This window comes from Paraglaciecola sp., assembly GCF_039943935.1.
In the GTDB taxonomy this organism is placed as follows: domain Bacteria; phylum Pseudomonadota; class Gammaproteobacteria; order Enterobacterales; family Alteromonadaceae; genus Paraglaciecola.
In genome coordinates this window covers 230686-276140 of sequence record NZ_JBDUZQ010000024.1, presented here as the reverse complement: position 1 = coordinate 276140, position 45455 = coordinate 230686, and the positions used below count along the sequence as shown (strand labels likewise).

Below are 45455 nucleotides of genomic sequence, written 5' to 3'. Positions count from 1 at the left end.
TACTTAATGAACAGAAATAAACCTAGAGTAGTGAAATACACGTCTATGCCTCGTTGAAAAATGGAGCGGAACGGCGGTCCTAAAAAGACCAGTTATCCCCCATAGGAAAGTAGACATAGAATGTTTCAGATATTTTACGGCACTTCCTAAATCCATGTAAGTCGCAAACTGCTGGAAGACAGCCCCGCAGACACCTATTTAAAGAAAGGGCCATCCATTGGGTATTCCTTTTAAGCATTCTGACTTTTGATAAATAAAAGTAGTCAAACATAAGAATCTACGTAATAGCTTAAATAGATATAACTATGCATGTTGCATTGAGTTTAACTAGATCATTCGTAAATGAACCTGTTTGCTTAAATATGCTTTAGGTTTAATGGCCGTCTAGCTCTAATTTTATAATATGTATAGCTATACCTAGGTATCGTTGGCTTGTGTGACCGAGGTATTTAAGCAATACGGTTGAATGCCTGATATTATAAGGGGTGTAGAAGATATGTCTCACTAGATTATTATTGTTTTTATAAGTTTGATGTGGCTTATCATTCCTTTAAACTTACTAAAATCGATGGAGTTGAATTAATAGTTTGTGCTTTAGGTCTGGATCAATTAATATCGAAAATAGTGATCATAATTGATAGAAGGATTGGCAATGAAAAAATTATTAATAACTTTGGTGGCAGCAGCGTCTATAGCTTCTGTTAATGCACAAGAAGTAGCTGGCGGTGCATCTGCTACTAGTGCAACTATTGGTGGCGTAGCTGCTGGTACTGTTGCTGCAGCTGCAGCTGCAGTTGCGGTTGCTGGTGCTTTGGTAGCAAATTCTAATGGTACTGCCGATATAGTAGACCCAATAGATCCAGTTGACCCAGTTGACCCAGATGCTACTTGTAGCGGTTCTGATGAATTAGCTGATGGTGTATGTATTGGTACGACTGTTACTGTTACACAAACTGGTACTGGTACTATGACTAGTACGGTAACTGTTCCTGTGACATTTACCTATGCGCCAACGTTTCAATAGGTTATTGTTTTAGCAAAAGCCGCCTTTTGGCGGCTTTTTTTGTGTCTATTTTTTAGGGTGGCTTTGTGGCTTTTTATAGAACAACATTTTTATTTCTGAGTTTAATTGTATTTGTGGGCTGTTCTTCGACACACAGAGCTTATTTAGAAACCATTAAACTCGCTTTTCAAACAACTGCCGATCCAGTTCTAACATTGTCAGAAATACAAAACTCACCCATTGATTTGCTCTATGTTAGTTTGAAGGATAAACCAAGAGCTGTGTTGGCACTTGCATATATCGAGAACTCCGAATACAAATGGGTTAGTGGCGATAATGCCCTGTTAGTGGAAAAAGGCGGTCGGATAATAAAGACAGTTGGCACCATGGATAACTTTTTATTTGTTAGCAATATTGAAAATGATCCCTTAGCTACCCCTGAATATATTAATACGATTTCATATTGGAACCGCTATGTTGATTATGATGATAGCCGAAGTGCATTTGTCGAGTCGAAGTTTGAATTGATAGTTAACGCTGAGCTAGTCATTGATGGCAATCATGCTAAAGCTAATATGATAAAGGAAGTGGTTACTTTTCAGAAAGTAAATGAAGAAATAGACACTTGGACTAATCGTTTCTGGTTTGACATCAAGACCGACCAACTATTAAAAAGTGAACAACAGCTTACACCAAGCTCTGATAGATATGAGATTACTTATATAAGTCGTATTGCACGTTTACCTTTGGCTAATGTGTTGAGCGTAGGAGGTTGAGTGTGAAGATATTCCTACTAATTTTTGTTCTAAGCTGGACCTGTGTTAGTACTGCAACGGTTAAAATTAAGATTAATGATACTGTGTTTCATTACGATGGTAACCCAAGGTTATCTGAAGTTTTAGAGCCAATAGCATTAGAGCGTTCATGGTACTGGCAATCTTCTGCTTTATTTCGTATGGGTGATAGCACTATCGATAATGAAAGGTCTCTCATAATTGAGGAGCTTGTTGCATTGGCTGCCTCTACAGATGATGGAAAAGTTATCAGTCGATTAGCAGGAAATCTTGAGCGTTGGAATTTAGGGAAAAGAATTGTCATTCCAATAGATTATGATTTAGCAAGGGTGCAGCCTAAATTTAACCCTAGGTTTGAAAACGGAGAATATCTATTACTATTGAAGGAGAGAGTTGAAACTGTATCTATAATTGGGTTGGTTGATGAACCTACTGTTATTAAATATAAAGGTAGTGTTGCTGTAGTGGAGTATTTATCCAACATAAAAGTAACTGATCTTGCAGATAGCAGTTTTGTTTATATTGTTCAAGGTAATGGTGCGGTAAAAAAATCTGGCGTAGCCTATTGGAATAACAGTTATGATCATGTCATGGCAGGTGGTCAAATATTTATTCCTTTTTATCAGTCTCAATTTTCTAAAAAAATGGACATTTTAAATATGAAAATTGCAAAGTTAGCTACGAATAGGATTATTGAATAAATGAAAACCTGCTCCAAGTTAAACAAGCTTACCTTTTTTATTGCTCTCATATCTATTCAGATTCAAGGATATACACAAGAAAGTAAGGCTGTAGCTCCTTCTCAGATGGTTCAAGGTGGTGTTGGCTTATGGCAAACTCCAACCGCTAGAATGATGCCTGAAGGCTCTCAAACTATCAGTTATACCGATAATAACGAGTACCGATTTTGGTCAAGTAGTTTACAGTTGTTTCCTTGGATGGAGGCAACGGTAAGGTATACAGATGTAAGGACACAGCTTTATAGTAATGTAGCTAGTTTTAGTGGTAATCAAACCTTAAAAGACAAAGGTATTGACGTAAAATTTAGACTCCTAGAAGAAGATTACTATTTACCGCAAGTAGCTATGGGTTTTCGTGATTTTGGAGGGACAGGTTTTTTTGAGAGTGAATTTATAAACTTCAGTAAGAGGCTAGGGCCAGTAGATGTTCATCTAGGTATCGGATGGGGTTATTTAGGGGCAGGTGGTAATGTTATTAATCCCCTTTGCGAGGTTGCTGATAGTTACTGCGAAAGGCCTAGCGGTTTTTCTGGAAGTGGTGGAAAAATAGAGTTTGGTCATTTCTTTAAAGGGCCTGCATCTATTTTCGGCGGTATTGAATACCAAACACCTATAGATAAGCTAAGAGTAAAGCTTGAATATGAAGGGAATAACTATCTAAATGACCGAGCAGGTGAGCTTGAGCAGAGCTCTCCATGGAATTTAGGTTTAGTTTATGAATGGAATGACTTTGATTTTAGTCTTAATTATCAAAGGGGAAATACAGTTGGCTTTGGAGTAACTTACAAATTAAACCTGCACACGGCAAAACAAGTTAAGTTTGACAAGCCGCCTCGCTCAATTGATGGTGTAACCCCTGCTATAGATATGAAAAGTCTAAACAGACAACGTTTATATACTGACTTATATACTGATGGGAGTTTTCTCATCAACTATACTCACCAGACGTCTGATGAAATGACAATCTACGGTAATCAGTTCGCATATAGAGACAACGACGAAGCTATTGAAAGAGTTGGGCGGATATTAGCTTCAGAGCTTCCAGAGTCTATTAAAACTTATAGAATAGTAACTAACGCTGCATTGTTACCTATGGTTGAGACAGAAATTGACGCCGACGCATTTAAAAGTGCCGCTCTATATGAAGCATTGGAATCAGATTTAACAGTATCTTATCAGCGCCAAGAACCTTCCACAGAAACTTTGACGAATTACAAACCTAATAATACTTCTGGTTTGTTTCATTCTGTTAATAGTTTCTGGATCCAAACGTTTGGAGGTCCAGAATCTTTTTACCTTTATCAAGGTGGCGCAATTTTAAGTGGTGGGTATGGATTTAATGAAAATTTCTCAATATCTGGAGGAGTTAAAGCTACCCTAATTGAAAATTTCGATAAGTTTAACTTTACAACAGATCGCCAGAATTCAACCCTGCCGAGAGTTAGAACTCAAGTTAGAGAATATGTTACTCGCAGTAAAGTGACACTGGAAACCGCGTTTCTACATTGGACTGATAGAATCGCCCCTAATTTGTTTGCTCAAGCGTACGGTGGTTATTTAGAAACTATGTTTGGTGGAGTAGGCACTGAATTATTCTATAGCCCAGTTGATAGTAATTTATCATTTGGTATTGATTTGAACTATGTGCAGCAAAGATCTTATGAAAATAACTTCGACTTTTTTGATTACAAAACCTTTACTGGTCACGCAAGTATGTACTGGCGTCCGGACTTTTTGCCTGATACCCAAATTGTTATCAGTGCTGGACAATTTTTAGCCAAAGATAAAGGTGTAAATATTGATTTTGCTAAGCGCTTTGATAGCGGAATTATTGTTGGAGCCTATGCGGCAATTACTAATGTCTCTGCAGAAGAATATGGCGAGGGAAGCTTCACAAAAGGGTTCTATATATCAATTCCTTTTGACCTATTTGTATTAAAGCCAGCTAAAGGTAGGGGGAAGATCCCTTGGGTGCCAATAGGACGTGATGGCGGCCAGATGCTTCAAAAGCCAGTTAACCTGATAGATCTCAATCAAGTTCGCTCACCTTTTTACGATTAGGTAGAAAGCCTTAAGTTAATCTAAGTTGGCTGGGTGTTTGCCCAGTCCAGCGTTTTACGGCTCTCCTGAAGTTAGGTATATCATTAAATTGCATTAAGCTTGCAGATTCTTCGTTAGACAAGTGCTGCATTTGCAATAGGTATGTAGCATATTGTTTACCAAGCTCGTCTTGAATCTGTTGAAAGCTTTGGGTTAATAGCTGCACTGGATAGCAATTTAGGACAAGTGTTAATTATTAAACTGGACTGGCAAACACTCGAATTGTCAGAAATAACAAGACTTCCCAAAACCTCAGCCCAAATTGAAAGCCTATGTTGGTATTTAATGCCCCAAGGGCACCTCTCATTATTTACTGCCGACACGCTAGGAGAAATTGCTCAGCGAACAGTCGTGGATGGCTCTCAACAGCAGCTTACCGACCTATTGGTACAAACGTTTATAGGAGCGCCGCAAACTAAGTCATGTGTGGTTGACGATACGTCAGGTTACTTATACTTAGCGGAAGAGAATATTGGCGTATGGCGCTATTTAGCTAGCCACGAGTCCGAATTATCCCGGGAGTTAGTGATAGCAACTGATCCAAATGGCCTTGTTATGGGTGAAATCACCCATCTAGATATCCTACCGTCAGGAGAATTGTTGGTTACTGCGCCAGAACAAAAAGGCGTATGGATGGTTGATACCCAAAATAGCAATCAAGCACAGTTTGTCATTCTTGAGGGAAGCCATAAACCGGAAAGTGTTAGTGCGGTTATGCAACAACAGTCTATAAGGCTTGGAGTGTTTGATGATGAAACAGGTCAATACACCGCAAGTACGTTGAATACAGATAGCTGGCCTTTGCAGAGAACGACTTCTAGTATGCAAGCTGTGACAGCATATGCTGAAACTACTCCTGTAAATGCTTATGGGGATGCTGCTGATGATCCTGCAATTTGGATAAATTTTGCAGACAGTGCCAATAGTCGCGTATTAGGGACCAATAAAAAACAAGGCTTGTTGCAATACGATTTACAAGGCCAATTGTTAAAAGAGCTTAATGTTGGTCGTGTTAACAATGTGGATGTTAGATATGGCATGGAATTCAACGGAAAACGAGTGGATATTGCTACAGCTAGTAACCGCAGTACAAAAAGTATTAGCGTATTTACTATTGAACCTAAAACAGGAGTGCTTTCCTACCTTTCAGATATCAAAACCGATATTGATGACGTATATGGCCTATGTATGTATCAGAATGCTGAGCAATACTACGTGTTTATAAATGGTACTGATGGGCACTATCAGCAATATCTCTTGAAGCCCAATGGGGATGACATTTCTGGGCTGCTTGTAAGAGAGTTCTCAGCTCCAAGCCAGCCGGAAGGTTGTGTGGTCGATGACCAGAATCAACAGTTATATTATGGCGAAGAAGCCGTTGGCGTGTGGCAGGTTTCTGCTGAGCCTATTGACGCACCAAGTAAGTTAATTATTAAAACTAACGATACCTTCGTGGCTGATGTAGAGGGCCTAGGCATTTATCGTTATAAAGGCCAAAGATTTCTGTTTGCATCTAGTCAAGGGAATGATAGTTATGGCGTGTTTGCCTTAGATGATAAAAACAAACACCTAGGCAGTTTTAAAATTGATATGGATATTACCACTAGGGTAGATGGCGCATCAGAAACCGATGGTTTGGCTATTACTTCTAACGCTCTGGGCTCGCAGTTGCCCCAAGGTTTATTAGTGGTGCAAGATGGTCGTAATCGTTTACCTACGGCTCCACAAAACTTTAAGCTGGTGGATGGTCTGCAACTTCAGGGTCTACTACAAAGTTGGCTTGAAAAGCTCTAGTTTAAAGGCTAATGTTTTCGCTTTAAAATGTCGAAGGGGTAGGTTTGTGCAATATTGGTTATTTAAAACAGAGCCTGATGCTTTCAGTATTGATGATTTAAAAAACAAACCTACCCAAATTGAGCACTGGGATGGCATTAGAAATTACCAAGCCCGTAATTTTTTACGTGACCAAGTAAAGTCTGGCGACCTCGTTTTTATCTATCATTCCAGTTGTAAAAATGTCGGCATAGTTGGGTTAGCTGAGGTTGTGAAAGAAGGCTACCCTGATCACACTCAATTTGACCCTGAAAGTAAGTATTATGATCCTAAATCTCTGCCAGAAAACCCTAGATGGGTAATGGTAGACATTAAATTTAAGCAAAAATTTTATGAGCTTTTATCTTTAAAACAAATTAAAGCTATGGGTGATATTACTGAAATTGGGTTAGTAAAAAAAGGTCATCGTTTATCAATAATGCCAGTACAAAAACAGGAGTTTGAGCTGCTGTTGTTGCGTTGTGAGGGGTAGGTGGCTTACAAGCCTAATTGCTTAAGTCTCTTGGGGAGATGCTATTTTAGCCTTATCTGAAGTTAAGTTTTGACATGCGGTTACAAAGCCTGTCACTGTATTTTGGCACCAAGGTATCCGTGTTTCTGATTGTTGCTTAGCGATGAACTGACGTATATCTTCTATTGTTAAATCGTTTCCCTTAAGTGCTTTTGCAATTGCAATTTCTACTGTTTCACCATCTTGACTGCACTGCAAAATAACGTATTTAAAATTCTCTAATATAAAGTGAACTATCTCAAAATCTGCTTGCTTAATTAAACCATGGCTTTGCAAAGAGTTTAATTTTGTCTGTAAACTCTGCTGTAGATGAGATGACATTGTATTTATTATACTCAATGTGTGTTTGTTTTGTAATTGCAGTGTTTTATGGGCATGCTGAGTCTGCTTTACTTCTTGTTGAATACTTTGATTACGGGTAACAATGAATACCAACAGTAAAATTAGAAAACCAATTACACCAAAAGCGACCATGTTACCACTCCATAAACTAAAGACTAATTTGTTGATTTATTGTTGTTCGATAAATTGCTGAATGTTCTTTTCTAAAACTGATAAAGGAATAGAACCGTGCTCTAACACTGCATCGTGAAAATCTCTGAGGTTGAATTTTTCACCAAGCTCTATTTCTGCTTGTTCACGCAGTTCCTTTATTGTTAATTCCCCAATCTTATAGGATAAAGCTTGTGCAGGCCAAGAGATATAACGGTCGATTTCTGTTCTAACATTGTGTTCTGAGAGTGCTGTATTTTCTAACATGTAATCAATAGCTTGTTGTCTCGTCCAACCTTTAAGGTGCATTCCAGTATCAACCACCAATCGACAAGCCCTCCACATTTCGTAGCTTAATCTACCAAATTCATCATAAGGGTCTTCATACATGCCTACCTCTTTCCCCAAAAACTCTGAATAGAGGCCCCAGCCTTCACCAAAAGCTGATATGTAAGTGTATCGTCTTACTTCTGGTAAGTTGTTCATCTCTTGCGCTAGTGATATTTGTAAGTGATGGCCTGGTACTGCCTCATGCAAGGTTAACGCTGTCAAAGCGTATAAAGGGCGTTTATCCAATGCGTAGGTATTCACCCAATAATAACCTGGCTGATTGTCTCGAGAAGGAGAGATATAACGACCTGTCGTGTATTTAGGTGCAATGTTATCTGGTACGGGTTGCACGCCGTATGGTGTACGGGGTAACGTACTAAATAACTGAGGAAGCTTAGCGTCTATTTTTTTTGCAATGTATGAAGCTTCTTTAAGTAATTCCTCTGCTGTGTTCGCATAAAATTTAGGTTCGGTTCTTAAGTATTCTATAAATTGATTAATATCCCCATCAAACTTTAGTTCATTGACTATTCGTTGCATCTCATTGCGAATACGTTGTACTTCACTTAAGCCAAGCTGGTGGATCTCTTCTACTGGCATAGTGGTTGTGGTGTAGTAGTTACTGCGGTTTTGGTAATACTCTCGGCCTTTGGGCCAAGTAGCTGCGGCAATATCGCTTTTACTTTTTGGCAAGTATTCAGATGTTAAAAAATCATAAAAAGCCTGATAGGCACTATAAACATGTTTTGTAATAGTGGCTCTTGCTCTTGTTAATATCGCTTCTTTATCTGTATTTGAAAGAGAATTTTTAATCTCTAAAAAAGGCGCATAAAAAACGCTCGCTTCGGGTTCTTCATGAATAAATGCCTGCACCGAATGTTCAAACCCCATTAAAACAGCTTTTGGTTGAACAAACCCTGTATCAATGCCTTTTTTCATCCAGTTTATTTGTTGCTTAAAATACTCGGGAAACTGTTCTAATCTGGTTAGATAATTATCGTAATCGATTTTATTGTCGAAGCGGCTTGTTCGAGGTAGAAATGCTAAGGCGCTATGGAAGCTAGACTCAGAGGTGAGTGGCATATAGTGAGCATTGAATTGATACTGATCGATATAATTTTGTAACCGGTACTTTTGCATTAACAAGGTTATTTGTTCGGTTTGATTTAGCGGTGCTTGATCAATTTTTAACAAGTCGGCCATAAACAAGCGATACTGTTTATTTTGAGCCGCTAAAGCTGCAGGGGATATATCAGATAACTTGTCGTCATAAGCATGCACACCTTGGCGAGTCGCACTGATAGGTGAGACAGATAGCTCATATTGCCAAATCTTATCAATGAGAGGAGTAAGCTTGTCTGCATAAGCGCTAAAACTGCATACGATACAGACTAGTAAAATAATAAACCCAGAAAAGCTTTTCATTAAGCTACCTTTTTTGTTTTTACCCAGCATAAAGGTATTTACTAAATACTTAAATCCTGCAACAAGTCACTTTTACGATTTAGGTGTATAGATAGGGCTCGGAAAAGATGCAACTTTATCAGACAGTTGGGTGATTTTTGATGTGCCTTGTTTTTTGACTTCGTCAATACGTAAAATACTATGCATAGGAATATACGTCTGTGTCACTTCTGCAAATTCATCCTTTAGCTTTTCATGGCTAGGGTCAACGACTAAACTAGTATGAGTATCCCAAACAAAGTCGCCAACTTCCACAAAACCAAACATGCTACCTTGGCTTACTTCTCGTACATAAAGCTCGTACTTTTCGCCGTTACTAATAAACTGAATTCTAAATAAATGTGTATTGTTCGCCATGATCATTATTACTATTTTAGTGCTGAATCAGCTGGACTGTGCCACTCTAAGTGGAGGCCTTTCACAAAATTACAAGTTCAGGTAAGGGAAAATCTATTGCTTAACGGCTAAAGGTCCTAATAATGCTTGGGTGGCTAATTGTAATTCGTCAGTGTCACCTGCTAACACGGCGTTTACTGCAAAGCCTTGAACATAACTCGTTAGCTGCAATGCAGTGGACTCAATATTGATATGGGGTTGTACTTGCCCTAAGTTTTGGGCTTTTTCTAAACAACCAATAAAGGCTATTTGCAAACTATCCAGATAATGGCGACCAACTCCACGTACTGTCTCGTCGTCAAAACCTAATTCAGTAATACAATTTATCAGTAAACAGCCTTTTCCCTTAACGTGCGAGACGTATTCAGTGAAAAAACTATTGATAGAGTCTAGTCCTTGTTTCGACTCAAGGTTCTTCATTAATTCCTGTAAATATTTACTTTGATAATGATTTAATACTTTATATAGAAAAGCTTGTTTACTGCCAAATTCTACATAAAACCCCCTACGGTTGAATCCTGTCCTGAAGATGATTTCATCCATAATCGCACCGTGATAACCATGTTCGAGAAATATATCTATGGCCAAAGTGAGAACTAAATCTATATTATATTGGGGTTTACGTGGCATGAGGTGCTTTCTTTATAGAACAAGTGTTCTTATGAGATTAGTTAAGTTTCATCACGTGTCAAGTTTGTAAAGGCATTCCCACAGTATTTTAGTACCTAGCTTAAGGTTGGTAGATACAGGTTGATGGTAATTAGTAATTGAAATTGTTTCTCAAGACTAATTATCATAAGCCAGAAGATGGCCTACATCAGATATTTAATTGGCAAGCCGCGACTATTTTCGCTGGAGTAAATTTTTATATTGATGTGACCTTAGCAAATCACCTGCGAGATTCAAACTGGAATGATTAGAATTTTTTGGGAGATAATTTCTCTAAATAATACTTAATCCTGAGCATTAAAAAAGCGGCCATAAATGTGACCGCTTTTTTTGTGTAATTATACTTATTCAGATAATTAACCAAAAAATTGCGTGTTGATAAACTGCCATTGCTCAGTAAAGCCTTCAGTTGGGCGCTTTGTAAATTCACTACGAATAAATTGGTTAATTCTGCCATCTGCGAAACATATCAACATATTAGCAATAATGCTTTCTTCTGCGGGTAAGGTTTTTCCTTCTCGAAGTTTGCGCTCCCGCAGTACTTGCTTTAGTTGGGTTTCTAGGCGTTCATACAACTGAGCAATGCGCTCCCGTAATCTATCTTGCTCGCCCATTAAAGCATCACCGTTTAAAATTCTTGTTATCCCTGGGTTTTTTTCAGCAAACCCCAAAATAAGATGCAATATTAATTGGCAACGAGTGGCAGTGTCCTTTTCCTCATTAATTATCTTATTAATACGGGAAAATAGCGTTTCTTCAATAAACTCTATCAGGCCTTCAAACATTCTCGCTTTACTAGGAAAATGCCTATATAAAGCAGCTTCTGATACGCCTACATGTGCAGCCAATTTTGCCGTCGTAATACGTTGGCCTGGGTTGGTCTGAAGCATACTGGCAAGAGCTTGGAGTATTTGTGCTCGGCGGTTTGGGCGTTTTGTAGCTGGCATTTGGGTTCCTAAAAGACTGTGGCATGGTCTATTTTTGTTCAGTGTATCTTTGTTCAACTAACAGCATAAGCTTTTTAGCTAATAATTGTTTATCGGCAACTTCTAATTTTAATTCACCTTTTGGCCAAAAAACTGTCAGCGCGTTTTGTTCACTGTTAAACCCGATTTGGCTATCTGATACATCATTTGCAGCAATCATATTCAATTTCTTACGTTGTAATTTCCCCAATGCATATTCCCTTAGGTTTTGGGTTTCTGCTGCAAAGCCCACAGTAAAAGGTGGTGAACTTAAGTGTGCTACCTCCTTCAATATATCAGGGTTTTTAACGAAAGTAAGCGTTAACTCATCATCCGATTTCTTGATTTTTTGGTCAACTTTTTGTTGAACTTTATAGTCAGCAACCGCGGCACACCCAACAAATATATTGCAGTCTTTTATGGTACTCATAACGGCATCTAGCATTTGCTCAGCGCTTGTGACTTTAATTACATTGATACTCTGTGGTGCAGGTAAGTTAACTGGACCACTAACTAAGGTTACTTCAGCACCTAATTCTTTTGCCGCATTTGCTAAGGCATAGCCCATCTTTCCTGAGCTGTGATTGCTGATATAACGAACAGGATCAATTTCTTCTCGTGTAGGGCCTGCGGTAATTGTTATTTTTTGCCCTTTTAACAGCAAAGGACTTTTTTGTGGTAGCAATAAGTCAGCTAATTCTTGAGGCTCTAACATTCGGCCGGGTCCTACATCACCACAAGCTTGTTCTCCTTGAGCGGGCCCTAAAAAGCTAACACCCCGTTCAGCTAGTGTTGTTAAGTTCGCTTGAGTCGCTTTTGCATGCCACATTTGTTGGTTCATTGCTGGTGCAATATATATTGGAGCGTCTGTTGCAAGACATAGAGTTGATAGTAAGTCATCTGCAAGACCGTGAGTAAGCTTAGCTATAAAATTTGCTGTGGCAGGTGCGATTAATAGCTTATCGGCCCATTTTGCTAGCTCTATATGACCCATGGCGGCTTCTGCATCTTTGTCTAATAAGTCATTTGAAACAGCATTTCCAGATACCGCCTGTAATGCTAATGGGCTAACAAATTCTTTAGCAGAATCAGTGAGTACAACGCGAACAGTGGCTCCTTTAGCTACCAGTTTGCGCACTAAATCTGGTGTTTTGTATGCAGCGATACCGCCTGTCACACCTAATAATATGTTTGTGTTTTCAAAATGCATTGTGTGTTTGAATTGCTCTTCTTTAACTAATATTGACATTATTGGCTGGAATAGTCTTCATTTGCTAGGCTTATTTTAAGGATTTAACCTATCAATTAAATAGCTTTCTATTTATTTGCAAATTTATGAGCATGGATGCATGAAAATTACAGATTGGCCCGAACAAGAAAGACCTAGAGAAAAACTTTTAGCAGCAGGCGCAGGCTCTTTAAATGATTCTGAGCTGCTCGCTATTTTTTTACGAACAGGGATAAGCGGTTATAGTGCTGTAGATTTGGCCCGTAATTTATTAAATGAGTTTGGTAGTTTAAGAAAATTATTTAGCGCGTCTGAACAAGAGTTTTGTGAAGCTAAGGGGTTAGGGCAGGCTAAGTATGTTCAGTTGCAAGCATGCCTAGAAATGAGCCAACGTTATATGGCTGAAAAACTTGAAAAATTAGATGTATGCAATTCGGTTGAGCACACTCAAAAATATTTGATTAGTAAACTCAGAGACCAACCCCATGAAGTATTTGCTGTGTTAATGCTAGATAGCCAATATCGATTGATTAAATTTAGGCCTATGTTTTACGGCACTATAGATAGCGCTTCAGTTTATCCTAGAGTGTTAGTGCAGCAGGCTTTAAAAGATAATGCGGCCGCTGTGATTTTGGCCCATAACCATCCATCTGGAGTTGCCGAACCCAGCCAAGCCGATAAACATATTACTGGAGCTATTGTTAATGCTTTTAAACTGATGGATATTAAGGTGTTAGACCACTTCGTTATAGGTGACGGTGAAGCTGTGTCTTTTGCTCAAAGAGGCTTAATTTGATTAATTGTCAGCCTGAAAGGGCGAATTAGCGCTTTTTCTGCACATTATTCTTGAACTCCCGTTAGCTTTACTGTATAAAATGCGCCCTCTTGTTAATAGCGTTAATCGTCATATATATAAATGACTGGTTAAACCTAAATTTTTTAGATTGTTTGGAGACAAAGGCCATGGCCAAAGTATGTCAAGTTACTGGCAAGCGTCCAGCGGTAGGAAACAACCGTTCTCACGCTAAAAATTCGACTCGTCGTCGTTTTTTGCCAAACCTTCATTCTCACCGTTTTTGGGTTGAAAGTGAAAACCGTTTCGTGAAACTACGTTTATCTGCTAAAGGTATGCGTATTATTGATAAAAAAGGTATTGATACCGTGTTGGCCGATATGCGCGCTGACGGTGTTAAAGTTTAAGGAATCAGATTATGCGTGATAAAATTAAGTTAGTGTCTTCTGCTGGTACTGGTTACTACTACACTACTGATAAAAACAAACGTAACATGCCTGGCAAAATGGAGATCAAAAAGTTTGATCCTAAAGTTCGTCAGCACGTTTTGTTCAAGGAAGCTAAAATCAAATAAATCCTTTGGTTTTGTCTCCAGAAAAACCCGGCTTTTGCCGGGTTTTTTGCGTTTGTTACATAGGGAAGTAGTCGCTGCTTGTTCCCTTATGGCATAATCTTAGTCTGTTTTCTTTTCACGTTTTTATTTTATGGTTAAGTTGTCTCAGCGCGCTTGGAATAATGTCATTATCGTCAGTATGTTAGCCTTAATCATGCTTTTCAATTTAAGTAGTAACTTTTTAAATGATGAAGGCGATGCTCTCGCAGTATCTACGCTAGTGCCACAAGGTGTATTGATCAGCACTATTGAGTTTTCCAATGCAAAAGTTGAACGAGTTGGCCAAGGTTGGCGAGTTGAGTCAGAACTAACGGTTACATCAGACTTACAAGAATTAATAGACCTTTGGCAGTCAGTTGAGGTGAGTTCTTTCGAGGAAAACACTCAGTGGAGTGACACTCCTGCTAAGGTCACAGTGTGGTTTATTGGGCAGGCAGAACCTACTGAATATTATTTCTTAAAGTTGGCGGACAAAACCTTAGTAAGAATAGGCCATCACACTTACCAATTAGTTGATGTTAATTATCAAACCTTAATCCCTGTAGAGTAAAACATGCCTGAATTACCAGAAGTTGAAGTCAGCCGTTTGGGGATTAGTCCTCACCTTGAAAATCAAACCATTGAAACCATAGTAGTGCGTCAGCGTCAATTACGTTGGCCTATTCCTAATGAAGTACATAAGGCAGAAGGTCTTGTGATAACTTCGATTCATAGGCGGGCAAAATATTTACTATTGAATACTAGCGCCGGCAGTATTGTTTTACATCTCGGTATGTCAGGTAAGCTTTGTGTGGTTGATAGTAACACTGAAGTCAAAAAGCATGATCACCTAGATATAGTGATGAGAAATGGTAAATGTTTGCGTTTTAATGATACTAGACGCTTTGGTTCTTGCCTTTGGCAAGGGGCTAATGAGCCAGAGTTACGTTTATTGTCATCTCTAGGCCCCGAGCCCCTAACCAATGACTTTAATGGCGACAGGCTGTTTGAAATGTCGCGGGGTAAGTCTGTAGCGATAAAAAAGTTTATTATGGACAATAAAGTGGTAGTTGGGGTAGGGAATATATACGCAAATGAATCACTGTTTATTGCTGGAATTGATCCAAGAAAACCAGCGGCTAAAGTCACCAAAAAACGTTATTTACAACTTGCTGAAATCATTAAAAAAGTATTATCTAGTGCTATTGAGCAAGGTGGTACCACATTAAAAGATTTTGCCCAAGCTGATGGAAGCCCAGGATATTTTGCACAGCAATTATTGGTATACGGCCGAGCTGGAGAAGGTTGTGATGTTTGCAAAACGCCAATCAAATCAGTGAATATTGGTCAGCGCAATACATTTTATTGTGACACCTGCCAGCGTTAATATAAGCGGGTGATTTTTAACTTTTACCGTGTAATTTAAGCTGTAATGCATCTATCACTGCTGAGTGACAAAACTCGTTAACTCGGCCTCGGTGTAAGGCGACTTCTTTTACTAAGGTAGAGGAGATAAATGAGTTTTCTTCTGCTGGTGTCATAAATACACTTTCTAAATTTGGGTTGAGTCGTCGATTCATATTCGCGAGCTGAAACTCGTATTCAAAATCAGAAACTGCTCTTAGGCCACGGATCAACACAGTTGCTCCTTGGGTTTCAGCAAAATCAGCTAATAAGCCTTTGAACCCTATAACAGTTACATTGTCTAGATCAGCGGTAACGTGCTTAATTAAATCCACACGTTCGTCTAATGAGAACAAAGGCTTTTTATTTGGGTTAAAGGCAACACCTACGATTACGTCGGTGAACATTTTTGATGCCCTAACAATTAAGTCTGCGTGACCATTTGTTACTGGGTCAAAGGTACCTGGATAAATTGCTTTGCTATGCATAGTGAGTATTTTAACTTTATTTGATGTAAGGCTAACTCAAATTAAAGCATCATTGCTACCTAAACTTTATTTTTGTGGCTTATAGTTAGCATTTTGCATAAGTAGCATATTGCATTGTTTTTACGTGTTATGGCGACAAGGATTTGATGTACAATTCAAAGTTCCGGTGATGTGTAAACTGTCCTCCAACAGAAATATTAAGGTCAATAATTAGTATGATTTCTCACAAATTTAAATGTGTATTTGTGCATGTACCCAAAACCGCTGGTCAAAGTATTGAGCAGTTTTTTAAGGAGAAACATGATCTTCAAGATAAGTATTGTGAAGAGCTATTACTGACTAAAAATTCTGACCCTGCAAAAGGGCCACAAAGGCTAGCCCATATGCGTAGTGATGAGTATGTGACTTGTGGACATATTGATGCACAGAGCTATCAAGATTATTTTACCTTTGGTTTTGTGCGTAACCCTTGGCAGCGTTTAGTCTCTGAATATCTTCATAAAAAAATAGATAGTCGAATGTCACTAAAAGAATTTGTTTTAAATGGCCTTCCGGAAGAAGACTCTTTTAGTGATGCTTATCGTCATATCATTCCCCAGTCTGATTTTTTATTTGATGCGCAAGGCAATCAGAATGTTGACTTCATTGGTCGTTTTGAAAACTTAGCAGAGGATTTTTCTGAAGTTTGTGAAAAGCTAGGGTTAGAAGGAGCAAGTTTACCCCATAAAAACTCCTCATATAGTCCCAGAAGAGCTGCATTGAGAAAGCTTAGGCATTTATTCAGTGGTGATAAAAAGCGGGTTAAAAAAGACTACCGCGAATATTTTGATGATGAGTTACTTGAGCTTGTAAACAAGTTGTATGCAAAAGATATTCAGAACTTTGGCTATTCCTTTGATTGGTAAAGCTAAGTATCTGTCATTCTGACTGAACCCGATTAAGTTCTATTGACTATAGATTGGTACACTCTATACGTCGCTCAATTAGCAGTGAGCGACATATCAAATTAGCCTACTAGGCTTACTACAGAGTAGGCAAGCCCCAGTTTTTTTGTTTTTTCTTATACTCTGCTTTTGGTAAGGCTAAATAACGAGGACTCTTTTTTGGGTCTAGCCAAGCTAATAACTTATCCATTTGCGGCTCTGCCATTGATGTACAGCCGGCTGTAGGTACGTCTGGGCCAAACCATAGGTGTAAAAAGATACAGCTCCCTTTAGTGCTAATGTTGTTGGGGTTATGGTCGAGTACAATTCCTTTTTTATAAATAGTTTGCCCTTCTTTATGAATGTCTCGGCGCATGGGCTCTGTGGAGCCTGTCACTGCATCTTTACCGACCTTGGCCTCATCAACTATTTGATTATAAAGAGGGGAGCTATTTACGTCCATACAGTAATGATTACCTGACATAGCTTGATAAGGCATTTGGGTTTGAGCTTCCGGTAAATAACCAAAAGTGCTGCTCAAATCAAAAATACCTGCTGTGGCTTTACCGTCACCTTCCACTTTGTAGTAGCCTTCTTGAGCAGGGTGTAACCCCAACCCCCAAGCTAAACCTTTACGGCCTAAATTGACTGGGTAGGCAGAGTCTACTGCTTGCCACTCCCCATCTTGCCATTCAAACTTTTGTAAACTGGCTGTGGTAGCTTCCCAATCGTCTGACACTACAACCACAAGCTGTTGAGTCTCTGAGCTTTGTAGTAATGGTTGTGTTTGCTCTGAGTTTGATTCACAAGCATTCAATAAACCTGTTAAAACCATAAGTGTGCCCGTTAAAACGTTACGTGATGTTAAAATGGCCAAGTTAACTCCTGTAAATTGTTGATACTTTCTATGCCAAGGCCAGCGCCTTGACCCAATTGTACATTTGATAGCGTAAAGTCTACGCCACCCACAACGGGGTCGTATTGTCCCAATACTGGGCCATCTAAATCTATTAATGGAATGCTCGATGCTTTTGCTGATGCTAAGTGAGCTGCCGCTGCCACACTAATACTGCCCTCTAGCATACAGCCGATCATGCAAGGTATGTTATGTAGTTCTGCTAAATCGGCAATTTTAATAGCTTGGCTTAATCCAGCACATTTCATTAATTTAATATTGATAATATCTGCAGCACCATTACGGATTAAGGTTAAAACCTGCTGTGGTGAAAATGCACTTTCGTCGGCCATTACAGGGGTAGTAATGCGTTCACTGATATAGCTTAAACCGGCAATGTCGTTATTCTTAACTGGCTGTTCTATTAGCTCAAGTTCGACGCCCATGTTTTCTAGTTTCTGAATGGCGTAAACCGTTTGTTTAGCGGTCCAACCTTGGTTAACGTCTAATCTAATAATGGCCCGTTTTGCTACATCTTGATAAATTTCGTGTATTCGTGAAATATCATTTTCGATATCTGTACCAATTTTTATCTTTAGAATGTCAAAGCCTTGTTTTATGGCAAGATTAACGTCAGCTAACATTTTATCGATATGGTCAACACTAATGGTAACGTCTGTCTTTAAATGTGGCTTACCCCCACCTAAAAGTTTGTACAAAGGGGCATCAAATCGTTTTGCCCATAAATCGTAAATGGCGATCTCTAGACCTGCTTTGGCACTGTTGTTGGCTACGATAGCGTGTTGAATTTTATGGCAAATACCATTTAAATTTTCAATATCCATACCGATAATCTGAGGGCCAATTACTGTGCTTATGGCATGGCTGATAGAACCATGGGTATCACCAGTAATAACAGGTGTAGCAGGCGCTGAGCCATAACCCAGCACACCCTTATCTGTTTCAACAATAATTACTAAGTCTGTGATGTTCTGTACAGTACGCATAGATGTTTTAAAGGGAGTGATTAGCGGTACTTCTAATTTTGCAAAACGTATAGCTGTAATTTTCATAGGTATTTAAAGTCCTTCAACACTATTAAGAGTCAGGCGTTTAATATTATATATTCGGTCAACATAGGATGTGGTTTCGTTTAAATGTAACGCAATTAATGGGGTTACCGAGACTGCGTTTAAGGTTCCTTTAAAAAACTCCCCTTCAGGGGTCCAGTAAGCTAGCCCCTTAACATCATGTATCACTGTAGGTTGACCTTCTTCTTCGCCTAAGTACATCATAACGTGACCAGGAATATAAATAAGGTCGCCAATCTGCATCTTATTAATTACGCTTAATTTTTTGACTGTTGTGCTGTTTTTATCAAAACGATAGTTTGTGCCGTATGCGCCTTTACCCTGTTGACCAGAATTACGAGGCATCAATATTCCAAAGGTCTTGTATATTTCGCCTACAAAGCCGGTGCAATCTCTACCATTATAATCGTGGCCCCAGCCGTAGCGTTCACCCAAAAACTTGAATCCTTGTTCGATGACCCTTTGCGGTGTGTAGGCTAAATACCCTTGATGTACGTCCTGAGTGCGGCCAATTAAGGCAATTTGAATACTAAGACTGCCATCTTGATTACGGGTGGGAAGTTTAACTTGGTAACTGCCCGCTGTACTCTGGTCATATAATTCATCTTGCTGCTCTTTGGCATGAAGTAGCGGTAACTTCACGCCCATATCTAGTTGTACTTCAGATACCGCATTTTTGTTAGGTACAAAACTAGTTAATACTTTTGCACCAGTCACCACTAAAAAATTATCTTGGGCAAGGTAATTTTCAATTAGCTTTTTATCACCAATGGCAATATCACTTTGTTGTACCCAGGCTAAATAGTTGTAGTTTTGTACCAACAGCCATTGTCCATCCGTACTGCTGTGTAAAATCGCCACAGCCTCGCCCGGAAAAACCGCTGTTTCTTGAAAGCGGTCTAAGTCTAGGTCCATAGCCTCATTAAAGACTTTATCTAGCGTAGGAAAGGTACGTAACGCAGAACGTTTACTCACTAGCCCAAACTTTACTGTATTTTGTTGCGCTACCCCTTCAATATTTAAGTTGGCTGTGTAGCTTTCGAAGTTTTGTTTAGAAAGCTGAGTACCATCGGCATAAAAACGTGCGCTACTGGGAATGCTACTTATGCTTTTAATGTTTGCGATTAATTCAGCTTTACTTAATTTAATCGGGCTTGCCAAAGGATCTACAACATGAGGATTACTTGCAAACAATTGTTGATTGAATGCGCCTATATCTTTGCTTTTCATCGCCATAACCTCGTTACTTTCTAATTTACTCTGCCAGTACTCAGGGTGTAATTGCTGGCTTGTGATATCTGGTACATTGCTACTTATAGCTAAGTTGCTGAAAGCGCCCAAAGAAAATAAAACAATAAAACCAAATAGAATTTTTGGCATCAACAGGGCTCTCTTAAGGTGTTTTGTAGGGGTATCTAACATAGTCATTGCTCAATTAAGTACTAGGGACTGATCTAATAAATATAACGCGCCTTTCTCTGGACCTGCTACAGGAGTAACTACTCGTAATTGCAGGGCAGGGCTAAGTTTGGTTTTAAAAAACGCTGCTAATCCACCCATTAATACTATAGGCAAATCGGTATTTTTTAAGGTACTGTGGCATAACTTTTCTAAGTATTCTGTCGCTTCTTGTACCAAAGCATGGGCCTGCGGATCTTGTTCTGCTAATTTGACAACTACTGGTGCCAAGGTGGCAAACTCTCTTGACGTAGCTCCTATCATCTTTTGGGCTAAATCAGCGGCCGACGACACCTTTAAATTATTTAATATTACATGATTTAATGTTGTCATTGGCGTTATGCCTTCTAATGCGTCAAGTGTTATTGACACCGCAGCGCGCCCTAACCATGCTCCGCTACCTTTGTCACCTAGAAGAAAACCATGACCACCAAATTGGGAAATAACACCCGCTTGCAGCTTAGCTGCGGAAGAGCCGGTACCTATAATAAGTAGCGCTCCATCTTTACCTCCATGGGCTCCATAACTGCTGGTGGCTAAATCACTTTCTACTTTAAAATCTGCAAAAGGATGCTGCCATTCGAGTAGTTTTGCTTTGACACTGGATACAGTGGCACCTGCTAAGCCTGCGGCTACTTTTAGTGTCGGTATTTGTTTTATATTAAGGTTGGCATCTAATAATGCCATATGCACTGATTTTAAAATGGAGTCTAATGTTTCAGGTAAGTTGCGTGCTGCATTGGCTGAACCACTGACCCCCTTACCTAAAACCTTTCCATGTTTATTGAATAGGTGAGCGCTACATTTAGTCCCTCCGCCATCAATTCCAACATAAAGAGGTGGTGCGTTATTCATTACTTGGTGCTTCCAATATTATATTCTCTTATAAGGCTACCATGTGAATAATTGTTTCTAAAGGTATTAGATTCTAATGAAATCTAAATCTTGAAAATCATAACTAAAATCCACATCTTTAGAGGCTGGCGCAAGTGTCATACCTGTTACTGAGCCATGTATATCCTGCTTGAAATCTATTACCGCATCGGCTTCTAAACTACGATCATTCCAACGTATTAATACGCGGTTTGAATCATCTAAGTGGTATAGTTTACCAACAAACTTTTCGACCCGTAATGCACGAATTTGTAAAAAAGACTCCTTGTTATTGCCGCTTTTTTCAATAATAAAATGGCCTAACCATAGATCTTCATAGGTGCCCATATATGCCTTTGCGTTAGGGTGCTTGGCACTGAATAGTGTATGGCCTTGGCTTTGCTTAGAAGTCTTAGAAGTGACTGAAGATTTGCTTGGTGGGCTAAACTTATTGAGCCAGTCTGTTTTAGTATCCCCTAAATATGGCTTCATGACAGTGTACATTAAAGCACTACGGGCGGCGCTCGACTGTTGGTTTGTGAGTACCACAAATCCTAGATCTAACTCTGGAAACAGACTTACAGAGGAATACATTCCAGCTAAGCTACCGGTGTGATGAACTTGTAAATATCCGTTCATGTCATTGATGCGCCAACCTAATCCGTAGGCACTAAGGTGGGTATTGTCAAAGTGTTTACTGCGCCACGATACAGGCATAATGGTGTGTGGGGTCCACATCATTTTATGCTGCGCTTCTGAAAAAAGTGGTTTGCCTGTAGTTGTTTGACCTTGGTTAAGTTGTACTTTTACCCAAGTCAGCATGTCATTCAGGCTGCACTGTATGCCGCCTGCTGGTGCGGATACACTAGGTTTGTCTGGGTCAATCGGGCGAATAATAGTTTGTAACTTGCCGTCAACCATGCCGTGAGGCGTGGCGACATCTGAGATGCTTTCTGATTTTACCTTCCCTGCAAAACAATGATTCATGCCTAAAGGCTGCATTATTTTTTGTTCTACAAAGCTTTCCCAACTGGTATTTGTAACGGCAGGAATAATCTCACTAGCCACGATATAGAGCAGGTTGTCATAGGCATAGTCGGCCCTAAATTCGCCGCTTGGTTTTAAGTGCCGTAGATTATGCAATACTTCTTTTCGGGTAAAACTAGATGGTTCTGGCCAAAGCATTAAATCACCTGCACCTAACCCCAAACCGCTGCGGTGGGTTAATAGATCGATTAGGTTAAATTCTTTGGTTACCCAAGGGTCGTGAAGTATGAAGTCTGGCAAGTAGTCTTGGACTTTACCATCCCACTTGATTTTCCCCTCGTCCACTAATATTGCGAGAGCTGCTGCAGTAAACGCTTTCGTATTAGACGCTATCTTAAAAATACTATCGGCATCGACAGGAGCATCTGCATTAATTTTTTTTACACCAAACCCCTGTGCAGCAATGACTTTACCGTTTTGAACTACTCCAATGGCCGCTCCTGGTATATGCAGCTGCGCCATGATTTCATGTATTTTATTATGCTCTAAAGGCAACGGTTCGGCATTCGTACTCAAATTAATTCCAATTAATAAAATGCAAAGTAGTGAACATCTTAGCGTTAACTTTGGCATAGATTTGACCTTACTCATTATTTAATACCGCCTCATAAACCAAGCTTACAATACTGCCGTATTTGCCCGTTTCAAAAAGCTTTCCGTTAAATTCAGGGCCTTTATTACCTTTTCGTTCTACTATTTCACTATGGCGAGCATTAGTGAGTAAAACAATGGCTAAGTCGTATTCAGGATCAATCACCGTGACTGTACCTGTCCAACCTGTATGGCCGTAAGCAGAGGCGCTTGCATAGGGCCCAAAATGCCATTTAGTTTCACCATGACCAGCACGGCGCCAGCCTAAACCAAAGCTGGCTTCACCCTCTTCTGGCTTTATAAATTCGTCGAGTACACCTTGTGTAAACACTTTGGTTTTTCCGTAACCCCCTCCATTTAACAGTGTTTGAGTTAGTACGGCTAGATCGTCAACTGTTGAAAACAGGCCTGCGTGTCCGGTTACTCCTCCAAATGAGTGAAACGCTTTTTCATCATGAACTTCACCTTGCAATACATAGGTACGGACATTATCGAAGTCTACTCTGCCACCGCGGGTATTTCCCATTATTTCTGTGGCGGCAAATTGGCTTTTAGTAAAGCCTTTTTGTAAAGGGTTAAACAAGGTGTTATCCAAGCCTATTGGGTGATAAATTTGCTGTTCAACATATAAATCTAATGGCTCCTTTGTGACGCGTTCAATCAGTAGGCTAAGCAGCATATAGTCTGTATCGCTGTATACGGTTTTACTTTGTCGAGCGGTTTCAAAGGGCACTCGAGACAATAATAAATGTTCAGTTTGTTTTTTGTTTTGAGAGAAAAATTTCTCTCCTAACTTGTTGTCTTTAGTGAAAAATCGTACCTGTGGAGAATAACCTGCAGTGTGAGTAAGCAAATCTCTGACTAGACGGCTTTCACGCCCTTGGCCTTGATACTCAGGTAAATAATCATTGATAGGACGTGTGACATCTACCTTGCCTTCAGATACTAATTTCATGAGCGCAAAGTTAGTGGCAAACATCTTGGTATTTGAGGCTAAGTCAAAAAGTTGGGTAGCTTGCATTGCGATTGGGTGAGTGAGTTTTTCACCACCATCAGCATATTTTCGGGCATAGCCATAAGCACTTCTCTTAATGACTTTACCGTCTTTCAATACAAGTAATACTGCTCCCGGAAACCCTGCTTCTATATCGCTATTGATAAGCTCATCTACTTTGGCAAACTTATCGTTATTGATTGTTTTTTCAAGTGTTAACTCAGGGTAGGGGATCATCACTTTAATACTACTGCCTTCTGGCAATACGTTTTCAACTCTTAAGGTGTTCTCTCCATTCTTAGTACGCTTGGCCAAAGAGTAGTGGTAGCTTTGATAGGGCTTTAGGTAGGTATCTATATTGAGTTTTTCACCGTTAACGTAAATATCTGCACTTGTTGCATCAACATTATCAATAATGAGGTGGCCTTTATTTGAGTAGCTTTTAAAGATGGTGCGGTCGTTTACCCATTCTCGAGTACTACGTTCAATATTTGGAAAGACATCATTAACTTGGTAATAGCTTAAGTTTTTAATAGGTACTGGTGGCTGTTTTTCTCTCTCGTAACGTGAAAGAAGAGCATCAAGTCGCTGAGGGAAGTACTTTTCTATTAGCGCAAATAAAGTACCTGCAGTTTTACTGTCAAGCTTGCCATTTACTGACCATGGTAAAAAATGCATTTGAAAAGCAGATAAAGTATCTAAAGTGGCACCATCAGCCACGCCAGTTTCAACTATGCCGTATCCATACACACTTAAGGCGTGCTGTATTAACCCTATGCTGGCCGGAGATGTATTAAACATCTCCCAATATTTCTTAAGAGTATCATTGTCGTACCAAGCGCCTATACCGTTTTGATAAAGTTGATACCAAGGGAACCGAGGGCCAGGGTCATTTTTACGCGTGGGGGAGATATCTGAATGCCCAACTACAGCGGTTGGTGATATATCAGGATTTCGAGCTAGAATATCTTTTGATAAGGTGATTAATAATTCAATCTGCTTTGAATCATAATCGGGGAAGATGCATAGGCGACTCGCATCGTTTTCTCGTTTTTGTGTATCAGTAGATGAAGTATCACGCATACACTCAGGCACATTCACTATCTCAATGCCTAATGATTGATCATTTAAGTCTTTTCTACCTTGCCAGTAACTTCTTCCTGCATGCCATGCACGACCCGTTTCATCCACTAATTGAACGACTTTTAATTCTTTATCTTGATAGCTAGGGTCGTTACTTTCTGGAATAAGATAATGAGCACTCAAACCACCTTCATCGACTAAAGCGGTAACCGATTTTTGGTAATCTATGGCGGTATAATGCATCACCAAAAACTTAATCCGTTGGCTGTAATTTTTAGATTGCATGTGAGACAGGGGTAAAGATGTACAGCTCACAATAAGTAGAGTTAAAGCTGCTAATAGCCATTTGCTATGCGTTAGCGGTGATTTTTTTTCATGAGATAAATGATGACGAACACCAAACTGCATAACAAACCCTGCCTTAAGAATAAAAAATTATTAACAAATTATAAATTTGGAATAATTATTCTACACGTGTTTTTGACCTAATAATAAACGATTTTATATAAAAATCTTTAATTAGATGATTAGCCTAGGGCTAATATTTATCATAATTGATTATTCAATTACCAGTTAACTCTATGCCAAAAAGCTTCTCATGATTAATTCTATAAACTGTATTTTAAGTCTTCGTAAAGATAAATTATTTATATATATAGCAATAATTGGAAAAAATTATTCTTGACCTCGCTGGTTAATATTTGTTAAATAGCAATTAGTTTTCCTTAAGTAACAGCCGCAATAAAAGAGTTGGTTTCGGGATTTCTGTAGCTAGGTCACTTAAAAAACTTAAAATAAGGGTGAAACACATGTCAAAACAACATAAACACTATCTAAAACAGCGTCTGCATCGGGCTGTTAGTAAAACGCTAAGGTTTCATACCTTATTAAGGGGAGCATTATGAAACACTATTTACGCTATTTCTCATTGTTTGCATTACTCCTTATAGGAATGAATGTATATGCCTCGCAGGTTGGTGAAATCATAGGTAAAGTGACAGGACCGGATGGCTCACCACTTGAAGGTGTCTCAGTCGAAGCAAAAGGCGATGTATTGCCTAAAGCCCGAAAAGCGACGTCTAAATCTAACGGTAGTTATCGGCTACAACTTTTACCTCCTGGTAATTATGAAATCACCTTTAGTTCCCCTAATGGCGAATCTCAAACCATTAATACTTCTGTATTGCTTGAGCAAAGAAAGACATTAGACTTTCAACTAGGCTTTGAAAGTTCAGAAAAAATTGTTGTTTATGGTCAAGCACTAACAACTTCTACCAATGCATCAATAGGTAACTCGCTTAATTCTGATGCTTTAGAAGTGCTGCCGACGGCTGTTGAATATAGTTCGTTACTTCGTTTAATACCTGGTGTTCAAGTAACTTCTGACAGCATACGTGGTCCGAGTGCGGGTGCAAGTGGTCAGGATAACGGCTACAAAATTGATGGTGCCAACCTTTCAGTTCCTTTATTCGGTATTTTGGCTTCGTCTCCATCAACACATGATGTTGCACACGTTTCTGTTGAGCGAGGTGGTGCCAGAGCTGTTGGCTTTAATCGAAATGCTGGCGTAACTTTGAATACTGAAAGTAAGTCTGGTACCGATGAGTTTACCGGTGATATCACATACCGCCTGCAAAAAGGTTCTTGGCAAGCAGATGATGAAGATGGCCTAAGCACAGAAGATGATATTGGTTATATCACTATCGGTGCTGGTGGACCACTTATTAAAGACCAGCTCTATTTTTATGGTTCTTACTATACCCGTGACGATTCAAAAGAAAGTGGCACTAACGCTCGTGGGACGGTACCGGATATTACTAATGAACGTGAAGAATATTTCGGTAAATTTACATGGACGCCAATTGACGACATTTTAATTAATGCTAGTTACCGTAGTTCTGAAGTGACAACAACTAATCAAGAGATTTACGAGAATAATTCAGTGTCGACAGCAACCGATGGCATTGATGAATTTGAAGTATTAGTAATTGACGGTTCATGGATAATTAATGACTCAACCACCTTTAACATGTCTTATGCAGATACAAAACAATCGGCAGGTTCGTTTCCAGTTAACAACCTTGGTTTTAGAGGTCAATCAGGTGATTCATTAGATCTGACAGACTTAAGCTCACAAGGTTACTTTACGGTGCCGGATCTTGAAATCAGAACCGGCGCTGACGCTAGCGAACAGGCCTTAATTGATGCCTATAATGCTGGTGCAGCTCCACTTATCGCAGCTTATGGAATTAATGGTGAAGCGCTTGGCAGTGTTGGTGCGGCTGCAACTATCAACGATAACGCCTATTTAGGTAAAACCATTGAAATGTCACTTGATCACGTTATGGATATTGGCAATACGTCACATGAACTTCATTTTGGTATTCAACAAGAAGAAGGCTCAGAAGAACTGTTCCGTGTATCTAATGGTTGGGGTTCAATAGAATACTGGGGCGGTTTAGATATTGACGATGGCGGTATTGTAGCGCCCAATGGTGATTCTATTCCTGTAGGAACAACTTATAGAGCAACAGTGCAAACCCGTGGCTTTGATGCAGGCGGCTTAACAGGTCCACTTGTTTCAGCATCTAAATCAATAAATATTGCGGTTAACGATACTATATATTGGGATGACTTTACGTTTGATCTAGGATTTTTACTGAGCCAAGATGAGATTATTGGTCAAGGCCTGCGTAAAGCTGACACTAGCTCTGGCTGGGAAGAAGCGCGTGGTAACACTTACGTGATGAAAAAGGTTGGCTTCAGCGAAACCTTTCAACCACGCTTAACAGCCACTTGGGACTATAGCGAAGACGCTTCAGCATTCTTTAGTTTTGCAAGGTATAACCCTGGAGTAAGTTCTCTTGCTCGTGCAGCCTCTTGGGACCGTAATACAGGTGGAAGTACTACAAGAGTTTACTTTGATGAAGGCGGTAACTTCCTTGACTCAGAAACTAACGTGTCTTCAACAGGTAAATTGTTTGCAGATGGCTTAAACCCTAGAACGGTACAAGAGTTTATTCTTGGTCACCAAACAACTTTGCAAGACAATTGGACTATTCGTAACCACCTTCGCTATCGTCGTACATGGAACTATTGGGAAGATACCAATAATAACTCTCGCATAGTGTACGATTGTGCAAGCTACCAAGATCGTGTTGCAAGCTTTGCTGACTTGTATCCAGACTTAGTTGATGCTGCCAATGAGTGTCAATTTGATTCACCTGAGCCTAAAGAGCTGTATATACCGGTTAATAACTTGATTGGTGAGAGTTCGTACGTTATTGCTCAGCTAGATGGCGCGTACACAAAGTACCTAGAAGCAAGTATGGAAGTTGACTATAAATCTGAAAATTTCTTTTCAACAACTTCATTGGTATGGAGCCATTACTACGGAAACTTTGACCAAGATGGAACGACTCGTTTTGATAACGATCAGGGCACCTTTATTGGTTCTTCAAATATTGCAGATAGTTGGTATGGGCAATTATGGGGCAGTTTTACCAATGGAGATTTACGTGCAGATCGTACATGGCAATTTAAAAGCTATGGTGCGTACGAGTTTTCGTGGGATGCATCACTTGGTTACTTAGCTTATTGGCAATCTGGCCACACTTGGGCACACCAATGGGCGAGTACTTTCTACTTGGAGCCTCGTGGTAGCCGTGAAACACCGAGTCATTTCCAACTGGATTTGAATTACTCTCAGCACTTTAAAATTGCAGATGATTACGGTTTGTTGCTTCGTTTGGACGTTTTCAATGTGTTTGATAAACAAACCGGTTATAACCCTCAACCACGTTACAGTGATTCTGAGTTAGGTGTATACCGTAGCCATGAAAACCCACGTCGTGTTCAACTAACAGCTGCATTTAGCTTTTAAAAGTTTGATGTTAGTAAGTTTGACCCCGTAAAGTGATTACTTTGCGGGGTTTTTTAATGGTTTCTCAAACTGATGGTTTAAGCCGTTGTAGAATACCCTTAACAGGCTTGTTCTAATTAAGAGCCAAGCCAACTAAGCTGTTACTGACTAAATCTAAATCGACGGGATTAGAATGACTTTGAGCCTAAGTCAAATAATGGCGAATATTCCCACAGACTATTTAGAGCCCTAATGTATGCAGTAAAAGCCTTGATTACAGTAAGAGGCTACATAGCAATTAATCTACACAGCCAAGAATTTTTTATCACCGTAAAGAATATACTATTCTTCATTTATTTTATTACATCTGTTAAAACTCAATGTAGGAAACATATGTTAAAAAGTATCTATCTCATATCGCGTCACGTGCAATTAATATTTATTGCGACAGTTTTAGTTGCGTGCAGCCAAACACCTTTAATATCTCGTGTGAGTAAGGGGCTTGAACGTCAAGTCGCACAAAAATTAATGATTGATTTACGTTATTTTTGTGTTGCTACTACATCGAAAAAGCCTTGTACTCAACCCGTCACAGAATTAATCGAACCTTTAGGCAATTTGATTGCAGATACGGGTATCGGTGGCGTAATACTGTTTGCTGAAAATATAGAAAACACATCACAAATATTGCATTTGAATTATGCGCTGCAAGAAGCTGCAAAGGCTGCAGGTCATCCTCCATTATTTATAGCGATTGACCAAGAAGGTGGGCGTGTGGTGCGTTTACCCCAACATTTAGGTACTCCATTAGCGGGTAATATGGCCATAGGTGCGACATACGCTAAATACGGTGATAGGTTCGCCACGCAAACCGGTGAAGTATTGGCAAAAGAATTAATGTCACTCGGCTTTAACTTGAATTTTGCTCCCATTGTTGATGTAAATGTAAACCCTCTAAATCCTGTAATTAATGTACGTTCGTTCGGTGAAAATCCTGAGCTTGTGGCTAGTTTAGGAGCTGCTCAAATGACGGCTATGCAAAATCAAGGAATGATGGCTACGTTAAAGCATTTCCCTGGGCATGGAGACACTAATGTGGATAGTCATACAGGCTTACCAAGGGTTGATCATAGTTTACATCAAATAGAGGTAACGGATTTATTGCCTTTTCAACACGCCATTGATAATAGCTCTCCTGCGATGATTATGACGGCCCATATTCAATATCCTGAATTAGATAATACTGAGTTTAAAGCAAAAGACGGCAGCGCAATTATTCTACCAGCTACTATGTCTCGAAAAATTTTGACAGGGCTACTAAGAAATAAGATGGGTTATGATGGCGTGATTATAACTGACGCCCTTAATATGGCCGGGGTGTCTCATTATTTCGATGAAACCGAAGCCGTGATACAAACCTTTTCAGCAGGGGCAGATATAGCCCTTATGCCAACGATAATTCGTTACCCTTCAGATATTAAAAAGCTTAAAAAACTCATTCATAATGTCGCAAATGAGGTGCAGCGAGGGCAGTTAAGCCAGGCCGAAATAGAAGCTTCAGTACAGCGTATAGTGAGCTTAAAAGAAGGTTACCAGTTAAAGCAAAGTATTCATCAGCCTATTGAACAAGAGATTAAAAAATCAACACAGATTTTGGAGTCAAAAGAACACAAAAAAATTGAACAACAATTGGCCGATAAGGCTATTGTGGCAATTAAAAATAATGGCGTGTTGCCTCTAGAAAGAAAAATAAATAAGGTCCTCTTAGTCATGCCAGACACCACGAAATGTATGGGGTTAACGCTGGCTTTAAAAACCCGAAAGTCAAGTTTAGACATAAAATGTAATAGCATGGCAAGTCATGACGCTGACATTAAGCTTACGTCATTGGAGTGGGCCGATATGCTGATTACCGCTGATATAACGCCAGACCAAAGTTTAGCTGAATTGGGTGGTATGGATGATCTGAAGCATAAAAGTAAGCGCAGTTCTAAACAGCAGCAAAATACGCAACAGTTGAGGTTGTTAAAAACAGCTAGAGGATTAGCTAAGAAGACTGTATTTGTGAGTTTCCGCACCCCATATAATAGTTATTTATTTTCGCCTTTCTCTGATGCCATATTAGCGAGTTTTGACTACCGACTTAATCGAATTCAATATTTGGATGACTTTGGCCGTTTGGTTACAGAATACCAAGGCCCAAGCTTTAGTGCGCTAGCTGATGTCATTATTGGTAATATTCAAGCTCAGGGTAGTCTGCCTGTTTCGGTGCAGAGTGCTCAATGATTTAATACATAGGGTAATAAAAATAAGAATAAAATATTCAATTGGAATAATTTCAGCCATTACTTTGATAAATATCTGTATTTATTTATATTATTTAAAAAAATCAGTTAATAACTTTGCGATTATTGATTATTATTATTCTTAGTTGATAAATAAAATATTTCTGAGAGAAGATGTCTACATTTACCAAAATTAAAGCTGTAAAAGATTCTTTGTCGAGCAGTGAACTAAAGTTAGCGAAGTTTGCATTAGACTCGTCTAATGCAATCAGAGAGTTATCATCACAAGAACTGGCGAATGTGGTGGGGGTGAGTCAATCAAGTGTGGTTAAGTTTTCTCAGAAATTAGGCTATAAGGGTTATCCCGCCTTTAAAATGGGGGTCATTGACGCGTTGAATGCCTCTACTGCTAACAGTAACTTGCATGGCAAAATTACTGTTAATGATGGCTTTACACAAATGTCTGACAAGTTGCTTAGCAGTAAGGTTTCGGTATTAAATGAAACACGAAATCTAAATGATGAAAAATCACTAGTGGCAGCTGTGGAGTTACTTAAGTCTTCAAAACGGATTCTAATTTGTGGTTTAGGTGGTTCAGCTTTAGTGGGGAAGGATTTTTCATATAAGTTGCAAAAGTTAGGCATATTAGCGATAGAAGAGGCTGATGCACATGCCCAATTGGCATTTTCGGCTACTTTAGGTGAAAACGATTTAGTATTTGCTATTAGCGAATCTGGTAACACCAAAGAAATTATTAATGTGGTATCTGAAGCAAAGCACAATAGTACTAAGGTTATATCGCTGACTCGTTTTGGTGCGACTCCTATTTCTGATTTAGCTGAGGTAAAGCTGTATTCAGTTGCAGATGAAGAGTCAGCCAGACTGTCATCTATTTTAGCCAGAACGGCTCAAGAATTTATTATTGATATCTTATTTATTGCTATTACTCAGTCATCTCGTCAGGGCCGTCAGATATTAGAAAAAACAAATGCTGTGGTGAGTGACTTTAGGCGTTTATCTGAGTAGAGAGAGCTCTCTTTATTGTTCGTCGTAGAGTAGGTAGGGCTTTCGTTGTAGTTTAAAACGTTGCAAATCTGCTTGCCAGCTATCTCGTATTTGTTGAAAGGTTTGTCCGTTTTCAATGGCAATGCGGAGTTTGTTAGTACCTGCTAACTTGTCCATGAAGTTGGCATTTTGAAAAAATGTTTCTCCCGCTTTTGAAAATGCCTGATAGGTTTTTATAAATAGCGCTAAGTCTAATCCTTGCTGTGTGCTGTGTTGTAGGTTTAGACCCAATAATGTTTCATTTTCTAGCTTTGGATGTAGCGCTGCGCCGAGCCGAGAGGTGGGAGTAAAGCTAAACTCTCCTAAAGGTAATTCGTTGTGACCTATAACCTGGAATGGAAAGTCTGTGCCTCTGCCTACACTGACTGGAGTTGCTTCAAAAAAACATAAAGAAGGGTACAGTTTTACTGCTTGACTATTGGGTAGGTTAGGGCTGGGAGCCACTGGTAATTCATAGTGCATACTGCGTTTATAGTTAGTATTACTAACGGTGAATAATTCTAAGTTATTAGCATCTACAATCCAATTTTCACCTTTAATCATTAAAGCCAATTCAGCCACCGTCATGCCGTGCAAAAGTGGAATTGGGTGCATACCCACAAAAGATTGATAGTCCATATCCAGTATTGGGCCATCGGTAAATTTCCCGTTAGGGTTTGGCCTGTCTAACACCAAAAATTGGGTGTCTGATTCTGCAGCCGCTTCCATCATGTAATGCATTGAGCTGATATAAGTGTAGAAGCGTACCCCAACATCTTGTATGTCAAATACCACTATATCAATTTGTTCCATGGTGTCTTTGGAGGGCTTTTTATTTTTACCGTAGATGGAGGTGATTTGAATACCTGTTTTGCTATCTATGGCGTTACTAACATGAGCACCTGCATCATAGTTACCCCGAAATCCATGCTCAGGCGCAAAGATGCGAACGACGTTAACGTGTTTTGACAACAAAAAATCGACTAAGTGAGAATGGTGAACTCTAGATGTTTGGTTAACAACCAAAGCTACTCGCTTACCTCTTAATAATGGAAGGTAATGCTCACTTTGAGAGGCTCCCGTTTGTACATTAGGAGGTGATATATGGCTTGCACAGGCATTCAAGCATAATACTAGTGTTGCCAGTGCCAGGCGTATAAGGTGCAGGTTAAGCAGTCGTAGTTTCAATGGCTTTTCTTAAATAACCTTTATTTTGCTGAAGTAAGGCAAGGGCTTTGTCGGCACTTATATTGGTTAAGATCATCATTATAGCGACTTTGGCTTCGTTGTTTGCTTGTTGTAGTGCTGTGGTGGCCGTTTTTTCATCGCAATCTGTCGCTTGCATGACGATTAATAATGCTCGAGCATATAATTTATTATTACTGGCATTCACATCTACCATAAGGTTTTGATAAGTTTTGCCTATTTTTATCATGCTGGCAGTGCTGAGCATGTTGAGGATTAATTTTTGAGCGGTACCTGATTTCATTCGAGTGGAGCCAGTTAGCACTTCTGGCCCTACTGGAGCGCATATATCGACATCAGATTTTTTGCCAATAGGTGAGTGGGGATTACAGCTAACCGCGACTGTTTTGGCACCTAAGGAGTTAGCGTATTGAATGGCAGAAATAACATAAGGAGTTCGACCACTAGCTGCAATGCCAACTAGTACATCGTTACTTGTAAACTGTATTTCTTTCAAATCTGTAATGGCAGCTTCTTGGTCGTCTTCAGCTCCTTCAACTGCATGCTTTATGGCTTTTTCGCCTCCAGCAATGATACCTACCACCATATCCTTGGCGACGCTAAAAGTAGGTACACATTCAACGGCATCTAAAATCCCTAACCTACCACTGGTACCTGCACCAATATAAATTAATCGGCCATTATTGTTAAAGGCGTTAACTATGATATCTACTGCTAACGATATAGGACCTAAAGCTGGGCGTATAGCTAACGCTACTTTTTGATCTTCTTCATTAATTTTTTGCAAAATATCACTGGTTGACAGTAAATCAATGTTTATCGTTTCGTTGTTTCGGGTTTCTGACAAGATAGTGTAGAGCTCGTCTAAAAGCGGATTATTATCCATAATTTTTCTCACTTTTTTTTAAGTATGTAACTATTACGACTTGAATATACTTTATTTGATTCATCAAAATCAGCCTAATTTAACTGTGATTCACAATGGCTATAACAGATTTTTCTTATTAATTGTAAACACCCAATATAATAAGATTATCTCATTTTTACTATCGGTCAGATTAAACGTTTTATTCACAAAAATTATAATGAACAATAGTTTCCCATTTAAGTTGAGAATATATTATTCTTTATTTTTTGTATATAGGTAATAATAATTGATTTTTGGATAAGGCTAGTATCTACTACTTAAATAAACGTGGGTGTTATATTGGTCATGGTCCAATGCCTTTGGGTGATACTTTTTGTAACAGAATCACAATGGGTGATCGGATAAAATGACATGAAACAATCATCTTCTAGAAAGGTAGCTATGTGATATGGCAATTATATTCTCTAGCTTGTTAGCTACTGTTGCTTTAATAGTTGAGCGTTGTTACATGAGTGATAGATACTGATCCGTTTACTTTTTTAAGGATCCATTTTAAATTTTAGGTTAGGGCATGCACCCACATATTGAAAAGTTGTACAAAATAGCAAGTAAGAAGTCGCGCCTGATACTTGGCTTGATGAGCGGAACATCATTAGATGGATTGGACGTTGCACTTTGCGAGGTGTCTGGTTCTGGAACGAATACCGTCTGTAATTTGGTTGATTTTATTACCATTGATTATTGTGAAGAATATCGTAGTAAAATAAAAACAATATTTGCTAAGAGTGAAGGGAGTATAGAGCATGTATGTTTACTAAATGCATGGATTGCTCGCTATCATGCAAACTTGGTAAATCAGGCAGTACAAGGGTTTGGCTATTTAAACGCAGATATTGATGTTATCGCAAGCCATGGTCAGACTATTTATCACAGCCCAAAAGAGCAGCATAAATATGATGACTTCCCTAATGCCACTCTGCAAATTGGTGATGGTGATCACATTGCAGTATTGACAAACATTATTACGTTAAGTGATTTCAGACAGAAGCACGTTGCGGCTGGGGGGCAGGGCGCGCCTCTAGTGATGTATGGAGATTACTTGTTGTTCCACAGCACCGCTGAAAATCGCATTATGCTTAATATAGGTGGAATCGCAAATTTAACTTATTTACCAAGCAAAGGTGACATTTCTCAGGTGTTTAGCTCTGATATTGGTCCCGGTAACACTATCATGGATGCCTTTATACAGACCTTACCTGGAAACTTGCATTACGACGATGGTGCTAAAGTGGCTAGTGCCGGTAGTATCCATCAAGCTTTGTTAATGGAGTTGTCGAATTCGCCTTTTTTCAATCAGTCATTTCCAAGAACTACAGGGCCAGAAGTCTTTAACCTTGAATATTTGCGTGAAGCACAGCAGCAAGCTGAGGCAACAGATATTTCTAATGAAGACGTAATGGCGACCCTTTGTGATTTTACCGCTAAGTGTATCGCAGACAGTATGGTTACACTTGGGCAGTCTCTACCTGATTTAAGCGTGTATGTCAGTGGTGGTGGCCTACACAACCCTCTATTGATGAGGCGTATACAAATTAGATTGAGTAATAAATTACCACACACTACGTTAGCAAGTACCTCAGAATTATCAGTCAACCCAGATGCCAAAGAAGCAGTTTTGTTTGCCTTGTTAGCCAATGAAACCTTGTGTGCGAATGCTCCTACCTCAACTGAAGCTGAATTAAATATGCCGCAAATTAGTATGGGTAAAGTGAGCTTTCCAGATTGAGTTTGTTGCAAAGCTAAAATAGAAAACCTACGCCATAGGGAGTGATATGGATAAACTAATAACTTTTAGTCAGCCACCTACTAACGCAATAGTGGGTTGTGCTACTACTGCATTAAGCACTGAAGAAAAAGTTTTCTTTAAGCGAGTTCGGCCTGCTGGATTAATTTTGTTTGCTCGCAATATCATTTCGCCAAGCCAAGTATTTGCACTAGTTGATGAATTTAAGTCCGTCACCAATAACCAATATGCATTAATATTGATTGACCAAGAAGGCGGGCGAGTCTCTCGTTTGCCCAAGCCTCATTGGCGTATTCCTCCTAGTCCTACTGAGTTTGCAAAGCTATATAGAACTTCTCCAGAAGTGGCGTTGAGAGCCTGCGTAATCAACTACCAGTTAATTGGAGCTGACTTAAAGCGAGTGGGTATTAATGTTAATTGTGCTCCAATGTTAGATATCCCTCAAGTTGACGCATCTACTGTTGTTACTGACAGGGCCTTAGGAGATTCCCCGCAGAGTGTCATTGCATTGGGGCAAGCAACTATTGATGGCTTGCAATTAAGTGGTGTAGAGCCTGTTATTAAGCATGGCCCTGGGCATGGTAGAGGTACAACAGATAGTCATAAGGCCTTACCTATAGTTAATGCTGACTTAGATACCCTTGCCAAGTGGGACTTTTTACCATTTGAACATTTTAAAAATCAATCCATGCTAATGACGGCCCATATTCTATATACGGACATTGACAGTCTATATCCTGGCACTTTAAGCCGAAAGGTCATAAATGAAGTGCTAAGGGAGCATATCGGTTTTGATGGTTTGATTATGACAGATGATATCGATATGCATGCACTAAGCGGCTCAACTCCTCAAAAGGCAAAGCAAGCGCTAAATGCAGGCTGTGATTTGGTATTGCAGTGTAGTGGCAAGATTGAGGATTTACGTGCTCTTGAACCTGCATTAGAGGTTTTAACTGGGAAAGCCTTAACGCGAGCCGAAATTGCCGCTTCGAAAGCATCTGCTGATTTGCCTTACCTAGATGGTGCCGCTTTATTAGAGGAATTAACCGAGCTGTTATCAAACAAGGGTGTGTCAGTATGATTGACCAATATACTGCTTTAGATGTCGCCGTTTTCGCGGCATATGTTTTAGTTTTGCTGACGACTGGGTATTTATTTAATCGTCGAGCTAACACCACCAATGATTATTTTTTAGGTGGAAATAGCATGCCCATTTGGACTGTGAGCATTTCGGTGCTAGCCACATCGCAATCTGCGGCTACTTTTTTGGGAGGGCCAGATCAAGGCTATCGAGGTGACCTCACCTATTTAGCGTCTAATATTGCAGGTTTAATTGCAGCCGTATTCGTGGCTAAATTCTTGTTACCTCGATTTTATGCCTTAAAGGCATTCACCGTATATGAGCTACTTAGTAGCCGTTTCGGTGATAATGCAAAATATCAAGCTGGGGCGGTATACCTGTTTGGACGACTATTTGCTAGTGGTTCTCGGTTATTTATGGCGGCTATAGCGGTTTCTATGATTCTATTTGGCGATGTTGAGCCACTATCAGTGATCATCGCCATTGGCATTATTACTTGTGTGGGCTTCGCCTATACGGTTTATGGTGGTATTCGCACCGTAATATACTCAGACGTGGTGCAATGTATTATATACGTAAGCGCTGCATTACTGGTACTGGGCCATCTTGTTCAATCTATTCCCCTTACTACTAATGAGATGATAGATGTTCTGCAAACACCGGGAGCAGGGCAGGCATCTAAGCTTACCTTTATCGATTTTTCGTTAGATTTTAGTAGTGCAGGTGTCTTTAATATTTGGTCAATTTTAACGGGGTTTGTATTGCTAAATATTGCAGCATTTGGCCTTGACCAAGATGTAACCCAGCGCATGTTAACCTGTAAAAATGCTAAAAGTGCAACTAAGGCTCTTGTCTCATCTATTGTAATGGGCATTCCAATTGTATTGGTGTTCATTTGTATTGGATTGTTACTTTTCATTTATTACCAAAGGCCAGACATAATGGCGCAAGCCTCAAATGGAGCTCCTGTCCCTGAATTTGAAGGGCAAACCGTTACAATTTTTATGTATTACGTGCTAACGACTCTGCCTAACGGTATTAAAGCAGTGGTGACCATAGGTATTGTGGCCGCTGCTTTGTCTACTTTAAATTCTGGTTTGAACTCAATGTCGTCAGTTGCTGTGCAAGATATTTATCGGGGCTGGTTCAAAAAAGGTGCGACCATAAGTGAAGCCAAATTGGTGACAGTGGGTCGTTGGTGTATGGGGTTCGTGGCGATTGCTTTGGGTAGTGTTGCTTTGCTTTGTTACTACTGGCAACAATATACAGACACCCCCCTTTTGGCATTCGCTCTGAGTGTCATGGTGTTTTCTTATAGCGGGCTACTAGGAATATATTTTACTGCTTTGTTTTCTGAGCGTGGTACCCCGTCTTCTATTCTTGCTGCTTTAATTATTGGGTTTTGCATCCCTGTGTTAATGCAGCCTTACGTTCAATCTTTGTACTTGCCTAGCCATTGGCAGTTTGACTTGGCTTTTACCTGGCAGTTGGTGATTGGCACCACAGTATCGACCTTAGTATGTTTATCAAAAAAGAATAAACAGTCATAAATTCTGGTTTTATAAAGAGGAAATTATAGTGTCACAATCACTCATGGCGAGAGAGGCTTTACAAGCTCCTGAGCAAATTAGGCGTCAGTTGTATGAGAACCAAAATACAGTTAAAGATATAGTTACAAGAGTAAAAAAGTTCGCGCCAAAAATGGTGTATTTGATTGGTAGAGGCTCATCAGATCACGCTGGTGTATATGCAAAGTACTTGATTGAAACCGAGTTAGGTATTCCGGTTTGTGCGGCAGCACCTTCTGTTAGTACGCTGTTTGGGCAAGCATTGCAACTAGAGCACGCCTTAGTCATTTGTATTTCTCAGTCGGGTAAAAGTCCTGATATTTTGCATCAAGTTAAACAAGCTAAAAAAATGGGAGCTTTGTGTTTAGCCTTAGTCAATGATGAGTCATCACCCCTAGCTGAATTAGTCGATCAGGTTTTGCCTTTAAAAGCGGGCCCCGAAAAAGCGGTGGCAGCGACGAAAAGCTTTCTATGCACCCTAAGCGCAATTGCCTCTTTAGTGGCAGAATGGGCAGATTCAAAAGAGTTAGCTTTAGGTTTGCAGAATTTACCCGCTCAGTTACAAGATATAGTGAATCAAGAAGTCAAGTTGGCGTTTAACGACCTAAAAGACGTAAAGCACTGTGTAGTGTTAGGCAGAGGTTTTGGGTATGCCATTGGCCGTGAACTCGCTCTTAAACTAAAAGAAGTGTGTGGTATTCATGCTGAAGCATTTAGTAGCGCCGAGTTTTTACATGGGCCTATTACTTTAGTCGCAAACCAACTCACGTTGGTGAATATTGAAATCGAAGATGAAACCTTTGAGCATCACAAAAAGCAGGTTGATGAGGTTATTCGCAGAGGGGGGCAAGTCTTGACCTTAAAAGGCTCTAATCAGAGCCCAGCCGAAGAGCAAGTATATAAACGACTAACACCTTTGATAATTATGTTGCGCTTTTACCTTGATATTGAATTTGTTGCACAGCAAATGGGCTTAAATCCAGATGAGCCTGTTGGTCTCAACAAAGTAACGCAGACTTTATAATTGTTTTTGCACGTATAGTGGAGTTTTAGAAATGACATGGTTTTATGCAAAACAATTTTTTGATGGGGCTCAGTTGCACCGCGATTATTATTTTCAAGTAGAAAATTCCGTAGTGACCTCAGTTTCTGATAGCCCAGTATCTTATGATGTGCATTTAGATGGGTTGGTCGCACCTGGTTTTGTAGATACTCAGGTAAACGGCGGTGGCGGAGTATTGTTTAATCAGGCTCCAAACTTAGCGTCTCTGAAAACCATGTTTTTGGCCCATCGCCAATTTGGCACCACCACTATGATGCCAACACTGATAACCGATAGTTTACCCGTTATGCAGCGAGCTGCTGATGCCACAGCTGAGGCTGTAGCCGAGAATATGCCAGGTATTGCCGGGATTCACTTTGAAGGGCCGCATCTAAGTATTGCTAAAAAAGGAATTCACCCTGCTGAACAGGTACGTGTAATTTCCGATTCAGAACTCAATCTCATTACTCGTTCTGATTTAGGAAAAGTTCTGCTTACCATCGCCCCAGAAAATGTCGCCCCAGATATCATAAAAGATCTAGTTGGTCGTGGGGTTGTTGTAGCTCTGGGGCATTCCAATGCCGACTTTGATACCGTTTTAGCAGCTATTAATGCAGGTGCCACAGGGGCTACTCATTTATTTAATGCTATGTCGGGTTTGCAAGCTAGAGCACCTGGAATGATAGGAGCGGTACTAAATGATGAGCGTATCACTTCTGGTTTGATTGTTGATTTGTTACATGTGCATAGTGCCAATTGTCGTTTGGCGTTTAAGGCTAAATCAGCCAAAGGCATCATGTTGGTTACAGATGCAATGGCTCATGTAGGAAGTGATTTAACTGAGTTACCTTGGCTAGATACTGTTATTACTCGTGATGGCGATAGGCTCACAACACCCGATGGTACCTTAGCTGGATCTTGCTTAGATATGATGGGGGCGGTTAGGCAGGCACATCAAGTGGTGGGAGTGACCTTAACTGATGCCTTGTATAGCGCTTCGAGCACGCCTGCTAGGTTTCTTGGCTTGCAAAATGTGGGGCATTTACTTTTAGGAGCCCAAGCTGATTTTGTGGTGATTGATAAACATTTACAAGTAAAGAGTGTTTATCAAGGGGGAGAAAAGCAGTAGCGCTATAAAATTTACAATCTCGAGCGTATTTTTGATAGATTCTACATTTTAGGAGCTGATTCAAGTATGAATAGTTCTAAATCTTAAATTTCGACTGTTTATCATCATTAATACAATGAACTAGGTTCATTTTTAACTTTTGTTTGGGAAATATGAAGTGCTACTGAATCATAAATACAATTTTTTATATGTACATATTGCTAAAACAGGTGGCACAAGTATTCGTTCAGTATTGAATAAATTGCGCTGGCGTTGCCCCATGTATTACTTAATGTTTCCCGGCCATAAAATTAGTAATTTTTGTGGGCACACTACTGTTAGTAAATTCCCCCGCCATGCTGGTGCAATTGCCGCTAAAGAAATGCTCCCCGATGAATTTTTCAACAAACTCTATAAATTCGCATTTGTCCGTAATCCGTGGGACTTACAGGTATCTTCTTACCATCACATTCAACGGGAGAGGCCAGAGTTGTTAGCGGACATAAAGGATTTTAATGAATTTATAGAATATAAGTTTGATCCCGCGCGTCCGTATATTTTTCATTTCGATATAGCCACTAAATTACAGACCGATCATCTAGTTGATTTAAAAGGCAATATTATTGTAGATTTTATGGGCAGATACGAAACCTTACATGATGATTTTGAGGTGATTAAAAAAGAGCTAGGTTTGAAGGACGTTTCTATTCCCCATAAACGCAAGGCAAATGATCGCAAAAAAGATTATCGCGAATATTACAATACAGATTCAATTGATGCTGTAGCCAAACATTACCAACAAGATATCGATTTATTGAAATATCAGTTTGAGTAGATTGGCTTACAGATCTATTGTAAAGCTTGGGTATATGCTTGTAATAATGTTTCCCAGTCTGATTGTTGCCAATTAATTTTAGCTAATGTTTTTTCTTTGTCAAAAGAGCGCTTTAGTCGCTCTATATTGCTGGGCTTCCAATCACCTTCCGGTTTAATAGCACACTTGTCAAAATCAATTAGCCAAGCTTTGAGGGTGTTATCTAGCATAATGTTTCGTATATTTAAGTCGTGGTGATACACCTGGTGATTATGAAAGTCAGCGATGGTTTTACCTATTGTTTGCCAAGCTTCAATGGGAAGAGTTTGCTGCATTAAAATATGGTGTAAATCTAGCGCCTCTGGAATTTTCTCTAAAATAATATCGGCACAGTAATACATTCCATACTTAACGACGCGTGCGGCTACAGGTGCTGGACAATGAAGTTTTTGGTTGTGCATGTGCTCTAGTAAATTAAACTCTAGCCAAGCTCTGGTATTTTTTAAGCCGTTGTAAAAGTATTGGTCAGATAAAACTTTGCCAATTAAACCGCCCCGGCGGTAACGGCGTAAAACATACTCTTTGTTGTCATGCTTAAAAAAGTAAGTGGTGCCACGGCCAGCAGCTTTGCCAATTAAAGCGTCTTTAGATTGCCAATATTTTTTAGTAAATATGTCTTTGTTAGGATTATCAAAATGGGCAGGGTCAAAAAGTATTGTTTGCTTGTTGTTGGTGTTTAGCTTGATATCAGGCATGTTACAATCAGAAAATAAATATTGGGTGTATTGTATACCTATACCCAAGCCACCTCAAAACTCACGCTGAAACGCGCATTTTGAGATAGTTAACGCTCAAGCATATTCGTTTGTATCGACCTAGGGTAATTCCGCCGTAAATTATGAAAAACTCAGTAACTGATAAATCCAAAACAAATGAAGTTGAATTGATCGTAGGTAATTCAAATTCTAATTTTTCCGGTGTGACCTCTACTATGCTGCAGGTGATGTCCTATCAAAAAGAGTTAATTAACTTACGGATCATGGGAGAGCACTTTTTACCAGATCCTAGTTTGGCTATTTCTTTTTGGGATACAGTTAAGATGTGTCGTAAGCCGCTAAAAAGTGGCAAGTTTCGAGTGTTTCATGCCAGACGCGTAGATGAGATGATCCAAGGTCTCATTTTAAAGTACTTCTTTAAAGCAAAACTTAAACTGGTGTTTAGTTCAGCGGCGCAGCGTAAACGGTCAGGCTCTACTGTGTGGCTAAGCCGGAAAATGGACGCAGTATTAGCGATGAGTCGGCGTTCTGCTAGTTTTTTGTCTGATCCACCTACTATGATAAGCCCCCATGGTGTGCAAATTAATGACTATCAAGCAGCTGAAGATAAAGCAAAAGCTTGGGAAGCCCTAGGGTATGGCGGAAAAATAGGTATTGGCATTTTAGGGCGAGTTAGAAAACAAAAAGGCGTGCATCTATTTGTGCAAGCTTGTATTGAGCTACTTGATAAGTACCCAGATGTGAATGCAGTGGTAGTGGGCGCTATTTCATCAAGTAATACGGCTTTTGTTGAAGAGCTAAAACGAAAAGTAGCTGATGCTGGCTTAGCAGAGCGGGTTACGTTTACTGGTGAACTACCATTTGAGAATATTCCCGCAATTTTTAGTGCGCTATCTTTAGTGGCAGCCTTAAGTGAAAATGAAGGCTTTGGTCTGACTGTGTTAGAGGCCATGAGCTGTGAAGCTGCTGTACTAGCCACAGAGGCTGGGGCATGGGAAGAGATTATTCGCCCTGGCGCAGACGGCTACATAGTACCTGTTAATGATCAGGCAGCAGTGACTGAAAAAATGGAGTTATTGCTTTCTGATTTTGAAAAGCTGCTGAAAATGGGTAAAAACGGCAGGCAAAGAGTTGAGCAAGAATACCGCGTTGAAGATGAAGCTAAACGGCTGGTGGATTTTTTTCGTTCAATTCAATGAGATACCATATCTACGACGAATAGATTAACTCGAGTGTTTTCTCAATGGCGCCACCATTTTTTTCAAGTACTTGTTTACCAGCCGCGCCCGCTGTTTTTCTTTGTGTTGGGTTGTTTAACCAATCTTGAAACGCTGATTTTATATCTTCAGTATTTTCAACATTTCTTAGTGCTTTAGCTGACTCTAAAGCTGCACAAATGGCTGGGTTATTATATCTAGATGGCCCCATAATCATTGGAACGCCTACCGCTGCGGGTTCTAGTGCATTATGACCGCCTCTGTCAGCCAAGCTCCCTCCAACAAATGCAATATCCGCTAGAGCGTAAATGGCTCTCAGTTTACCCATTTGATTGCATAGGAGTACTTGGGTTGAGTCGTCGCAGGGCTTTAATTCACTCATTAAATTAACCTGAATATTCTGGCCTTTTAATAACTGATATACCTTTTCAAACCGCTGTGGGTGTCTAGGTACAATAATCAATAAAAGATTTGGATATTGTCGTATTAATGGTAAATAAGCATCGATTAGTAACTGTTCTTCAGGAGCATGAGTACTGGCCCCTACCAATATATCTCTGTGACCAATGGTAAATGTGTGTTTGATGACTTCAGTGGTTTTAATATCGGTATCACTAAAGCTTAGGTCAAATTTTATGTTGTTGGTTAAAAATAGCCGGTTGCGATCTACTCCTAAGTCAAGATAGTTGTCGTAGTCTCTTTGTCCTTGGGCACAAATAGCGCTGAAATTCGCAAACATGGGAGAAAACAAGCTTGGAAATTTTCTATATGTTACTTTGGATTTGTCACTCATTCTGCCATTGATAATGTAAATGGGGATCTGCGCTTTGTTACAAGCTCTGCTGAAATTTGGCCATAATTCCATTTCATTAATTAGAATTTTTTTAGGTGCTAGACGTCGAATAAATGAAGTAACAAACAGTGGAAAATCATAGGGGAAATAAACATGTTTTACCCTACCTTCAAAAAGTAAATTTACTCTTTCTGCTCCTGTAGTGGTAGATGTCGAAATGATAATACCCTGTTCTGGATTAATGTCTAAGAGACGCTCAACTAGGGTTTGAACAGCTACTACCTCGCCGACAGAAGAACAGTGTATCAATATTCCTTGTTTGCTAATTTTTTGTGTAAACAACAAGCCATATCGCGAAAGCCTTAAAATTGAATATCCAGATTTTTTACGTAAATAGTGCACGATAAAATGGCACAAAGTAAATGGAGTAAGGATTAACCACAGCAGTGAATAGCAAAATAAGGCGAGTGTTTGTTTTAGGCTGAGTTGTGGTGTCATTCTTTGGCGATATCTGAGTATTAAAAAGCAAACGCAACTTTAACAGCTTTTGTCGTAGTATAAAGTGGCAAAGCTTTTTCAATAATAATTAATGACATTCTCACTGGTTGAACAGTATTTTTTTCTGAAACTATAGACTTTTGGTTTAGGTTGATTAGTATAAAAAACATACCTTAAAGGGAGTATTGCTTGCTTAAGTCTTTTGTATTGAGTCAGTTCTTGTTTTTTTTGATGATACCTGTGGTGTATGGTCTGGAGACTGACGCCCAAGTTTTTGTGAACGCTTCTGTTAAGCTCGACGATATGACTAAGATTCAAGCTAGAAGAATCTTTTCTATGCGCCAAACTTCTTGGCCTGACCATTCTCTTATTACCGTTTATGTGATGGAAAGTAGCCATCAAACTCATAAAGTTTTTAGCACTCAGCTGTTAGGACTATTCCCTTACCAGTTAGATCGTATTTGGAACAAATTGGTTTATTCAGGTTTGGGTGAAGAGCCTATTAAGGTTAAGAATGAACAAGAGATGCTTGATAAAATCAGTAATACCCCAGGGGCAATTGGTTACCTTCTGAATAATCTTCAAATTGATAATGCTAATGTAAAAATTGTGTTTGTTACTGAGGGGTAAGGGTAAAAGATATGGATCAGTTAATAATCAGATTATCAATACTACTTGTAGCTTGTTTTGTAACAGTCTTGTCTGATGCCCGAGAGGTGAAAATAAATGGGT

The 45455-nt window shown here is 39.5% G+C and carries 43 protein-coding genes (1 of these 43 running past the window's edge); 25 read left to right on the top strand and 18 right to left on the bottom strand.

Going from position 1 to position 45455, the window contains the following annotated elements; genetic code table 11:
* Positions 1-652: 652 nt before the first annotated feature.
* From ABJD71_RS17775 to ABJD71_RS17760, 4 genes are all read left to right on the top strand, one after another.
* Positions 653-1024, top strand: coding sequence for a hypothetical protein (locus tag ABJD71_RS17775; protein WP_348172654.1), 372 nt, complete (start codon positions 653-655; stop codon positions 1022-1024).
* A gap of 65 nt (positions 1025-1089) precedes the next feature.
* The gene (locus ABJD71_RS17770; protein WP_348172651.1) at positions 1090-1779 is read left to right on the top strand and encodes a YjbF family lipoprotein; all 690 of its coding nucleotides are present in this window, start codon (positions 1090-1092) and stop codon (positions 1777-1779) included.
* A gap of 2 nt (positions 1780-1781) precedes the next feature.
* The gene (locus tag ABJD71_RS17765) at positions 1782-2498 is read left to right on the top strand and encodes a capsule biosynthesis GfcC family protein (protein WP_348172648.1); all 717 of its coding nucleotides are present in this window, start codon (positions 1782-1784) and stop codon (positions 2496-2498) included.
* Positions 2499-4598, top strand: a complete 2100-nt coding sequence (locus ABJD71_RS17760; RefSeq protein ID WP_348172645.1) for a YjbH domain-containing protein — start codon at positions 2499-2501, stop codon at positions 4596-4598.
* A 10-nt stretch (positions 4599-4608) separates the two neighbouring features.
* Here the strand turns inward: ABJD71_RS17760 and ABJD71_RS17755 are convergent, their stop codons facing one another.
* Positions 4609-4803, bottom strand: a complete 195-nt coding sequence (locus ABJD71_RS17755; protein WP_348172642.1) for a hypothetical protein — start codon at positions 4801-4803, stop codon at positions 4609-4611.
* A 56-nt stretch (positions 4804-4859) separates the two neighbouring features.
* Here ABJD71_RS17755 and ABJD71_RS17750 point away from each other — a divergent pair, with 56 nt between their 5' ends.
* Positions 4860-6431 (top strand): phytase, encoded by a 1572-nt coding sequence (locus ABJD71_RS17750; RefSeq protein WP_348172640.1) that lies wholly within the window; start codon positions 4860-4862, stop codon positions 6429-6431.
* 46 nt (positions 6432-6477) lie between these two features.
* Positions 6478-6942, top strand: coding sequence for an EVE domain-containing protein (locus ABJD71_RS17745; RefSeq protein WP_348172637.1), 465 nt, complete (start codon positions 6478-6480; stop codon positions 6940-6942).
* Between the two features lie 21 nt (positions 6943-6963).
* Here the strand turns inward: ABJD71_RS17745 and ABJD71_RS17740 are convergent, their stop codons facing one another.
* The 4 genes from ABJD71_RS17740 to ABJD71_RS17725 all read right to left on the bottom strand — a co-directional run bounded on the left by ABJD71_RS17740 (position 6964) and on the right by ABJD71_RS17725 (position 10293).
* The gene (locus ABJD71_RS17740; RefSeq protein ID WP_348172634.1) at positions 6964-7455 is read right to left on the bottom strand and encodes a hypothetical protein; all 492 of its coding nucleotides are present in this window, start codon (positions 7453-7455) and stop codon (positions 6964-6966) included.
* 36 nt (positions 7456-7491) lie between these two features.
* Positions 7492-9228 carry a DUF885 domain-containing protein gene (locus tag ABJD71_RS17735; RefSeq protein WP_348172631.1) on the bottom strand — a complete coding sequence of 579 codons (1737 nt, stop codon included), beginning with the start codon at positions 9226-9228 and terminating at the stop codon, positions 7492-7494.
* 72 nt (positions 9229-9300) lie between these two features.
* Entirely contained in the window at positions 9301-9624 is a 324-nt protein-coding gene (locus ABJD71_RS17730) for a DUF1820 family protein (RefSeq protein WP_348172628.1), read from the bottom strand.
* Positions 9625-9717: 93 nt separating this feature from the next.
* Positions 9718-10293, bottom strand: coding sequence for a TetR/AcrR family transcriptional regulator (locus ABJD71_RS17725; RefSeq protein ID WP_348172625.1), 576 nt, complete (start codon positions 10291-10293; stop codon positions 9718-9720).
* 137 nt (positions 10294-10430) lie between these two features.
* Between ABJD71_RS17725 and ABJD71_RS17720 the strand changes: the two genes are divergently transcribed.
* Entirely contained in the window at positions 10431-10583 is a 153-nt protein-coding gene (locus ABJD71_RS17720; RefSeq protein WP_348172622.1) for a hypothetical protein, read from the top strand.
* A 105-nt stretch (positions 10584-10688) separates the two neighbouring features.
* Here the strand turns inward: ABJD71_RS17720 and slmA are convergent, their stop codons facing one another.
* Together slmA and coaBC are read right to left on the bottom strand one after the other, a co-directional pair.
* Positions 10689-11279 (bottom strand): nucleoid occlusion factor SlmA, encoded by a 591-nt coding sequence (slmA, locus tag ABJD71_RS17715; RefSeq protein WP_348172619.1) that lies wholly within the window; start codon positions 11277-11279, stop codon positions 10689-10691.
* 28 nt (positions 11280-11307) lie between these two features.
* Complete coding sequence (gene coaBC, locus ABJD71_RS17710; RefSeq protein WP_348172675.1) at positions 11308-12507, bottom strand: bifunctional phosphopantothenoylcysteine decarboxylase/phosphopantothenate--cysteine ligase CoaBC; 1200 nt, start codon at positions 12505-12507, stop codon at positions 11308-11310.
* 139 nt (positions 12508-12646) lie between these two features.
* Here coaBC and radC point away from each other — a divergent pair, with 139 nt between their 5' ends.
* The 5 genes from radC to mutM all read left to right on the top strand — a co-directional run bounded on the left by radC (position 12647) and on the right by mutM (position 15297).
* Positions 12647-13321, top strand: a complete 675-nt coding sequence (radC, locus tag ABJD71_RS17705) for a DNA repair protein RadC (protein WP_348172616.1) — start codon at positions 12647-12649, stop codon at positions 13319-13321.
* A gap of 167 nt (positions 13322-13488) precedes the next feature.
* Positions 13489-13725 carry a 50S ribosomal protein L28 gene (gene rpmB, locus ABJD71_RS17700; protein WP_133468221.1) on the top strand — a complete coding sequence of 79 codons (237 nt, stop codon included), beginning with the start codon at positions 13489-13491 and terminating at the stop codon, positions 13723-13725.
* Positions 13726-13736: 11 nt separating this feature from the next.
* Positions 13737-13892 carry a 50S ribosomal protein L33 gene (gene rpmG / locus ABJD71_RS17695; RefSeq protein ID WP_348172613.1) on the top strand — a complete coding sequence of 52 codons (156 nt, stop codon included), beginning with the start codon at positions 13737-13739 and terminating at the stop codon, positions 13890-13892.
* Positions 13893-14022: 130 nt separating this feature from the next.
* Positions 14023-14481, top strand: coding sequence for a hypothetical protein (locus tag ABJD71_RS17690; RefSeq protein WP_348172610.1), 459 nt, complete (start codon positions 14023-14025; stop codon positions 14479-14481).
* A gap of 3 nt (positions 14482-14484) precedes the next feature.
* Positions 14485-15297 carry a bifunctional DNA-formamidopyrimidine glycosylase/DNA-(apurinic or apyrimidinic site) lyase gene (gene mutM, locus ABJD71_RS17685; protein ID WP_348172607.1) on the top strand — a complete coding sequence of 271 codons (813 nt, stop codon included), beginning with the start codon at positions 14485-14487 and terminating at the stop codon, positions 15295-15297.
* 16 nt (positions 15298-15313) lie between these two features.
* Here the strand turns inward: mutM and coaD are convergent, their stop codons facing one another.
* Positions 15314-15802: a pantetheine-phosphate adenylyltransferase gene (gene coaD, locus ABJD71_RS17680; RefSeq protein ID WP_348172604.1), complete on the bottom strand. Its 489-nt coding sequence runs from the start codon at positions 15800-15802 to the stop codon at positions 15314-15316.
* Positions 15803-16017: 215 nt separating this feature from the next.
* Here coaD and ABJD71_RS17675 point away from each other — a divergent pair, with 215 nt between their 5' ends.
* Positions 16018-16707: a sulfotransferase family protein gene (locus tag ABJD71_RS17675; protein ID WP_348172601.1), complete on the top strand. Its 690-nt coding sequence runs from the start codon at positions 16018-16020 to the stop codon at positions 16705-16707.
* Between the two features lie 118 nt (positions 16708-16825).
* Here ABJD71_RS17675 and ABJD71_RS17670 read toward each other — a convergent pair whose 3' ends face one another.
* The 6 genes from ABJD71_RS17670 to pbp4b form a co-directional block, all read right to left on the bottom strand.
* The gene (locus tag ABJD71_RS17670) at positions 16826-17602 is read right to left on the bottom strand and encodes a hypothetical protein (protein ID WP_348172598.1); all 777 of its coding nucleotides are present in this window, start codon (positions 17600-17602) and stop codon (positions 16826-16828) included.
* A complete protein-coding gene (locus ABJD71_RS17665; protein ID WP_348172595.1) occupies positions 17590-18693 on the bottom strand; it encodes a dipeptide epimerase in 1104 nt (367 codons plus the stop codon). Before ABJD71_RS17665 ends, ABJD71_RS17670 begins: the two co-directional genes overlap by 13 nt.
* A 6-nt stretch (positions 18694-18699) precedes the next feature.
* Positions 18700-20091 carry an SH3 domain-containing protein gene (locus tag ABJD71_RS17660; RefSeq protein ID WP_348172592.1) on the bottom strand — a complete coding sequence of 464 codons (1392 nt, stop codon included), beginning with the start codon at positions 20089-20091 and terminating at the stop codon, positions 18700-18702.
* A gap of 51 nt (positions 20092-20142) precedes the next feature.
* The gene (locus tag ABJD71_RS17655) at positions 20143-21024 is read right to left on the bottom strand and encodes a BadF/BadG/BcrA/BcrD ATPase family protein (protein ID WP_348172589.1); all 882 of its coding nucleotides are present in this window, start codon (positions 21022-21024) and stop codon (positions 20143-20145) included.
* 66 nt (positions 21025-21090) lie between these two features.
* Complete coding sequence (locus ABJD71_RS17650) at positions 21091-22605, bottom strand: serine hydrolase (protein ID WP_348172586.1); 1515 nt, start codon at positions 22603-22605, stop codon at positions 21091-21093.
* A 67-nt stretch (positions 22606-22672) separates the two neighbouring features.
* Positions 22673-25165 (bottom strand): penicillin binding protein PBP4B, encoded by a 2493-nt coding sequence (gene pbp4b, locus ABJD71_RS17645; protein WP_348172583.1) that lies wholly within the window; start codon positions 25163-25165, stop codon positions 22673-22675.
* Between the two features lie 493 nt (positions 25166-25658).
* Here pbp4b and ABJD71_RS17640 point away from each other — a divergent pair, with 493 nt between their 5' ends.
* From ABJD71_RS17640 to ABJD71_RS17630, 3 genes are all read left to right on the top strand, one after another.
* On the top strand, positions 25659-28640 hold the full coding sequence (locus tag ABJD71_RS17640) for a TonB-dependent receptor (protein WP_348172580.1): 2982 nt from the start codon (positions 25659-25661) through the stop codon (positions 28638-28640).
* Between the two features lie 372 nt (positions 28641-29012).
* Positions 29013-30905, top strand: a complete 1893-nt coding sequence (locus ABJD71_RS17635) for a glycoside hydrolase family 3 protein (RefSeq protein WP_348172577.1) — start codon at positions 29013-29015, stop codon at positions 30903-30905.
* 173 nt (positions 30906-31078) lie between these two features.
* Complete coding sequence (locus ABJD71_RS17630) at positions 31079-31930, top strand: MurR/RpiR family transcriptional regulator (RefSeq protein ID WP_348172574.1); 852 nt, start codon at positions 31079-31081, stop codon at positions 31928-31930.
* A gap of 12 nt (positions 31931-31942) precedes the next feature.
* Here ABJD71_RS17630 and ABJD71_RS17625 read toward each other — a convergent pair whose 3' ends face one another.
* Complete coding sequence (locus ABJD71_RS17625) at positions 31943-33052, bottom strand: DUF1343 domain-containing protein (RefSeq protein ID WP_348172672.1); 1110 nt, start codon at positions 33050-33052, stop codon at positions 31943-31945.
* A gap of 64 nt (positions 33053-33116) precedes the next feature.
* Positions 33117-34040 (bottom strand): N-acetylmuramic acid 6-phosphate etherase, encoded by a 924-nt coding sequence (murQ, locus tag ABJD71_RS17620; RefSeq protein ID WP_348172571.1) that lies wholly within the window; start codon positions 34038-34040, stop codon positions 33117-33119.
* A gap of 553 nt (positions 34041-34593) precedes the next feature.
* On the opposite strand from murQ, the gene ABJD71_RS17615 reads away from it, so the two are divergent.
* The 6 genes from ABJD71_RS17615 to ABJD71_RS17590 all read left to right on the top strand — a co-directional run bounded on the left by ABJD71_RS17615 (position 34594) and on the right by ABJD71_RS17590 (position 41460).
* Complete coding sequence (locus ABJD71_RS17615) at positions 34594-35808, top strand: anhydro-N-acetylmuramic acid kinase (protein ID WP_348172568.1); 1215 nt, start codon at positions 34594-34596, stop codon at positions 35806-35808.
* Positions 35809-35854: 46 nt separating this feature from the next.
* On the top strand, positions 35855-36907 hold the full coding sequence (gene nagZ, locus ABJD71_RS17610; RefSeq protein WP_348172565.1) for a beta-N-acetylhexosaminidase: 1053 nt from the start codon (positions 35855-35857) through the stop codon (positions 36905-36907).
* The gene (locus ABJD71_RS17605) at positions 36904-38457 is read left to right on the top strand and encodes a sodium:solute symporter (protein WP_348172562.1); all 1554 of its coding nucleotides are present in this window, start codon (positions 36904-36906) and stop codon (positions 38455-38457) included. Before nagZ ends, ABJD71_RS17605 begins: the two co-directional genes overlap by 4 nt.
* Before the next feature lie 28 nt (positions 38458-38485).
* On the top strand, positions 38486-39499 hold the full coding sequence (locus ABJD71_RS17600) for an SIS domain-containing protein (RefSeq protein WP_348172560.1): 1014 nt from the start codon (positions 38486-38488) through the stop codon (positions 39497-39499).
* A gap of 31 nt (positions 39500-39530) precedes the next feature.
* Complete coding sequence (nagA, locus tag ABJD71_RS17595; protein ID WP_348172557.1) at positions 39531-40646, top strand: N-acetylglucosamine-6-phosphate deacetylase; 1116 nt, start codon at positions 39531-39533, stop codon at positions 40644-40646.
* A gap of 157 nt (positions 40647-40803) precedes the next feature.
* Positions 40804-41460, top strand: coding sequence for a sulfotransferase family 2 domain-containing protein (locus ABJD71_RS17590; protein ID WP_348172554.1), 657 nt, complete (start codon positions 40804-40806; stop codon positions 41458-41460).
* Positions 41461-41474: 14 nt separating this feature from the next.
* On the opposite strand, the gene ABJD71_RS17585 is transcribed toward ABJD71_RS17590, so the two are convergent.
* Positions 41475-42242 (bottom strand): 3-deoxy-D-manno-octulosonic acid kinase, encoded by a 768-nt coding sequence (locus tag ABJD71_RS17585; RefSeq protein ID WP_348172551.1) that lies wholly within the window; start codon positions 42240-42242, stop codon positions 41475-41477.
* A 95-nt stretch (positions 42243-42337) separates the two neighbouring features.
* Here ABJD71_RS17585 and ABJD71_RS17580 point away from each other — a divergent pair, with 95 nt between their 5' ends.
* The gene (locus ABJD71_RS17580) at positions 42338-43414 is read left to right on the top strand and encodes a glycosyltransferase family 4 protein (RefSeq protein WP_348113599.1); all 1077 of its coding nucleotides are present in this window, start codon (positions 42338-42340) and stop codon (positions 43412-43414) included.
* A gap of 10 nt (positions 43415-43424) precedes the next feature.
* Here the strand turns inward: ABJD71_RS17580 and ABJD71_RS17575 are convergent, their stop codons facing one another.
* Positions 43425-44723 (bottom strand): 3-deoxy-D-manno-octulosonic acid transferase, encoded by a 1299-nt coding sequence (locus ABJD71_RS17575; protein ID WP_348172548.1) that lies wholly within the window; start codon positions 44721-44723, stop codon positions 43425-43427.
* Positions 44724-44912: 189 nt separating this feature from the next.
* On the opposite strand from ABJD71_RS17575, the gene ABJD71_RS17570 reads away from it, so the two are divergent.
* Positions 44913-45353 (top strand): hypothetical protein, encoded by a 441-nt coding sequence (locus ABJD71_RS17570; protein ID WP_348172545.1) that lies wholly within the window; start codon positions 44913-44915, stop codon positions 45351-45353.
* Positions 45354-45364: 11 nt separating this feature from the next.
* Positions 45365-45455, top strand: partial view of a TonB-dependent receptor gene (locus ABJD71_RS17565; protein WP_348172542.1) — the start only. 1091 nt of this gene lie beyond the right edge of the window; 91 of the gene's 1182 nt are visible here — the first part of the coding sequence; it begins with the start codon at positions 45365-45367; its stop codon lies off the right edge, out of view.

What these genes read in the sequence shown, in the direction of transcription:
- ABJD71_RS17575 (WP_348172548.1), bottom strand. Translation starts at nt 44,723, where the DNA reads ATGACACCACAACTCAGCCTAAAACAAACACTCGCCTTATTTTGCTAT.
- ABJD71_RS17655 (WP_348172589.1), bottom strand. Translation starts at nt 21,024, where the DNA reads ATGAATAACGCACCACCTCTTTATGTTGGAATTGATGGCGGAGGGACT.
- ABJD71_RS17690 (WP_348172610.1), top strand. Translation starts at nt 14,023, where the DNA reads ATGGTTAAGTTGTCTCAGCGCGCTTGGAATAATGTCATTATCGTCAGT.
- ABJD71_RS17740 (WP_348172634.1), bottom strand. Translation starts at nt 7,455, where the DNA reads ATGGTCGCTTTTGGTGTAATTGGTTTTCTAATTTTACTGTTGGTATTC.
- ABJD71_RS17775 (WP_348172654.1), top strand. Translation starts at nt 653, where the DNA reads ATGAAAAAATTATTAATAACTTTGGTGGCAGCAGCGTCTATAGCTTCT.
- murQ (WP_348172571.1), bottom strand. Translation starts at nt 34,040, where the DNA reads ATGGATAATAATCCGCTTTTAGACGAGCTCTACACTATCTTGTCAGAA.
- ABJD71_RS17630 (WP_348172574.1), top strand. Translation starts at nt 31,079, where the DNA reads ATGTCTACATTTACCAAAATTAAAGCTGTAAAAGATTCTTTGTCGAGC.
- ABJD71_RS17635 (WP_348172577.1), top strand. Translation starts at nt 29,013, where the DNA reads ATGTTAAAAAGTATCTATCTCATATCGCGTCACGTGCAATTAATATTT.
- ABJD71_RS17725 (WP_348172625.1), bottom strand. Translation starts at nt 10,293, where the DNA reads ATGCCACGTAAACCCCAATATAATATAGATTTAGTTCTCACTTTGGCC.
- nagZ (WP_348172565.1), top strand. Translation starts at nt 35,855, where the DNA reads ATGGATAAACTAATAACTTTTAGTCAGCCACCTACTAACGCAATAGTG.
- ABJD71_RS17580 (WP_348113599.1), top strand. Translation starts at nt 42,338, where the DNA reads ATGAAAAACTCAGTAACTGATAAATCCAAAACAAATGAAGTTGAATTG.
- ABJD71_RS17730 (WP_348172628.1), bottom strand. Translation starts at nt 9,624, where the DNA reads ATGGCGAACAATACACATTTATTTAGAATTCAGTTTATTAGTAACGGC.
- ABJD71_RS17605 (WP_348172562.1), top strand. Translation starts at nt 36,904, where the DNA reads ATGATTGACCAATATACTGCTTTAGATGTCGCCGTTTTCGCGGCATAT.
- ABJD71_RS17615 (WP_348172568.1), top strand. Translation starts at nt 34,594, where the DNA reads ATGCACCCACATATTGAAAAGTTGTACAAAATAGCAAGTAAGAAGTCG.
- coaD (WP_348172604.1), bottom strand. Translation starts at nt 15,802, where the DNA reads ATGCATAGCAAAGCAATTTATCCAGGTACCTTTGACCCAGTAACAAAT.
- ABJD71_RS17640 (WP_348172580.1), top strand. Translation starts at nt 25,659, where the DNA reads ATGAAACACTATTTACGCTATTTCTCATTGTTTGCATTACTCCTTATA.
- mutM (WP_348172607.1), top strand. Translation starts at nt 14,485, where the DNA reads ATGCCTGAATTACCAGAAGTTGAAGTCAGCCGTTTGGGGATTAGTCCT.
- rpmG (WP_348172613.1), top strand. Translation starts at nt 13,737, where the DNA reads ATGCGTGATAAAATTAAGTTAGTGTCTTCTGCTGGTACTGGTTACTAC.
- nagA (WP_348172557.1), top strand. Translation starts at nt 39,531, where the DNA reads ATGACATGGTTTTATGCAAAACAATTTTTTGATGGGGCTCAGTTGCAC.
- ABJD71_RS17665 (WP_348172595.1), bottom strand. Translation starts at nt 18,693, where the DNA reads ATGAAAATTACAGCTATACGTTTTGCAAAATTAGAAGTACCGCTAATC.
- ABJD71_RS17660 (WP_348172592.1), bottom strand. Translation starts at nt 20,091, where the DNA reads ATGCCAAAAATTCTATTTGGTTTTATTGTTTTATTTTCTTTGGGCGCT.
- ABJD71_RS17760 (WP_348172645.1), top strand. Translation starts at nt 2,499, where the DNA reads ATGAAAACCTGCTCCAAGTTAAACAAGCTTACCTTTTTTATTGCTCTC.
- ABJD71_RS17675 (WP_348172601.1), top strand. Translation starts at nt 16,018, where the DNA reads ATGATTTCTCACAAATTTAAATGTGTATTTGTGCATGTACCCAAAACC.
- radC (WP_348172616.1), top strand. Translation starts at nt 12,647, where the DNA reads ATGAAAATTACAGATTGGCCCGAACAAGAAAGACCTAGAGAAAAACTT.
- ABJD71_RS17735 (WP_348172631.1), bottom strand. Translation starts at nt 9,228, where the DNA reads ATGAAAAGCTTTTCTGGGTTTATTATTTTACTAGTCTGTATCGTATGC.
- pbp4b (WP_348172583.1), bottom strand. Translation starts at nt 25,165, where the DNA reads ATGCAGTTTGGTGTTCGTCATCATTTATCTCATGAAAAAAAATCACCG.
- rpmB (WP_133468221.1), top strand. Translation starts at nt 13,489, where the DNA reads ATGGCCAAAGTATGTCAAGTTACTGGCAAGCGTCCAGCGGTAGGAAAC.
- coaBC (WP_348172675.1), bottom strand. Translation starts at nt 12,507, where the DNA reads ATGCATTTTGAAAACACAAACATATTATTAGGTGTGACAGGCGGTATC.
- slmA (WP_348172619.1), bottom strand. Translation starts at nt 11,279, where the DNA reads ATGCCAGCTACAAAACGCCCAAACCGCCGAGCACAAATACTCCAAGCT.